This is a genomic window from Enterococcus sp. DIV2379 (assembly GCF_050542965.1).
Lineage (GTDB): Bacteria > Bacillota > Bacilli > Lactobacillales > Enterococcaceae > Enterococcus_D > Enterococcus_D entomosocium.
In genome coordinates, this window is the sequence record NZ_CP172938.1 from 1,175,172 (window position 1) to 1,231,855 (window position 56,684).

Annotated in this window: 60 protein-coding genes, 1 tRNA gene and 1 other annotated feature (2 of these 62 cut by a window edge); of the genes, 44 read left to right on the forward strand and 17 right to left on the reverse strand. The window is 42.8% G+C overall.

Translation table 11 applies throughout. The features are described 5' to 3' along the window. Window positions 1–284, forward strand: the 3' portion of a protein-coding gene (locus tag IGI92_RS05440; RefSeq protein ID WP_430608237.1) for a thioesterase family protein. The gene continues 85 nt to the left of window position 1, outside the view; only the last 284 of its 369 coding nucleotides appear in the window; its start codon lies off the left edge, out of view; it ends in the stop codon at window positions 282–284. A gap of 67 nt (window positions 285–351) precedes the next feature. Next, entirely contained in the window at window positions 352–810 is a 459-nt protein-coding gene (locus IGI92_RS05445) for a hypothetical protein (RefSeq protein ID WP_008381061.1), read from the forward strand. A 34-nt stretch (window positions 811–844) separates the two neighbouring features. Here the strand turns inward: IGI92_RS05445 and IGI92_RS05450 are convergent, their stop codons facing one another. The 7 genes from IGI92_RS05450 to IGI92_RS05480 form a co-directional block, all read right to left on the reverse strand. Continuing rightward, a complete protein-coding gene (locus IGI92_RS05450) occupies window positions 845–1,120 on the reverse strand; it encodes a hypothetical protein (protein ID WP_430608238.1) in 276 nt (91 codons plus the stop codon). A gap of 143 nt (window positions 1,121–1,263) precedes the next feature. Next, a complete protein-coding gene (locus tag IGI92_RS05455) occupies window positions 1,264–2,658 on the reverse strand; it encodes a Y-family DNA polymerase (protein WP_301389639.1) in 1,395 nt (464 codons plus the stop codon). Window positions 2,659–2,912: 254 nt separating this feature from the next. Continuing rightward, on the reverse strand, window positions 2,913–3,299 hold the full coding sequence (locus IGI92_RS05460; protein WP_430608239.1) for a VOC family protein: 387 nt from the start codon (window positions 3,297–3,299) through the stop codon (window positions 2,913–2,915). 64 nt (window positions 3,300–3,363) lie between these two features. Beyond that, the gene (gene fosX, locus IGI92_RS05465) at window positions 3,364–3,774 is read right to left on the reverse strand and encodes a FosX/FosE/FosI family fosfomycin resistance hydrolase (RefSeq protein WP_008381069.1); all 411 of its coding nucleotides are present in this window, start codon (window positions 3,772–3,774) and stop codon (window positions 3,364–3,366) included. A 70-nt stretch (window positions 3,775–3,844) separates the two neighbouring features. After that, complete coding sequence (locus IGI92_RS05470) at window positions 3,845–4,096, reverse strand: hypothetical protein (protein WP_005237045.1); 252 nt, start codon at window positions 4,094–4,096, stop codon at window positions 3,845–3,847. A gap of 330 nt (window positions 4,097–4,426) precedes the next feature. After that, window positions 4,427–4,576 (reverse strand): 50S ribosomal protein L33, encoded by a 150-nt coding sequence (rpmG, locus tag IGI92_RS05475; RefSeq protein ID WP_005229384.1) that lies wholly within the window; start codon window positions 4,574–4,576, stop codon window positions 4,427–4,429. A gap of 137 nt (window positions 4,577–4,713) precedes the next feature. Then, window positions 4,714–5,673 carry an ABC transporter substrate-binding protein gene (locus tag IGI92_RS05480; RefSeq protein WP_430608240.1) on the reverse strand — a complete coding sequence of 320 codons (960 nt, stop codon included), beginning with the start codon at window positions 5,671–5,673 and terminating at the stop codon, window positions 4,714–4,716. 202 nt (window positions 5,674–5,875) lie between these two features. Between IGI92_RS05480 and IGI92_RS05485 the strand changes: the two genes are divergently transcribed. The 9 genes from IGI92_RS05485 (at window position 5,876) to IGI92_RS05525 (ending at window position 12,133) form a co-directional block, all read left to right on the forward strand. Further along, complete coding sequence (locus IGI92_RS05485; RefSeq protein WP_430608241.1) at window positions 5,876–6,667, forward strand: ABC transporter ATP-binding protein; 792 nt, start codon at window positions 5,876–5,878, stop codon at window positions 6,665–6,667. Further along, window positions 6,664–7,644, forward strand: a complete 981-nt coding sequence (locus IGI92_RS05490; RefSeq protein WP_430608242.1) for a FecCD family ABC transporter permease — start codon at window positions 6,664–6,666, stop codon at window positions 7,642–7,644. Before IGI92_RS05485 ends, IGI92_RS05490 begins: the two co-directional genes overlap by 4 nt. After that, window positions 7,644–8,621, forward strand: a complete 978-nt coding sequence (locus IGI92_RS05495; protein ID WP_430608243.1) for a FecCD family ABC transporter permease — start codon at window positions 7,644–7,646, stop codon at window positions 8,619–8,621. Before IGI92_RS05490 ends, IGI92_RS05495 begins: the two co-directional genes overlap by 1 nt. Before the next feature lie 90 nt (window positions 8,622–8,711). Further along, entirely contained in the window at window positions 8,712–9,251 is a 540-nt protein-coding gene (locus tag IGI92_RS05500; RefSeq protein WP_430608245.1) for a 5-formyltetrahydrofolate cyclo-ligase, read from the forward strand. A 12-nt stretch (window positions 9,252–9,263) separates the two neighbouring features. Next, on the forward strand, window positions 9,264–9,932 hold the full coding sequence (locus IGI92_RS05505; protein ID WP_005229393.1) for a rhomboid family intramembrane serine protease: 669 nt from the start codon (window positions 9,264–9,266) through the stop codon (window positions 9,930–9,932). Window positions 9,933–9,962: 30 nt separating this feature from the next. After that, a complete protein-coding gene (locus IGI92_RS05510; RefSeq protein WP_005229394.1) occupies window positions 9,963–10,172 on the forward strand; it encodes a YqgQ family protein in 210 nt (69 codons plus the stop codon). Beyond that, a complete protein-coding gene (locus tag IGI92_RS05515) occupies window positions 10,172–11,143 on the forward strand; it encodes an ROK family glucokinase (protein ID WP_005229395.1) in 972 nt (323 codons plus the stop codon). Before IGI92_RS05510 ends, IGI92_RS05515 begins: the two co-directional genes overlap by 1 nt. Window positions 11,144–11,226: 83 nt before the next feature. Beyond that, window positions 11,227–11,628: a rhodanese-like domain-containing protein gene (locus IGI92_RS05520; protein ID WP_005229396.1), complete on the forward strand. Its 402-nt coding sequence runs from the start codon at window positions 11,227–11,229 to the stop codon at window positions 11,626–11,628. Window positions 11,629–11,776: 148 nt separating this feature from the next. Next, on the forward strand, window positions 11,777–12,133 hold the full coding sequence (locus tag IGI92_RS05525; RefSeq protein ID WP_010749308.1) for a DUF488 domain-containing protein: 357 nt from the start codon (window positions 11,777–11,779) through the stop codon (window positions 12,131–12,133). A 56-nt stretch (window positions 12,134–12,189) separates the two neighbouring features. Here IGI92_RS05525 and IGI92_RS05530 read toward each other — a convergent pair whose 3' ends face one another. Beyond that, window positions 12,190–12,357, reverse strand: coding sequence for a DUF3042 family protein (locus IGI92_RS05530; protein WP_017144401.1), 168 nt, complete (start codon window positions 12,355–12,357; stop codon window positions 12,190–12,192). A 150-nt stretch (window positions 12,358–12,507) separates the two neighbouring features. Here IGI92_RS05530 and IGI92_RS05535 point away from each other — a divergent pair, with 150 nt between their 5' ends. The 10 genes from IGI92_RS05535 to argS all read left to right on the forward strand — a co-directional run bounded on the left by IGI92_RS05535 (window position 12,508) and on the right by argS (window position 23,443). Continuing rightward, complete coding sequence (locus tag IGI92_RS05535; protein WP_010749309.1) at window positions 12,508–13,665, forward strand: galactokinase; 1,158 nt, start codon at window positions 12,508–12,510, stop codon at window positions 13,663–13,665. A 41-nt stretch (window positions 13,666–13,706) separates the two neighbouring features. Next, entirely contained in the window at window positions 13,707–14,705 is a 999-nt protein-coding gene (gene galE, locus IGI92_RS05540; RefSeq protein WP_430608246.1) for a UDP-glucose 4-epimerase GalE, read from the forward strand. A gap of 3 nt (window positions 14,706–14,708) precedes the next feature. Then, the gene (gene galT / locus IGI92_RS05545) at window positions 14,709–16,193 is read left to right on the forward strand and encodes a UDP-glucose--hexose-1-phosphate uridylyltransferase (RefSeq protein ID WP_430608247.1); all 1,485 of its coding nucleotides are present in this window, start codon (window positions 14,709–14,711) and stop codon (window positions 16,191–16,193) included. 32 nt (window positions 16,194–16,225) lie between these two features. Continuing rightward, complete coding sequence (locus tag IGI92_RS05550; protein WP_005229404.1) at window positions 16,226–17,206, forward strand: LacI family DNA-binding transcriptional regulator; 981 nt, start codon at window positions 16,226–16,228, stop codon at window positions 17,204–17,206. 264 nt (window positions 17,207–17,470) lie between these two features. Beyond that, window positions 17,471–18,196: a tRNA (adenosine(37)-N6)-threonylcarbamoyltransferase complex dimerization subunit type 1 TsaB gene (gene tsaB / locus IGI92_RS05555; protein WP_430608248.1), complete on the forward strand. Its 726-nt coding sequence runs from the start codon at window positions 17,471–17,473 to the stop codon at window positions 18,194–18,196. Then, on the forward strand, window positions 18,180–18,722 hold the full coding sequence (gene rimI / locus IGI92_RS05560; protein WP_430608250.1) for a ribosomal protein S18-alanine N-acetyltransferase: 543 nt from the start codon (window positions 18,180–18,182) through the stop codon (window positions 18,720–18,722). Before tsaB ends, rimI (IGI92_RS05560) begins: the two co-directional genes overlap by 17 nt. Continuing rightward, entirely contained in the window at window positions 18,715–19,188 is a 474-nt protein-coding gene (rimI, locus tag IGI92_RS05565) for a ribosomal protein S18-alanine N-acetyltransferase (RefSeq protein ID WP_016613163.1), read from the forward strand. The genes rimI (IGI92_RS05560) and rimI (IGI92_RS05565) overlap by 8 nt, the downstream gene beginning before the upstream one ends. Then, window positions 19,181–20,200 carry a tRNA (adenosine(37)-N6)-threonylcarbamoyltransferase complex transferase subunit TsaD gene (gene tsaD, locus IGI92_RS05570; RefSeq protein WP_430608252.1) on the forward strand — a complete coding sequence of 340 codons (1,020 nt, stop codon included), beginning with the start codon at window positions 19,181–19,183 and terminating at the stop codon, window positions 20,198–20,200. The genes rimI (IGI92_RS05565) and tsaD overlap by 8 nt, the downstream gene beginning before the upstream one ends. 136 nt (window positions 20,201–20,336) lie before the next feature. Next, window positions 20,337–21,350, forward strand: coding sequence for an ornithine carbamoyltransferase (gene argF / locus IGI92_RS05575; RefSeq protein ID WP_429967094.1), 1,014 nt, complete (start codon window positions 20,337–20,339; stop codon window positions 21,348–21,350). Between the two features lie 80 nt (window positions 21,351–21,430). Beyond that, window positions 21,431–21,624: a binding site (T-box leader), on the forward strand. 127 nt (window positions 21,625–21,751) lie between these two features. Then, the gene (gene argS, locus IGI92_RS05580) at window positions 21,752–23,443 is read left to right on the forward strand and encodes an arginine--tRNA ligase (protein ID WP_430608253.1); all 1,692 of its coding nucleotides are present in this window, start codon (window positions 21,752–21,754) and stop codon (window positions 23,441–23,443) included. An 82-nt stretch (window positions 23,444–23,525) separates the two neighbouring features. Here argS and IGI92_RS05585 read toward each other — a convergent pair whose 3' ends face one another. Further along, entirely contained in the window at window positions 23,526–23,996 is a 471-nt protein-coding gene (locus tag IGI92_RS05585; RefSeq protein WP_428209276.1) for an arginine repressor, read from the reverse strand. A gap of 302 nt (window positions 23,997–24,298) precedes the next feature. Between IGI92_RS05585 and rpsB the strand changes: the two genes are divergently transcribed. The 9 genes from rpsB to IGI92_RS05630 all read left to right on the forward strand — a co-directional run bounded on the left by rpsB (window position 24,299) and on the right by IGI92_RS05630 (window position 36,969). Then, window positions 24,299–25,087, forward strand: a complete 789-nt coding sequence (gene rpsB, locus IGI92_RS05590) for a 30S ribosomal protein S2 (protein WP_005229426.1) — start codon at window positions 24,299–24,301, stop codon at window positions 25,085–25,087. Window positions 25,088–25,197: 110 nt separating this feature from the next. Next, complete coding sequence (gene tsf, locus IGI92_RS05595; protein ID WP_005229432.1) at window positions 25,198–26,079, forward strand: translation elongation factor Ts; 882 nt, start codon at window positions 25,198–25,200, stop codon at window positions 26,077–26,079. Window positions 26,080–26,226: 147 nt separating this feature from the next. Further along, the gene (gene pyrH / locus IGI92_RS05600) at window positions 26,227–26,949 is read left to right on the forward strand and encodes a UMP kinase (RefSeq protein WP_430608254.1); all 723 of its coding nucleotides are present in this window, start codon (window positions 26,227–26,229) and stop codon (window positions 26,947–26,949) included. A 1-nt stretch (window position 26,950) separates the two neighbouring features. Beyond that, a complete protein-coding gene (gene frr, locus IGI92_RS05605; protein WP_005229434.1) occupies window positions 26,951–27,508 on the forward strand; it encodes a ribosome recycling factor in 558 nt (185 codons plus the stop codon). 191 nt (window positions 27,509–27,699) lie between these two features. Beyond that, a complete protein-coding gene (locus IGI92_RS05610) occupies window positions 27,700–28,500 on the forward strand; it encodes an isoprenyl transferase (protein WP_430608255.1) in 801 nt (266 codons plus the stop codon). After that, a complete protein-coding gene (locus tag IGI92_RS05615; protein ID WP_005236992.1) occupies window positions 28,497–29,303 on the forward strand; it encodes a phosphatidate cytidylyltransferase in 807 nt (268 codons plus the stop codon). Before IGI92_RS05610 ends, IGI92_RS05615 begins: the two co-directional genes overlap by 4 nt. Before the next feature lie 150 nt (window positions 29,304–29,453). Beyond that, window positions 29,454–30,722, forward strand: coding sequence for an RIP metalloprotease RseP (gene rseP / locus IGI92_RS05620; protein WP_194199421.1), 1,269 nt, complete (start codon window positions 29,454–29,456; stop codon window positions 30,720–30,722). Between the two features lie 69 nt (window positions 30,723–30,791). Further along, window positions 30,792–32,501, forward strand: a complete 1,710-nt coding sequence (locus IGI92_RS05625) for a proline--tRNA ligase (protein WP_008381112.1) — start codon at window positions 30,792–30,794, stop codon at window positions 32,499–32,501. 118 nt (window positions 32,502–32,619) lie between these two features. Beyond that, a complete protein-coding gene (locus IGI92_RS05630; RefSeq protein WP_430608256.1) occupies window positions 32,620–36,969 on the forward strand; it encodes a PolC-type DNA polymerase III in 4,350 nt (1,449 codons plus the stop codon). A 285-nt stretch (window positions 36,970–37,254) separates the two neighbouring features. Here IGI92_RS05630 and IGI92_RS05635 read toward each other — a convergent pair whose 3' ends face one another. From IGI92_RS05635 to IGI92_RS05645, 3 genes are all read right to left on the reverse strand, one after another. Further along, a complete protein-coding gene (locus IGI92_RS05635; RefSeq protein WP_061053921.1) occupies window positions 37,255–38,196 on the reverse strand; it encodes an AEC family transporter in 942 nt (313 codons plus the stop codon). A gap of 109 nt (window positions 38,197–38,305) precedes the next feature. After that, window positions 38,306–39,232: a membrane protein insertase YidC gene (gene yidC / locus IGI92_RS05640; protein ID WP_430608257.1), complete on the reverse strand. Its 927-nt coding sequence runs from the start codon at window positions 39,230–39,232 to the stop codon at window positions 38,306–38,308. A gap of 124 nt (window positions 39,233–39,356) precedes the next feature. Continuing rightward, window positions 39,357–39,635: an acylphosphatase gene (locus IGI92_RS05645; protein ID WP_005236969.1), complete on the reverse strand. Its 279-nt coding sequence runs from the start codon at window positions 39,633–39,635 to the stop codon at window positions 39,357–39,359. Between the two features lie 95 nt (window positions 39,636–39,730). Here IGI92_RS05645 and IGI92_RS05650 point away from each other — a divergent pair, with 95 nt between their 5' ends. Both IGI92_RS05650 and IGI92_RS05655 read left to right on the forward strand, forming a co-directional pair. After that, window positions 39,731–40,492 carry a TrmH family RNA methyltransferase gene (locus IGI92_RS05650; RefSeq protein WP_430608258.1) on the forward strand — a complete coding sequence of 254 codons (762 nt, stop codon included), beginning with the start codon at window positions 39,731–39,733 and terminating at the stop codon, window positions 40,490–40,492. Window positions 40,493–40,616: 124 nt separating this feature from the next. Then, window positions 40,617–41,126 (forward strand): HD domain-containing protein, encoded by a 510-nt coding sequence (locus IGI92_RS05655; RefSeq protein ID WP_005236965.1) that lies wholly within the window; start codon window positions 40,617–40,619, stop codon window positions 41,124–41,126. Window positions 41,127–41,174: 48 nt separating this feature from the next. Here the strand turns inward: IGI92_RS05655 and IGI92_RS05660 are convergent, their stop codons facing one another. Continuing rightward, on the reverse strand, window positions 41,175–42,374 hold the full coding sequence (locus IGI92_RS05660) for a YdcF family protein (RefSeq protein WP_086332208.1): 1,200 nt from the start codon (window positions 42,372–42,374) through the stop codon (window positions 41,175–41,177). A 124-nt stretch (window positions 42,375–42,498) separates the two neighbouring features. Between IGI92_RS05660 and IGI92_RS05665 the strand changes: the two genes are divergently transcribed. Further along, entirely contained in the window at window positions 42,499–43,011 is a 513-nt protein-coding gene (locus IGI92_RS05665) for a GyrI-like domain-containing protein (RefSeq protein WP_008381124.1), read from the forward strand. A 57-nt stretch (window positions 43,012–43,068) separates the two neighbouring features. Here IGI92_RS05665 and IGI92_RS05670 read toward each other — a convergent pair whose 3' ends face one another. From IGI92_RS05670 to IGI92_RS05680, 3 genes are all read right to left on the reverse strand, one after another. Then, window positions 43,069–44,403 carry a serine hydrolase gene (locus IGI92_RS05670; protein ID WP_016621251.1) on the reverse strand — a complete coding sequence of 445 codons (1,335 nt, stop codon included), beginning with the start codon at window positions 44,401–44,403 and terminating at the stop codon, window positions 43,069–43,071. Between the two features lie 241 nt (window positions 44,404–44,644). Next, window positions 44,645–44,809, reverse strand: a complete 165-nt coding sequence (locus tag IGI92_RS05675) for a hypothetical protein (protein ID WP_008381128.1) — start codon at window positions 44,807–44,809, stop codon at window positions 44,645–44,647. A 214-nt stretch (window positions 44,810–45,023) separates the two neighbouring features. Continuing rightward, window positions 45,024–45,368 carry a DUF4828 domain-containing protein gene (locus IGI92_RS05680; protein WP_008381130.1) on the reverse strand — a complete coding sequence of 115 codons (345 nt, stop codon included), beginning with the start codon at window positions 45,366–45,368 and terminating at the stop codon, window positions 45,024–45,026. Window positions 45,369–45,550: 182 nt separating this feature from the next. Between IGI92_RS05680 and sfsA the strand changes: the two genes are divergently transcribed. From sfsA to IGI92_RS05730, 10 genes are all read left to right on the forward strand, one after another. After that, window positions 45,551–46,276, forward strand: a complete 726-nt coding sequence (gene sfsA / locus IGI92_RS05685; RefSeq protein WP_016613175.1) for a DNA/RNA nuclease SfsA — start codon at window positions 45,551–45,553, stop codon at window positions 46,274–46,276. Window positions 46,277–46,294: 18 nt separating this feature from the next. Next, window positions 46,295–47,296, forward strand: coding sequence for a Gfo/Idh/MocA family protein (locus IGI92_RS05690; protein WP_061053924.1), 1,002 nt, complete (start codon window positions 46,295–46,297; stop codon window positions 47,294–47,296). A gap of 14 nt (window positions 47,297–47,310) precedes the next feature. Beyond that, window positions 47,311–48,585 carry a DEAD/DEAH box helicase gene (locus tag IGI92_RS05695; RefSeq protein ID WP_430608259.1) on the forward strand — a complete coding sequence of 425 codons (1,275 nt, stop codon included), beginning with the start codon at window positions 47,311–47,313 and terminating at the stop codon, window positions 48,583–48,585. Between the two features lie 66 nt (window positions 48,586–48,651). Continuing rightward, window positions 48,652–51,366 (forward strand): sigma 54-interacting transcriptional regulator, encoded by a 2,715-nt coding sequence (locus tag IGI92_RS05700; RefSeq protein WP_301389321.1) that lies wholly within the window; start codon window positions 48,652–48,654, stop codon window positions 51,364–51,366. Between the two features lie 134 nt (window positions 51,367–51,500). Beyond that, window positions 51,501–51,818: a PTS sugar transporter subunit IIB gene (locus IGI92_RS05705; protein WP_005229471.1), complete on the forward strand. Its 318-nt coding sequence runs from the start codon at window positions 51,501–51,503 to the stop codon at window positions 51,816–51,818. A gap of 38 nt (window positions 51,819–51,856) precedes the next feature. Continuing rightward, window positions 51,857–52,174 (forward strand): PTS lactose/cellobiose transporter subunit IIA, encoded by a 318-nt coding sequence (locus IGI92_RS05710; RefSeq protein ID WP_005236949.1) that lies wholly within the window; start codon window positions 51,857–51,859, stop codon window positions 52,172–52,174. An 81-nt stretch (window positions 52,175–52,255) separates the two neighbouring features. Further along, the gene (locus tag IGI92_RS05715) at window positions 52,256–53,653 is read left to right on the forward strand and encodes a PTS sugar transporter subunit IIC (RefSeq protein WP_005236948.1); all 1,398 of its coding nucleotides are present in this window, start codon (window positions 52,256–52,258) and stop codon (window positions 53,651–53,653) included. Window positions 53,654–53,712: 59 nt separating this feature from the next. After that, window positions 53,713–53,934, forward strand: a complete 222-nt coding sequence (locus IGI92_RS05720; RefSeq protein WP_005236947.1) for a hypothetical protein — start codon at window positions 53,713–53,715, stop codon at window positions 53,932–53,934. A 193-nt stretch (window positions 53,935–54,127) separates the two neighbouring features. Beyond that, window positions 54,128–54,541: a DUF3284 domain-containing protein gene (locus IGI92_RS05725; protein WP_008381141.1), complete on the forward strand. Its 414-nt coding sequence runs from the start codon at window positions 54,128–54,130 to the stop codon at window positions 54,539–54,541. 60 nt (window positions 54,542–54,601) lie between these two features. After that, a complete protein-coding gene (locus IGI92_RS05730; RefSeq protein ID WP_008381142.1) occupies window positions 54,602–55,783 on the forward strand; it encodes a GNAT family N-acetyltransferase in 1,182 nt (393 codons plus the stop codon). Between the two features lie 76 nt (window positions 55,784–55,859). On the opposite strand, the gene IGI92_RS05735 is transcribed toward IGI92_RS05730, so the two are convergent. After that, a tRNA-Arg gene (locus IGI92_RS05735) sits at window positions 55,860–55,931 on the reverse strand. Window positions 55,932–56,000: 69 nt separating this feature from the next. Between IGI92_RS05735 and IGI92_RS05740 the strand changes: the two genes are divergently transcribed. Next, on the forward strand, window positions 56,001–56,684 hold the 5' portion of the coding sequence (locus IGI92_RS05740) for a haloacid dehalogenase-like hydrolase (RefSeq protein ID WP_430608260.1). It continues 249 nt past the right edge of the window; 684 of the gene's 933 nt are visible here — the first part of the coding sequence; its start codon is at window positions 56,001–56,003; the stop codon falls past the right edge of the window.

Here is a 56,684-nt window from a genome sequence, read left to right on the forward strand (position 1 = left end):
CTCGATTGGTCGCAATGGTAGAAAACACCTGTTGGGAAGCCCTTGAGCCTACTTTAAATAAAGGGTTTACTACCGTCGGTACAAAGTTTTCGATCAATCATTTGAAACCTTCACCAGTCGGAGCGACAATCACAGTTCTTATACAATGGGAAAAAGAACAAGGATTCCAGTTTGATTATCAGGTGACCGATGGGGCGCAACAACTCATTGCTAAAGGGACTCATCAACGAGCGGCGGTGGAAATCTCTCGGTTTATGAAAAAAGTCAACGAAAACCAAAGTTAATTTGTGTCCCAGTAGCGACTATGTGTTAGAATTAAAATGTATTATTAATAAAAAGGAGCGTTTTGTCATGGCTAGAGAAATGAAAGCTTTAAAATTTTATTTCCGTAATGGAGAAACATGGACGATCGAGCGCCGTTACATCGGTGACTTATGGATCAAACAAATCACGACCAGTTTTGGCCGTATCCACGGAAGCGAATTCGTTGAGATTCATCCATGTGCTGGGTTCAAAATTGAAATCTTCCAAGAAGGCGATCATGTGGCAACGCATGACATCAACTTAGGCGGACTTGAATTAGGGATGTTTGCTCGTGCGTTGAAATATGAAGATATTGAACGGATGGAAATTCTTTACCGTAACGGTACACCGGATCTTGTTTATTTCCCATACAAGGACAAAGATACGGAAGGATTGGATAATGTATACCAATCAACAAAAATCAGTGAAAAAACGAAGAGTCTGTATATCGTGATCGACCCAAATCAAACGGTTGATGATGTTTATCAAGAACATTTCGAAGAATAAGAAAAACGCAGAACCAGTTGGTTCTGCGTTTTTTTTAGAATGTTTCTTGGAACATATCCGTATACTTTTTTAATAAAAGATAATCTTCGGTATATTCATCCTTTAAAACGATTGTATCGCCAAAGAAACTCTTACGAGCATGTTGAATGATCCGATGCTGAATATCTTTTTCCAGAAGGTAATCGATCTCAGACTGTTTCAGGTTTTGTGCAGCAGTCGCCCGATTCTTTTCTAAATATTGCAGCAAATCGTACTCAAGGTGTCCCGCACCATTGATGACTCGTTTGTATTCGATTTTGTCAATTTTCATCTGCTCACACTCCTTGCTATTAAAGTACCTTAGAAAGAAGTAAAGGGGGAGATGGGGGCCTCGAAATTACATAAATCTTTAAAAAATGGATCGTTTGTTAATGTTATCTTAAGATTTGTCATCGAAAAGGAAAGAAAAACGAGTCAAGTGCCGGTATTTTTTGAACCATCAGCAAACGGTTCTTTTTCTTTTTGCTGATGGACGGGTCCTATATTAGCGATCCCATCTAGACCACCGGCATGTCCGCCGACTAATTTGCTGCGAGCAATGGCGCGAGCGCCTTCCATTCGGCTTGTGGCATGAACGATCGAAGTGAAGCCATATTTCTCACGAATCTTATCTATGATCAAATCTAATTTACGCTGGCGCAACTGCGTTTCTGCTTGCTCAAAAAGATCCAGCTGGACATTTTCTGTATAAACCAATTTTGAATAGGTGATACCGATGTGGCGAACGACTTGCCCGGTATAAAATTTTCGAAAGAGAAATAGGCAATGAGCAACAAGCTTACGTGTATTGTCAGTTGGCGGGATTTTCATTTGTCGGGAAAAGCCAGAGGCAGTTTCACCAAAGGCTACGCCGATGTAAACATTGATACAAGCGGTCTGACAATGATGGCGGCGAATTCGAGCGGCAACTTGCTCCGCCATTTCCTTGATGACGATCTCGATTTCTTCTTGTAAATAATAATTGCGATGTAGGACCTGACTATTGCCGTAGCTTTTTTCCATGACCTGCGGTGTCGGTTCGGCTAAAATGGTGCGGTCAATGCCATGAGCGTGATGGTAGAGCTGCTCACCAATGATTCCCATGCGACTGCGCAAAAGATCAGGACTGGCATGAGCCAATTGTTCAATAGATTCAATCCCCATCAAGTGAAGTCGTTTTTCTGTGCGTCGACCGATTCCCCAAAACTCAGTCATGGGGTTGATTTGCCAAACTTTTGTCGGGACATCTTCGTAGGTCCATTCGGCAATCAAGGAACGGTTGTGTTTGGATTCGTTATCTAAAGCTAGTTTTGCTAACAAAGGATTGTCACCAATACCGATGGTGACATACAATTTCGTTGTTTCGTAAATGTCTTTTTGAATTTGCTGGGCAATCAGCCAACGTTTTTCTTCGCGAGAAATCGTGTTATCAGGAATGAAAAGATCCAGTGTACGGGTCAGATCCATCATCGTTTCGTCGATTGAATAGAGCAGCAAGTCGTCTTGTCCAACATATTTGCGAAAGACATTATTGACTTTGGTGTTTTCTTTGATATAAAAACTCATACGCGGCGATGCTTTGTACAAATCGGGATGTGTCGGCAGGTTGTCATTGCGAGTCACATTTGAAATCCCCAATACCGATTTTGCCTTTGGGGAAGCTGCTAAGACTAAGCCGTTACCAGTATTGTCAGAATGTGACATGACGACCAGCATCGCTTGGATAGGATCTAATCCGCGAGAGATGCATTCGACAGAAGCATAAAAACTTTTGACATCGATAAATAAGATATCGCGTTTTGGCTCGAGCGCATAATTAAAACCACCCATTTTTATCACTCCTTACCGAGATTATACGAACGTTTGTTCTTTTTTGTCAAGCGAACAGGAGCGGATGGGTGGATTTGTTTTTTTATAGAGAGATTATTTTTGGTTTATAATGATGGGAAACGTTGTTTTATAAGGGATACATTCATTTCAGGTTATCAGAATCCGATTGGACATAAAAACGTTATTTTGTCTTTTTACCCGAAGGTGTGATTAAAAAAACAGCCGATCCATTGGACCGACTGTCGTAGCTTAAATCAATTTTCGGCAGGTAGCATTGCAAACAAACTTAAGAGATTGCCGTCTATATCTTTGACGATGGCATAGCGTTGCCCCAAAAAGGCACACCAAGGTTCTTTGAAAGACTGATACCCGGCAACTACGACTTTTGCATGAAGGGCATCAACCTCTTCAGGGGAATCACATAAAAAGGCTAATTCAATCGTATCTCCCACAGTCATTGGTGAATGCCCATAGATTCCGGCAACCATCTTGCGGCTATTCAAGGAGATGCGAACCCCGTCGTTTGCTAATTCCATATAATCTTCTGAGTGCTGACCTAATGGCGTGAAGCCAAGTACTTGATAGAAAGCCAGTGCCTGTTCCATGTTTTTTGTGATAATACCGACCATATCTAGTTTCATTGTTTTCTTCCTTTCATGTGGGCGTTCTTTACATAACAGTCAATGCAGTTGCTAGTAATGATGATCACCTTGTTTCTGTCAGACGGTAATGGTGCAACCGTTCAGCCAACGTACCAGTATGTAGTTCAAACAAATGGTTGTCATCGTCGTAAAAGTAAATGGAAGCACCTTCGCCTTTGATACGAGAACGATCTTTTTCGATCTTCAATCCTAGTCCTTGGATGCGCGTAATCAAGGAATCGATTTGAGTTTGATCGATTTTAAAGGCAATATGGTTATACGTTTTCGGCAGCTTCTGGGAGGCATCCTCCATAACAGCAAGCCATAAGCCATCGATCAAAAAGAATTTTTCTGGGAAGTAAGAATGGGGCTGGTCTCGGCTATCATAAATTTCCTCTGCTTCAAACAATGTTTCCAGCATCGTTGTCGTCTTTGCTAAATTCTGTACGATCAACGTGATATGGGAAATCTCCATCGCATCAACACTCCTTCGTTATGACGAAATAGGGGAAAGAGAAACAATTAGTATCAAAATAAGCATTATGTTAGTGATTGTAAAATACCAATAGGAAGAGCAGAACATAAAACAGTGCATCAGTTGTGCAAGGAATAACTTTCTTCTTGTATTTTGTCCAAAAGAAGACATTTATTAAGAAGAGGATAATCACTGTCGGTAAGCTAAAGGTCCAAGCAGGGTGTTTAATGAAAATGAAAAGCATATTTCCAATAAGAGCAAAAAGAAAAGCGCCATAAAACAGCCGATAGTTACTAGGTAGATACGTAAAATTGCCAAGCATGGGTTCACCTCCTGTAGGCAGTATAGCTTGAAAGGATCGACTGGCACTCAAAGTATATTGAAAGGGCAGCTAGAAGAAAAAGCTGGTTCATGTTCTATGTGCCGCCTTTGTTGAACATTAGTTTCTTTTTTACATTATACATTAAAATTTATTTATACGTCGCTTCAAAGAAAAAGTTGGCTCAAAAGTTCAAAGCAAATAAGTGAAAATAGGGGAGTGGTTGTGTAAAGAGGGAAATAAAAATGCAGCAGCTATCATTGCAAAATGTCTGAAAAAAAAGAAGTTCGCAAACGCCTTGGTTATCAGCGTTTGCGAACTTCTTAAATAGCATTATTTTGTTTCGCGGTGTAAAGTAACTTTTCTTTCACGTGGGCAATATTTTTTCTTTTCCAAACGATCAGGATTGTTACGTTTGTTTTTGTTTGATAAGTAGTTGCGTTCTTTACAAGAAGTGCACTCTAATGTGATGTTTACGCGCATGATTTTCCCCCCTAACGATACAAGAATCCTCTAAGAAATCTCTCAGACTAAAATATAATAGCATGTTTTGTGCGGGAATGCTAGCTTTTTTCTGAAATTTGTTAAGTAGTTTTACTTGACGAATTACTTGAAACGTATTAGTCCAATTTGCTCTGGATATCTTCGATCATTTTGGTATAGGCGATCGGACCGTTGTAGAGCCAGCTTGATTCAGGACCAAATTCCCATAAATGATTGTTTTTGACTGCATCAAGATTTTGCCAGACTTGTTCGCTGAAAAAATCAGCGCCTTTATCACTATTCACTAAAATCAAGTAATCGGCATCCAATTCTGCCAATTTTTCCAGAGAAACGGCAGACCAGTCAGCAGTGGCACTTTCACTGATTTCTGAAACAAGCGAGGGAACTTCAAAACCGAGTTCGTGATACAGCAGTTGACCACTTGATTTTGTTTCTGAAACCATGAAGACAGAATTATTGACCACCCATAAAACAGCGATCGACTTGCCTTGGATTTGATCAGCGTACGTTTCCTTGGTAGCAGCGACTAAGTCATCATAATCAGCTTCTACTTGGGCAGCTTCCTCTTCTTTGTGTAAGACCTTTGCGATATCTGTCAGACGTTCACGCCAGGTTACTTCCTCGCCATTTGTGACCACATAGGTCGGCGCGATCTTACTGTACTGATCATATTTGTCGCCTTCCACCATGGAATTGCTATCCATCAGCAGTAGGTCTGGCTCAAAGCTCAAGACATCTTCATAGGGCAGATCATAGTTGATTCTTGGCACATCTGCTAGTTTGTCTTGCAAGTATGCTTGATCACTGTCATTGCCGACTGTCCATTGAGCAACCGGGATTACCCCTAAAGCGACCAAATAATCTTCCAAGTAACTACCGATCACCCGTTGTGGGTTTTCGGGAACAGTGACTTCATTTCCCATCGCATCGGTAAAGGTTGTTGCTATTTCTGAAGAAGTAGTGGCTTTTCCACTGCTATCCGTTGAGTCATTATTCGTACCGCAAGCACCCAGTAGGGTAAGGGAGCAGGCTGCTAGCAGGGTAAGCCAAGTACTTCTTTTTGACCATTGTTTCATAGAAAAACTTCCTCCTTTGTTAAAAGATGAGCACTTATCATTTTAATTGAGAATAATTCTCATTTGCTGATTGCTATTATTACGGAGAAACGCTGATTTGTCAATCTTATTTTTTTATTTCCTTTTTTTAGAACTATTGACGAATAGTAGGATTACATTCATAATTGATAAGCATTATCAATCAATTATTTTGGGGACGAATATGGCGAAATTACGAACAGTTGACTTGAGTGTCGGCTATCAAAAACAAAAAATTGTGCAAGATCTAACAATTGAGATTCCAGAAGGGAAAATCATCGGCTTGATTGGTCCGAACGGCAGTGGAAAATCGACATTTTTAAAGGCACTCGCCCGAATTTTACAGCCTTTGTCTGGTGAGGTCCTATTAGATACACAAAACCTCCAGAACATCAAAACCAAAGAAGTGGCTAAAAAGATTGCGCTGCTTTCACAAGTTAGCGACTCATCGATTGGCTTGACGATTCGCGAAATTGTTTCTTACGGTCGTTTTCCCTATCAAAAAGGACTAAATAGTCTATCGGAACAAGATCTTGCAGCGATCGACTGGTCTTTGCAGGCAACGGGTTTGACAGCACTAGCAGAAGAAGTGATCAGTACGCTGTCAGGGGGGCAAAAGCAGCGCGTTTGGATCGCCATGGCACTGGCGCAAGATACGGATATCGTGATTTTAGATGAACCAACAACCTTTTTAGATCCTGCGCATCAATTAGAAATTTTGCTCTTATTACAGCAAATCAATAAAACCTATGGGAAAACGATCATTATGTCGATTCATGACCTGAATCATGCGTCACGTTTTTCTGATTATATTTATGCATTAAAAGGTGGAGAACTGTTGGTTTCTGGTACACCAGAAACAGTGCTGACCAAAGAGTGGCTGCAGCGTTTGTTTGAGATCGATGCCATGTTAGGTACCTTTCCTAATAGCACAAAGCCATTGGTCTTGACCTATGAGTTAGGAGCCCAAGCATGAAAAAGTTTCCTTGGTTGCTGCTGCTTTTTAGCGGCTGCTTTATTATCTGTTTCTTTTTGGCGATCACCCAAGGCGCTACAGACCTTTCCTTTGAAACGATCTGGGATGCTATCTTTGCTTTTGATTATGAGAATCAGCTGCATCAAATCTTGCGCAATATTCGATTGCCCCGTGTGTTGGCTGCTTTTCTAGTAGGAAGTTGTTTTGCTGTTACGGGAGCTATCATGCAGGGAATTACGAAAAACGCTCTGGCAGATGGCGGTCTTTTAGGTGTCAACAGTGGGGCTGCGATGGGATTAGCGATCGCATTTATCCTATTTCCTAGTATGCAACCGAGTCAAGCGGCGCTATTTTCGTTTTTTGGTGCCTTTGCGGCAACTGCGCTGCTTTTTTTACTGACTCGCTATGCCAAATTGGGTATGTCACCTACAGGCTTGATTTTGGCTGGTGTGGCATTAAGTTCTTTTTTCTCAGCCATCAGCCAGACCCTGTCACTGCAATTTGATTTAAATCAAGAGCTAGCCTTTTGGTTTATCGGTGGTGCCGCAAATGTGACTTGGCAGCAACTGCGTTTTGTGGGCCCCATCTATCTGATTGCCATCGTTTTTGTGCTACGTCTAGGAAAAGCGTTGAATCTGTTAGCGCTAGGAGATGACACCGTCATTTCATTAGGCAAGCACCCGCATCTGATTCGGGCATCTGCCTTACTGTTAGTCGTAGTTTTGGCGGGAATGGCGGTTTCGCTTGTTGGACCGGTCAGTTTTGTCGGCTTAATGGTTCCTCATGTCGTGCGGGGAATGGTGGGCAAAAACTATCAACTGATTTTGCCTTTGACGATCCTTGGAGGGGGAACACTGGTGATGGCCGCTGATCTGGCTGGCCGCCTGATCAATCCGCCCTTTGAGACACCCTTTGGGATACTGATGGCATTGATTGGGGTGCCTTTTCTATTGATCAAGATACGGAGGGAAGGCTGATGAAAAAAACACTCTCTGTTTTTTTCCTACTGCTGATGGTCGCTTTTTTAGGAAGTGTCATGGTGGGAAAAACAATTTTATCCTTTCAGGTATTAGGGGCAATCTTTCAAGGAACGGCATCTTCGAGTCAAGTACTGACTTTTACTGAGTTTCGACTACCACGGGCTTGTCTAGCGCTGATCGCTGGTGGTGCCTTTGGTTTTTCTGGGTTTGTCTTGCAAGGAGTGACGAGAAATGAGTTGGCTGATGCAAGTATCGTAGGAATCAACAATGGGGCAGGGCTCTTTGTGATGATCTACTTAGGTTTTTATACCCAAGGATCGCAGCTTTTGCCTGTCGTTGGGATCATCGGTGGTTTATTAGCTGCTGTACTGGTCTATTTGATTGCCTATAAGCACCGCCAATTGTTATCGATGGAGCGAGTACTGCTGGCGGGAATCGCCGTCAATGCAGGGCTGGCGGCGGCTACCTTACTCTTTACGGTGGAATTATCAAAAGACCGCTATCGCTTTGTAACAGCGTGGCTTTCTGGTTCGATTTGGGGAACTTCTTGGCAGCAAATCACCAGTCTGCTTCCTTGGGTCATCGTATTGTCTGCCGCAGCTTTCTGGACCGTACCAAGGCTTAACTTACTTGGCTTTGGCGAGGAGCAGGCAATTAGCTTAGGGGTTTCTTTGACCCGTTTGCGGACGTGGTTTTTAGTGATCGCGGTTGGTTTGGCTGCCAGTACGGTTGGCTATACTGGTAATTTAGCCTTTGTGGGCTTATTGGCGCCTCATATCGCTAAGGGACTCATCGGCAGAGAATCTCGCAGTGCCTTTTTCTTAGCGGGAATGATCGGCAGTCTGCTAGTCTTAGTCAGTGATACGATCGGTCGTTTGCTATTGACAAGCGGCGAGATCCCAGCTGGTATCATCATTTCTATCGTAGGGGCACCATGCTTTGTCTTTTTGCTGATCCGACGTAAAGAAGGATGAGCAACTAGTCATGATCTTGTCAAGAAAACTGCGATTCTAGTTTGCTATTTGGACACAGTTTTTGGTACTATTTCTGAGAGGAGTGATCCAATGGAAAAACCAGTCATTAGAGAGCACATGATCCAAACATTAAAACAAATGCCAATCAAACAAAAGCAGCAGAAAGAAACGCTGATTTTGCAGTTGCTGTTTTCTTCTCAGATTTGGCAAACAGCTGAGTCAGTAGGTGTGATCCGTTCGTTGCCATTTGAATTTGACACAGCGGCTATTTTTGCTAAAGGATTTGAACAAAACAAACGAATCGCAGTGCCGAAAGCACAACAGAAAAAATTGCAGTTTTATCATGTGGAGCCGACAACGCGTTATGAAGCGTCGACATTTGGGGTTGAAGAGCCGATCAGTGAGCAAGAAGCCCATCACTTGGATTTGCTGATTGTTCCCGGTTTGGCGTTTTCTAAAAACGGCTATCGCATCGGCTTTGGCGGCGGCTATTATGATCGTTTCTTGTCAGCTTTCGATGGCAAGACCGTTTCTTTGGTCTTCGGAGAGCAATTCAACGATCAATGGACACCAGATGTATTCGACATCCCAATCGATAAAATCTATACAGATTCTCTTATTCGCACGTAAAGGAGCACGTCAATGAATTCTCAAATGAAAAGATGGCTGAATCAGCCGGTCTTCACGTATCTGTTTTTAGCTATCCAAACAATTGTGTTTATCTTAGGTTATTTTAGTCCCTCTATTCAATCAGGCGGGGTGATGTTTGGTCCGTTTGTCGTTTATTTAAATGAATATTGGCGTTTCGTTACCCCGATCTTTCTACATTTCGGTTTGGCTCATTTTGCGATCAATTCTGTGATTCTGTATTATATGGGGCAGCAAGTAGAAGCCATCTATGGTCATAGCCGTTTTTTTGCCTTGTATTTGCTAAGCGGCATCATGGGCAATACCATGAGTTTTGCCTTCAACCAAATAGGGGTTCAATCAGCAGGCGCGAGTACTTCTTTATTCGGACTTTTCGGGGCATTTTTGATTTTAGGTTGGCATTTTAGAAATGATTACCGCATCCAAGCAATGGTACGGCAATTTGCCCTATTCGTTGGATTGAACCTGGTTTTTGGGGTGTTTGATCAAACGATCGATATGTGGGGACACATTGGGGGGATCCTCGGTGGGTTATTGCTAGGGAATCTTTTGGCATTGCCAAAGAACTATGGAAAATATTCGATCCACACCAGAATCCTCTCTGGCGTACTCTTTGTTTTCTTATTGGCTATTTTTGTGATATATGGTTTTAAAAAATATTAATTACTTGTATAATAAGCAGGAAGTGGTTAAATGGAAACGTTATATGACGTACAACAATTACTGAAACAATTTGGTGTTTACGTATATGTCGGCAAGCGGATCTACGATATAGAACTGATGCAAATCGAGCTGAAAAACTTTTATGACAGTCGCTTGATAGATCGGGATGTATATCTGACTGCCCGGCGAATTCTTACGCGGGAGCATCGAATTGAAGAAAGCCGGGAGGAAAACAAGTGATGGACAAAAAAATCATCGGAATTGATTTAGGCGGAACAACGGTGAAATTCGCTATTTTAACGAGCGAAGGCGAGATTCAGCAAAAATGGAGTATTGACACCAATATTCTTGATGAAGGCTCACATATTGTGCCAGAAATCGTGGCATCGATCAATCATCGCCTAGAATTATATGGCTTACAGCCAGAAGCATTTATCGGTATTGGTATGGGGACACCAGGAAGTGTCGATCGTGACAAAGGAACCGTCATCGGTGCCTACAATCTGAACTGGAAAACACTTCAGCCAGTCAAAGAACTGATTGAAAAAGGCACAAAAATCCCCTTTGCCATCGATAACGATGCCAATGTAGCAGCTTTAGGTGAGCGCTGGAAAGGGGCAGGGGATAACAATCCTGATGTCATCTTTATCACACTAGGTACAGGTGTTGGCGGCGGTATCATCATGGAAGGGCAATTGCTTCATGGGGTTGCTGGTTGTGCTGGAGAAATCGGTCATATCACTGTTGATCCTGAAGGGTTTGAATGTACTTGCGGCAAACGTGGTTGTTTAGAAACGGTTTCTAGTGCGACGGGTGTTGTGCGAGTTGCTCGACAGTTGGCAGAAGAATATGCTGGCGATTCGGCATTGAAACAGCAGCTGGACAATGGGGAAGATGTTTCAAGTAAAGATATTTTTGAAGCGGCTCAAGCAAACGATCCATTTGGCTTGATGGTCGTTGATAAAGTGTGCTTCTACCTTGGGTTGGCATGCGGAAATTTAGGAAACACATTAAATCCATCAAGTATTGTTTTAGGTGGAGGCGTATCAGCAGCCGGTGAATTTTTACGTGAACGGGTTGCTGCCTACTTTGCTCAGTTTACCTTCCCACAGGTAACGGAAAGTACCGAAATCAAATTGGCAGAACTTGGGAATGATGCCGGTGTGATCGGGGCAGCATCATTAGCTTTGCAATTTGCAGCAAAAGCTTAGATGCCAAGCTGCTAGGCAATGATACATTCAAGCAGCATAAATCAAAAAAAGAATGATTGTTACAATAGAGAGGAATAGAAGAAATGACACCAATTATGTGGCTAAACTTGGTTTTGGGATTAATCATCTTAGCAATCGCTTTGAACTGGGCGTATTTTCAAATCATGGGACGCCGTTCAGCAACGATCATCTCAGAAGATGAATTCAAAGCAGGAATGAAGAAAGCCCAAGTGATCGATGTTCGGGAAAAAAATGAGTTTGACAGTGGACATATTTTAGGGGCGCGTAATATTCCCTTTACTGTTTTAACCAATTCCTTCAGCGCATTTCGTAAAGATCAACCGATCTACTTATATGACACGCGTAAATCGTTGAGTATTCGCGCAGCGAATAAATTACGTAAAGAAGGCTTTACCAATGTCTATATCCTAAAAGAAGGATATGAAGGCTGGAGCGGCAAGACGAAAAAGAAAAATAGTTTATAAAACAGAGAACTCAAGGCAAAAGAACACAAGCAAATTTGAATGAGTGACGAAACACCAAACGGAGTGTTTCAAGTAAGTCATTGTTCAATTTACATTGTGGGCTTTTGCCTTTATTTGAACTTAGGTCTATCAATAAGGAGAGTGTGCGTTGATCAAGCGAAAAAGAATTTATGAAGCGGCGGAAACGACAGATGGCTATCGGGTATTGGTGGATCGCATCTGGCCTAGAGGAATGAAAAAGGAGACAGCTCAGATCGATCTATGGCTCAAAGCAGTCGCACCAAGTACTGAATTGCGCAAATGGTTTGGGCATGATCCTGAACGTTTTGATGCGTTTAAAGACCGCTATCTACAAGAATTAGAGAAAGCGCCCGCTAAAGATGCCTTGGCACAGTTAAACGCGTTGGTTGCTGAACAAGAGACCGTGACCTTACTATACGGTGCGAAAAATGAAGAACAAAATCAAGCCGTGATTTTGCAGGACTTATTGGAGAAGGAAGAATGATTACCTAAAAGAGCCGCCAGCCTATTGAAGGCTGACGGCTCTTTTGTAGCAAATGATTAACGGGCAACGCTTTTACGCATCGCACGTTTTCGTTTTTCATCATGATCCGCTTGTTGTTCATCAATTGGATCAATCACTTGTTTCTTGACCGTCATAACAACACTTGCAGCTGCAGCAACCGTTGCGACTGTTCCTACTAAAAATCCTGAAAGAAATCGTTTCATCATTAAACACCTCGCCTTTAGTTATAGGTTCATTATGAATGAAAACGGAAAAAATATCAAAAAAAATCACTTTTGGGATTGAAAACGCTTGAAATAATTTAGTAAATATTTTACAATAAGTTTACTAAAAAGAAAGTGGGAGTGAGAAAAATGGAGCAATTACAACAGATATTTATTGATAAATTTGGAACAGAAGGCACAGGCATGTACTTTGCACCAGGGAGAATCAACTTGATCGGTGAACACACGGATTACAATGGCGGTTATGTTTTCCCGGCGGCGATCACATTAGGGACGTATGCAGTAGCGCGAAAACGTGAAGACCAGTTGATCCAACTCTATTCAGAGAACTTTCCGGAAAAAGGCGTGATCTCCTTTTCGTTAGATGAGCTGGATTACCGAAAAGAAGATGATTGGACAAACTATCCGAAAGGAGTCGTTCGTTTCCTAAAAGAAGCGGGGCAAGTGATCGATCGAGGCTTTGACATCGCTTTTTATGGCAACATTCCGAATGGCGCAGGTCTTTCTTCTTCGGCATCGATTGAATTGCTGACGGGGGTTTGTCTAAAAGATCTCTTTGATTTAACCCTGACGACCTTGGACTTAGTTAAAATCGGCAAGAAAGTCGAAAATGAGTTTATTGGCGTTAACTCAGGGATCATGGATCAATTTGCGATCGGAATGGGTCAAAAAGACCATGCATTGCTTTTAGATACGAACACTTTAAATTATGAAGTCGTACCAGCGGCATTTGGCGATTATGTCGTAGCGATCATGAATACCAATAAGCGACGCGAATTGGCTGATTCTAAATACAATGAACGACGTGCAGAATGTGAAGAAGCATTGGCTCGTTTGCAAAAATCATTAGCCATTGATTCATTGGGCGCATTAGACGAAGCAACCTTTTTTGCAAATACAGCATTGATCGATGATCCACGCTTGATCAAACGGGCGAAACATGCGGTGACGGAAAACCAACGGACATTGAAAGCAAAAGCTGCTTTGACTGCTGGTGATCTTGAAGAATTCGGCCAGTTATTAAATGCCTCCCATGCTTCATTGCGAGATGATTATGAAGTGACAGGGCATGAACTAGATACACTAGTCGCAGCCGCTCAAGCGCACCCTGCTGTTCTAGGTGCGCGGATGACTGGTGCGGGCTTTGGCGGTTGCGGGATCGCATTGGTCAAAGCAAGTGAATGGGCTGATTTCGAAGCGTCAGTCAAAGCAGCCTATTTAGCAGAAATCGGCTACGCAACCGACATTTATCAAGCAAGTATTGATGATGGTGCACGAAAACTGTAGAATAAGAAACGATGAAGGAATGAAGAAAGAAGGCTGAAAATATGGCGATTTTAGTATTAGGAGGAGCCGGCTATATCGGTTCTCATGCAGTCGATCAATTGATCGAACAAGGAAAACAAGTCGTTGTCGTTGACAATTTGCTGACAGGACATCGCCAAGCGATCCATCCAGCAGCAACCTTTTATGAAGGAGATATTCGCGACAAAGCATTTTTACAATCGGTATTTGAAAAAGAAACGATTGATGGCGTGATTCACTTTGCTGCCAGCTCTTTGGTGGGAGAATCTGTGGAAAAACCATTGAAGTATTTCAACAATAATGTGTATGGGATGCAGGTCCTCTTAGAAGTGATGAAGGAACATCAAGTGAAACATATCGTCTTTTCCTCTACAGCAGCAACTTATGGGGAACCTGACCATAGTCCAATCACGGAAGAAACTCCAACAAATCCTAAAAATCCATATGGCGAAAGCAAGTTGATCATGGAAAAAATGATGCGTTGGTGCGATGAAGCCTATGGAATGAAGTACGTCGCATTGCGTTATTTCAATGTGGCTGGCGCGAAGTCGGATGCTTCGATTGGTGAAGACCATGATCCAGAAACACACTTAGTACCGATCATCTTGCAAGCTGCTTTAGGACAACGTAAAGAGGTAGCGATTTTTGGGGAGGATTACGATACTCCAGATGGTACTTGTGTTCGCGATTATGTCCATGTCGAAGATCTGATCGTTGCTCACCTGTTGGCATTAGAATATTTACAAAAAGGCAATGAGAGCAATGTTTTCAATTTAGGCAGCAATCATGGGTACTCTGTGAAAGAAATGGTGGAAGCTGCTCGCAATGTAACGAAAAAAGAGATCCCAGCCAGAGTGGCGCCTCGCCGTGCCGGTGATCCAAGTACCTTAGTGGCATCGAGTGAAAAAGCACGAAAGGTTTTAGGCTGGAAACCAGTCTATACCGACGTCGAAGCAATCATCGAGACTGCTTGGAATTGGCATGTCAGCCATCCAAATGGGTATCAAGGGCAGGAGGAATAACCAATGACGATCAGCCAAACAATCAGCGATTTCGTCACTTTAGCAATCAAGGCTGGCGGCTGGATGGAAATGGATCGTATTTATTTGCAAAACCGAGTACTAGCCATGATCGGGGAAGCTGTTTTTGAGCCCAGCGAAATTCGTTCTGTCGATCGTTCCTCCATTGATTTGATGGACGAGCTGGTGGCATGCGCTTTGAGCAATCAGCAAATTGGCGATTCTCACGCAGAAAGAGAAATCTTTGAAGCACAGTTGATGGACTTTTTGACGCCACCGCCTTCAGTAGTCAATGCTTTTTTTGCGCAGCATTATGCCAATGATCCTAAAGAAGCGACGGATTATTTCTTTGAGCTGTGCCGTCAAAATGATTACATCAAGACTCGGGCCATCGCAAAGAATATCGTGTTCCCAGTTGATACCGAATATGGGGAGATCGAGATCACGATCAATTTATCAAAACCTGAAAAAGATCCCAAGCAAATAGCGAAAGAAGGAGCTGCTGCTTCTGTAGATTATCCGAAATGTATGTTGTGTTTGGAAAATGAAGGCTACCAAGGACGAGTCAATTATCCAGCGCGGACCAACCATCGGATCATCCGTATGAATTTGGATAATGAAGCATGGGGCTTTCAATATTCACCCTATGCCTACTACAATGAGCATTCGATTTTTCTCTCTTTAGACCATCGTCCTATGAAAATCAATTTGCAAACCTTCGCTCGCTTGTTGCAGATCATTGAAGTGATGCCGCATTATTTTGTCGGGTCCAATGCCGATCTGCCGATCGTTGGGGGTTCGATCTTGTCTCATGACCATTATCAAGGAGGACGGCACACGTTTGCCATGGCAAAAGCGCCGATCGAGCAACGCTTTTCTTTAACTGGTTTTCCTGATGTCGCTGCGGGGATCGTGAAGTGGCCAATGTCGGTGATACGACTACAAGCGAAAAACAAACAAAAATTAGCCGCCGCTTGCCAATATGTGTTAGCCCAATGGCAACAGTACTCAGATCCAAGTGTTTCGATCAATGCCTTTTCAGAAGATGGAACGCCTCATCATACGGTGACACCGATCGCACGCAAGCAAGGAGAGCTGTTTGAAATGGACTTAGTCTTGCGGGATAATAATGTTTCTGAAGAACATCCTGACGGCATTTTTCATCCGCATCAAGAAGTGCAGCATATCAAAAAAGAAAATATCGGATTGATTGAAGTCATGGGCTTGGCAGTTCTCCCGCCGCGTTTAGCTCCGGAACTTGAAGAAGTGACTGCTTATCTATTGGATCAGCCCAATCAGATCGCGGCATACCATATTCCTTGGGCAGATGCGATCAAAGCCCAGCACCCAGAATGCACTGCCGAAAACGTGTCGCAGATTTTACGTAATGCATTAGGGGAAGTCTTTACACAAGTATTGACGCATGCAGGCGTCTTCAAGCGAGACCAGACAGGGCAAGCGGCCTTTGCTCGCTTTATAGCTACTTTATAAAAAAGTTCCCCGCAAAAAAAGGAGGCTGGAAGATGGCAACGATTAAAGATATTGCACAACAGGCTGGCGTCTCGCCAGCCACTGTATCACGGGTGCTGAATTACGATTCAGAATTATCGGTCAGTTCTGAAACCAAAGAGAAAATTTTTAAAGCCGCAGAAGCACTCAATTACACAAAACATAAAAAAAAGAGTCAGCCAGAAACCAGTAGTATGCGCTTGATCCAATGGTTTGATACCGAGGAAGAATTAGCGGATCTTTACTATTTAGCGATCCGTATCGGGATTGAAAACAAAACCGAAGAATTAGGGATTCGTTTGCTGAAAGAACCCTACGAAGGATTGACTGATACCGCAGTCGATGGAACGATTGCACTAGGAAAATTCGATGATCACCAGATTCGACAATTGAAAAAAAGCCAAGCCAATTTGTTGATGGTCGATTTTGATGCATTGGCTCAGGGCGTCAATTCTCTGGTAGTGGACTTTCAACAAGCGGTGGATTTAGTGATCGATGACTTTATTGCAAAAGGCCACCAAAGGATCGGCTTGTTATCAGGCGTTGAGTTTACCAAGGATCATCACCAAGAAATCGAAGACCCTCGGCGCCGAATTTTTGAGGAACGGCTCCGTCGGTTGAAGCTGCACCACCCACAATATCATCTCAGCGCACCGTTTACAGTAGAGGGCGGTTATGAGGCGATGAAAGAGTATTTGCAGCAAAACAAAGAGTTGCCAAGTGCTCTATTTGCTTCCAGTGATGCCTTAGCGATTGGCGCTATGCGTGCTTTGCAAGAAAAAAACATCAAGATTCCTGAGGAGATCGCAATTATCGGCTTCAATGATGTCAGTGTCGCAAAGTACGTCTTTCCGACGCTGTCAACCATCAAAGTTCATACGGAATGGCTGGGGGAGCTGGCAGTGACGACCTTGCTGGATATCATTACGAATGCAGCTCCCGTACCTCGCAAAGTTACGATCGCAACGGAACTGATCACGCGCCAATCCTCCTAGCAACCAGTTGAATGACCGAAGGATGTCGTTACACACGTCAACTGAGTTTTAATGGAATAACAAAAAAAATGACTATCGTCTTACCCGAACCTTTAAACAGCCTCGTCGGTTTGCAGCTGCAGCCGCGCTTGCTTTTTTCAAAGGTTCGGGTATTGTTGTCCTATTGTTTTTTTCTAAACGCAGGCATCTTTTTGGAGACTTGGTTGGGCATTTGATTAGAATATGGTAGAATATGAGAGAGTTTTTTGAATGGGGAGAAGATAGATGAAAACATTAGCGATTGATACCTCAAACCAGACACTGGCGGTTGCGGTGGTCGATGGTCAAGAAGTGTTGGGACAAAGCCAGACGATGGCGATCAAAAACCACAGCACAGCATTGATGCCTGCCATTGATGGATTGATGCAAGCGGTGGGGATGGCACCTAAAGAGCTGGAGCAAATCGTTGTTGCGAAAGGTCCTGGTTCGTATACAGGTTTGCGAATCGGCGTCACAACAGCAAAAACGCTGGCGCAAACATTGAACATCCCGCTGATTGGTGTTTCTAGTTTGAAAGCAGTCGCTGCCAATTGTGTGGGCGTATCGCAAGTGATCGTGCCGTTGTTTGACGCTCGCCGTCAAAATGTCTACGCAGGTGCCTACCAATGGCATAATGGGACCTTAGAAACAAGGATCAAAGACCAGCATATCTCACTGTCTGAATTATTGACCCAGTTAAAAGCAGTCGATGGTCAAGAAGTGCTATTTGTCGGCGCCGATACCATCAAATTTAAAGACATGATCGAGGCGGAACTGCCGACAGCCCGTATCAATCAAGTATCGTTATGGAATTACCCGAATGGCGTTGTTTTAGCTGCTATTGCGAAAGAAGAAGCGCCGGTCGCTTCGATCCATGATTTTGTACCAGACTATTTAAAATTAGTTGAAGCCGAAGAAAAATGGTTAGCCTCGCATGAACCGGGAGTGGATGCCTATGTTGAAAAAATTTAAAACGATGACGGGAAAGCTGGCCCTTTTCCGTCAGATTCAATACCCAGAGCGTAAAAAAGAGATACGAGGGGAAATGTACGTTGTTCGTGAATTAGTCGGAGATGACATTAAAGAGCTGCTGCAGGTGGAGCGTCTCGTGTATGCTGGGGAACTGCCTTGGACCAAGAGCGCCTTTTTGTCAGAACTTTATTCACGGGTCAAACATCTTTATTTGGGCATCTTGCATAATGAACGGATGATTGGGTTTATCGGGGTGCGGATTTTAGGCGCTGATGCCCATATCACCAATATCGCGATCATTCCTGATTATCAAGGAAAAGGGATCGGTTCTTTCTTGATAGGAGAGATGGAACGTTATGCAAGGAAAAACAAATGCGACCGTTTGACATTAGAAGTTCGCCTGGGCAATCGTGATGCGCAACGTTTGTATCGGACCCTCGGGTTTGTTTCACAGGCGATCAAAACGGCGTATTACACTGAAGGCAATGAAGACGCATTGGATATGGTGAAATTTTTAAATGACTAACGAACAAGCAGATCAAACAATCCCGACACCGCAAATGCTCTGGTCATTGGCGGATCAGAGCTATCCCTTTGGCTCGCCTTGGAATCTGCAGCAATTTCAGCAAGATTTGCAAAACAGCAACAGTCGCTATTTGTTTCGTTATGGAAAAACCAACCAAGAGCTGATTGGGTTTCTCTGTTTTCAGCAAGTGCTGGATGAAGCAGAGCTGTTTAATGTAGCGGTTTTACCAGCATATCAAGGGCATGGTTTGGCGAAAGAATTGTTGAAACAAATGGAATCGCTCGTGGAACAAACCGATGGTCGGCGGATCTATCTTGAAGTACGTGTGTCGAATTTACAAGCACAAGCTCTTTATTTACGTATGGGCTATACGGTCATCGGTCGTAGAAAAAAATATTACAGTCATCCTGAAGAGGATGCGTTGATTATGGAAAAGAAAGTAGGCGGAAAAAAATCAAATGAATGAATTGATTTTAGCCATTGAAAGCAGTTGTGATGAAACCAGTGTGGCAGTGATTAAAAACGGCGACACCATTTTAAGTAACATTGTTGCTTCGCAGATCAAGAGCCACCAGCGCTTCGGCGGTGTCGTACCAGAAGTCGCTAGTCGTCACCATGTCGAACAGATTACTTTGTGCATCGACGAAGCATTGACCCAAGCCAACACACAACCAGAAGAATTATCAGCCGTGGCTGTCACCTATGGTCCAGGGTTGGTTGGGGCACTGTTGATTGGGCTTTCTGCAGCGAAAGCCTTTGCGTGGGCCCACAGCTTACCGCTGATTCCGGTCAATCACATGGCAGGACATATTTATGCAGCTCGCCTAGTGAAGCCATTGGTTTTTCCTTTAATGGCATTATTGGTCAGCGGCGGCCACACCGAATTGGTGTATATGGCAGAAGATGGCTCTTTTGAGATCATCGGAGAAACGAGAGATGATGCCGCTGGTGAAGCCTATGACAAAGTTGGTCGAGTTCTCGGTTTGCCTTATCCTAGTGGGAAAGAAATTGATCGCCTTGCACATCTAGGTAGTGATACGTATCACTTTCCTCGAGCAATGATGCAAGAAGATAATTTTGATTTTAGTTTCAGTGGCTTGAAGAGTTCCTTTATCAACTTTGTGCATAATGCACAGCAAAGAGAGGAAGCATTGTCAGTAGAAAATCTAGCAGCCAGTTTTCAAGCCAGCGTAGTCGAAGTATTGGTTCACAAAACAGTGCGGGCATGCCAAGCCTATCCGGTAAAACAACTGATCGTCGCTGGCGGGGTCGCCGCGAATCAAGGCTTGCGTGACGCTTTACAAAAAGCAATGCAGGAATTGCCGGAGGTAGAACTGTTGATTTCACCGTTGCGCCTTTGCGGAGATAATGCGGCCATGATTGGTGCCTATGCCCATGTTGCGTTGAAAAAGCAGCACCTAGCAGACCTTTCATTGAATGCTGATCCAAGTGTCAGCTTTGCCCATAGGATTTCTTAAGATGATTGCACCTAAGATCCGTTCTTAGGTGTTTTTTTTGTTTCATTTATGAGCAAACAGAAGATATAGTTGTATTATATTTCATTATTTGATATTCTGATGTATATTTATTAATTATTTGAGAGGCGGGTATGCAATGACATCAGTTTTTAAAGGACGCAGTTTTTTAGCAGAGAAAGATTTCACAAAAGAAGAACTGCAATATTTAATTGATTTTTCCCAGCACTTAAAAGGGATGAAAGCCAACAATCAACCACATCGCTACTTAGAAGGAAAAAATATTGCACTTTTGTTTGAAAAGAATTCGACACGGACGCGAGCAGCCTTTACGGTTGCAGCGGTGGATTTGGGGGCGCATCCGGAATTTTTAGGGGCCAATGATATTCAGTTGGGGTCTAAAGAATCCGTTGAAGATACCGCCAAAGTATTCGGCCGCATGTTTGACGGGATCGAGTTTCGCGGCTTTAGCCAACAGGTCGTCGAAGATCTGGGCAACTATTCAGGCGTGCCTGTTTGGAATGGCTTAACGGATGACTGGCATCCAACACAAATGATCGCTGACTTTTTAACCATTCAAGAAAACTTCGGTGAACTGACTGGCTTGACCATCGCATACTGTGGGGATGGGCGCAACAATGTCGCCAATTCTTTGTTAGTGACGAGTGCGATTTTAGGGGTCAATATTCATGTCGTCACCCCAAAGGCCTTGCAGCCAGAAGCAAACATTATCGAACAAGCACAAGCCTATGCTCAGCACTCTGGCGCAAAGATCCTGGTGACGGATGACGTGGATCAAGGTGTTTTAGGCGCTGATGTCGTGTATACCGATGTTTGGGTTTCAATGGGCGAAGAAGAAAAATTTCAAGAGCGGATCGAACAGTTGCTGCCTTATCAAGTAAACCAATCGCTGATGGAAAAAACGCAAAATGACCAAGTGATTTTTATGCACTGTTTACCGGCTTTTCATGATGACCAAACTATTTATGGCAAAAAAGCAGCGCAGGCGTATGGGATTTCTGAGATGGAAGTCACTGACGAGGTCTTTCGTAGCAAGTATGCTCGTCAATTTGATCAAGCCGAAAATCGTTTGCACTCAATCAAAGCGATCATGGCAGTGACTGCCGGGGATCTATTTATTCCTAAAGTATAAAAATAAAATTTTTGAAAAATGCCAGAATCTCGCTAGCCAAACAAACATTTCTTTGCTATACTTTCTGGGAAGTAAATAGCCTTGATTTGATGAAACAAGAGAAGTAGCGATTCGAGTATCAGTTAGCGAGTTCGGGGTGGTGGAAGCCGAATTGATCAGATTGTGAAACGCACTTGTGAGAATTTGCTAAGCAAACGGAATTCTGCCGTTATCAGAAAAAAGTGGGTCCGAAAAGGACAATCAGAGTGGTACCGCGGGAAATCTCGTCTCTAGTGCAAGTTATGCGCTAGAGGCTTTTTTGTTTTTATCAATCATTTCTTGCATGAAAAACATACAACTGTTTGCTTGCTTCAAACAACGTTTCATCAAAAAATGGGTTCAGTCATTATAGGAGGGATACTATGAATAACAAAGAAATCGTCGCACAAGCGATCCATCAAGTAGTAAAAGAAGATCTATCGATCGAACAAGTTCAGCAATTACTGGAAAATCCAAAGTCAGCCGACCATGGGGATGTGGCATTCCCAGCCTTCTCGCTAGCAAAAGTCTATCGGAAAGCGCCGCAGCAAATTGCCGCAGACTTAGCAGAAAAAATCGATCAAGCGTCTTTTGAAAAAATTGAAGTGGTCGGTCCGTATTTAAATTTCTTTATGGATAAAAAAGCAATCTCTGCCCACGTCTTAGAGATGGTTCTCAAAGAAAAAAATCATTTTGGCGATCAAACCATCGGCAATCAGCAAGCAGTACCGATCGATATGTCTTCACCAAATATTGCCAAACCCATCTCAATGGGGCATTTGCGTTCCACTGTGATCGGTAACTCGATCGGCTTTATTTTAGAAAAAATCGGTTACCAGCCAATTCGCATCAACCATTTAGGCGACTGGGGCACACAATTTGGGAAATTGATCGTGGCCTATAAAAAATGGGGGTCAGAAGAAGCGGTCAAAGCGGAACCAATCAACGAACTGTTGCGTTTGTATGTTGATTTTCACGAAGCTGCCGAGACAGATAAACAATTAGAAGATGATGCGAGAGCTTGGTTCAAGAAACTAGAAGATGGTGACCAAGAAGCAATGGATTTGTGGCAATGGTTCCGTGATGAATCATTAAAAGAATTCAATAAAATCTATGATATGTTGGAAGTTTCCTTTGATTCATTGAATGGCGAAGCTTTCTACAATGATAAAATGACAGAAGTCGTGGAATTATTAGAGGAAAAACACTTGTTGAAAGAAGACCAAGGGGCAGAGATCGTTGATTTGGCTGCGTATGACTTAAATCCAGCCTTGATCCGCAAATCCGATGGTGCGACTCTTTACATCACACGGGACATGGCCGCAGCGCTGTACCGCAAACGGACCTACAATTTTGCCAAATCATTGTACGTGGTAGGAAATGAGCAAAGTTATCACTTCAAGCAATTAAAAGCTGTTTTGAAGGAAATGGGCTTTGAGTGGGCAGATGATATGACCCACGTACCATTTGGATTGATCACCAAAGATGGGAAAAAATTATCTACGAGAAAAGGGAAGATCGTTCTTTTAGAAGAAGTATTGAATGAAGCGATCGATTCAGCGAAAGAACAAATCACTGAAAAGAACCCAACGCTTGAAAACAAAGAAGAAGTTGCAAAACAAGTCGGTGTCGGGGCAGTCGTTTTCCACGACTTGAAAAATGACCGTTTGAATAATTTCGACTTTACGCTAGAAGAAGTTGTCCGTTTTGAAGGAGAGACCGGACCCTATGTGCAATATTCTCATGCCCGTGCCATGAGCATTCTTGAAAAAGCCGACTTTGATCCTGCTGCTGTCAGCAGTTTGTCATTGGCAGATACTGAGAGCTGGGAAGTCATCAAATTGATTCAGCGCTACCCAGAAACCGTGCTGCAAGCAGCAGAAAAATATGAACCATCCGTCATTGCTAAACATGCCATCAAATTGGCACAGGCCTTTAATAAGTATTACGCCAATGTGAAAATCTTGGCTGAAGATGCGGAAAAAGACGCACGTCTGGCTCTAGTTTATGCAGTAACGACCATATTAAAAGAAGATTTACGGTTGCTTGGTTTACATGCACCCGACAAAATGTAACAAAAAAAGCTGTGTCCTTGTTTCGACAAGGACACAGCTTTTTTGTAGTAAAAATACAGATAGGTCACATTTGTTCGGTGTCTTATAAGACCGCGTGGTTTCTGATAAATTGATAAAAAGTTTCAGCATCTTCGTCGCTGCGGGAAATCACCGCTACTGTATCAAAGCCCGCCAACGAGCAAACTTTTTCTGGCATAGTCACTTCATCGATCGCAGCCGAAAGCAAAGGCGCATTGTCCGCAACGGTATGGATCAACGTCATAAATTGCACACGATCTACTTTAGTGACAACGTCTTCGATCATCTGTATCAAAAGCTGCTCTTCTTCTTTTTCATCTTCTGACGATTGCATTCCTTGAAAAATGACAAACTTTGTCTGACCTGTTTCATCGGGCACTTTCACGATTTTCAAATCACGAATATCGCGAGAGATGGTCGCTTGCGTGGCGGAGACGCCTTGGGCTTCCAATTGCTGCAATAATTCTTCTTGCGTGCGTACAGTATGTTCAGTAATGATTTGTCTAATAAGTAAATGGCGATCAGCTTTTCGCATAGGTAAACTCCTTTAAGCATGATTGATTAAGTCAGCCTTATCATAGCAGATAAAGCCGAAAAAACCTAGATATAATAAGAAAAGAATTAGAACGTTAAAAAAAAGCTGGACCACGAATCGTAGTTTTTCATTTGAATCAGTTGCATTTCTTTTTTAGCTACTGTATACTGTTTAAGGCGTGAGTTTTTCACGTCAATCCCACATCTTGTTCCATCTGCGAAGCGGTGCTGATCGATTCAGTTCTTCAAGGAGTAAAAGAGCAAGAGAGGAAAACAAAAAAACCAAATTGGAGGAAACACAACATGGCAGTAATCTCAATGAAACAATTACTAGAAGCCGGCGTACACTTTGGTCACCAAACTCGTCGCTGGAACCCAAAAATGAAGAAATATATCTTCACAGAAAGAAACGGCATCTACATCATTGATTTGCAAAAAACAGTGAAATTAGTAGACGCAGCTTACGACTACATGAAAAATGTTGCTGAAGAAGGCGGCGTTGCATTGTTCGTAGGTACTAAAAAACAAGCACAAGAAGCAATCAAAGAAGAAGCAATCCGTTCAGGTCAATACTATGTTAACCATCGTTGGTTAGGTGGAACTTTGACAAACTGGGAAACAATCCAAAAACGTGTTGCTCGTTTGAAACAAATCAACAAAATGGAAGAAGATGGCACATTTGCTGTTCTTCCTAAAAAAGAAGTCGTTGGCTTGAACAAAGAGCGCGAACGTCTTGAAAAATTCTTGGGCGGTATCGCTGATATGCCAAGAATTCCAGATGTAATGTACGTTGTTGACCCACGTAAAGAACGTATCGCGATCCAAGAAGCACGCAAATTAAATATCCCGATCGTAGCTATGGTCGATACAAACTGTGATCCAGACGAAATCGATGTTGTTATCCCATCAAATGATGACGCTATTCGTGCCGTTAAATTGATCACTGCGAAAATGGCAGATGCTTTCATCGAAGGTAACCAAGGCGAAGACCAAGTAGCTGAAGAAGATTTTGCTGCTGAATCAACAGAAAACGCAACTTCAATCGAAGAAATCGTTGATGTTGTCGAAGGCGACAACGCATCAGCTGAATAATAAATGATGGAGCTGTTTCAAAGGCTAGGCGCCAAGCCTCACTCTCCTTTGAAACAGCTTTTTTTAAAGACAAGCAATCTTGTTTAAAAACATTTAGGAGGAAACAAAAAATGGCAGAAGTAACAGCTAAATTAGTAAAAGAATTACGCGATATGACTGGTGTAGGAATGATGGACGCAAAACGTGCATTAGTTGAAGTAGAAGGCGACATCGAAAAAGCCGTAGACTTATTACGTGAAAAAGGTATGGCAAAAGCTGCGAAGAAAAACGACCGTATTGCTGCTGAAGGTTTAGCATCTGTAGCGATCAACGGCAACACAGCAGCAATCGTTGAAGTGAACTCAGAAACTGACTTCGTTTCTAAAAACGAAATGTTCCAAGACTTAGTAAAAGAAATCGCTGAAGTAATCGCAGCAAACAAACCAGCTGATATGGATGCTGCTTTAAAATTAGAAACTTCTAAAGGCACAATGGATGCTGCGTTGATCGAAGCAACACAAGTAATCGGAGAAAAAATCAGCTTCCGTCGTTTTGAAGTTGTTGAAAAAGATGACAATGCTGCTTTCGGCGGTTACCTACACATGGGCGGACGTATTGCTGTATTGACTGTTCTTGAAGGAACAACTGACGAATCAGTTGCGAAAGATGTTGCAATGCACGTTGCAGCGATCAACCCTCGCTACGTGAACGAAGCACAAATCTCTCAAGAAGAATTGGATCATGAAAAACAAGTCTTGACAGAACAAGCATTGAACGAAGGCAAACCAGCGAACATCGTTGAAAAAATGGTTGAAGGACGCTTGAAGAAATTTAAAGCAGAAATCGCTTTGGTTGACCAACCATTCGTTAAAGACCCAGATATGACAGTTGAAAAATATGTTGCATCAAAAGGCGCAACTGTGAAATCTTTTGTCCGCTTTGAAGTCGGCGAAGGTATCGAGAAACGCGAAGACAACTTCGTTGAAGAAGTAATGAGCCAAGTGAAAAAATAATTCTGTTCCTCGAACAGATGGGAACGCATGGAAGTGCGCTCCCTTTTTTTAAGCAAAAACGGTTTTTGAAGAAATAGTGTAGATAATTTTCAACGAAAGAGCACCAATATGCTACAATAGTATTGGAGAATGTACGGAGGAATCATGATGGGCAAACCAAAATATCAACGTGTTGTATTAAAATTAAGTGGTGAAGCATTAGCGGGTGACGAAGGCTTTGGGATCAAACCACCGACGATCCAAGAGATCGTTAAAGAGATCAAGGAAGTCCACGAATTAGGCGTACAGATGGCGATCGTGGTCGGCGGCGGAAACATTTGGCGTGGACAAATCGGCGCGCAAATGGGGATGGAAAGAGCACAAGCTGATTACATGGGCATGTTAGCGACTGTGATGAATGCTTTAGCATTACAAGACACGCTAGAAAATGCTGGTGTACCAACGCGTGTCCAAACTTCGATCGAAATGCGTCAAATCGCAGAGCCTTATATTCGTCGCAGAGCAGAACGTCACTTAGAAAAAGGGCGGGTCGTCATTTTTGCAGGCGGAACCGGAAACCCTTATTTCTCAACTGATACGACCGCAGCCTTACGGGCAGCTGAAATCAACGCTGATGTCATTTTGATGGCGAAAAACAATGTTGATGGCGTCTACTCAGCAGATCCTAAAACGGACCAAAGTGCTGTGAAATTTGAAGAATTGACCCATTTAGAAGTCATTTCTAAAGGATTGCAAGTAATGGATTCAACCGCAAGTTCATTAAGTATGGACAACGATATTCCATTAATCGTATTCAACTTGAATGAGCATGGAAACATTCGCCGCGCCATTTTAGGTGAACATATTGGAACGACAGTAAGGGGGAAATAACATGGCTGACAAAATTTTAACAGAAGCAAAAGACAAAATGAAAAAAGCAGCAGAAAACTTGCAGCGGGAATTAGGACAAATCCGTGCTGGCCGCGCGAATGCGAGCATCTTAGACCGCGTAATGGTTACTTACTATGGTGTACCAACACCCTTGAACCAAATGGCTTCAATTACGATTCCAGAAGCAAGAATTTTGATGATCACACCTTTTGACAAAACAATGATCCAAGAAGTAGAAAAAGCTATCATGCAAAGTGATATTGGTATCACGCCTGCCAATGACGGAACAGTCATTCGTTTGGTGATTCCTCAATTAACGGAAGAACGTCGTAAAGAATTAGCCAAAGACGTGAAAAAAGAAGCTGAAAATGCGAAAATCGCGGTCCGTAACATTCGCCGTGATGCGATGGAAGCTTACAAGAAACAAGAAAAAGCTGGCGATATTACAGAAGATGATTTGCGTGAATCTGAAAAAGAAGTGCAAACTGCTACAGATAACAGCATCAAAGAAATAGATGCGATCGCAGCTGAAAAAGAGCAAGAGCTACTTGAGGTTTAAAAGGAATGACGAAGAGTCGCTTCAGCGGCTCTTTTTTTATGGTCGAAAGTGGCGTATGTACTTGAATATCACGACTGTTTTTTTGTTTTTTCTTAATATGGAAATCTTTTCTTGGTTTTCATAGGCAAGAAATCTGATTATTGTTATAATGTAAAAGATGAATTTCAAGAATTGGAAGAGGAGCGAATACGATGCTGCGTTTTTTTCCACAAAAAGACAAATATATCAAAGAAGCGGCTGAACATGAATTTGATCCATCACTGCCGATTCCCCAACACATCGCGATCATTATGGATGGCAATGGCAGATGGGCGCAAAACCGGCGCTTGCCAAGAGTAGCTGGTCACAAAGAAGGCATGGAGACGGTAAAAAAGATCACGAAACATGCTTCATACCTTGGTGTGAAAGTATTGACTCTTTATGCGTTTTCAACAGAGAATTGGAAACGGCCAAATGAAGAAGTGGACTTTTTGATGCAACTGCCCGTCGACTTTTTCGACACGTTTGTTCCTGAGCTGATCAAAGAAAATGTTCAAGTCAAAGTGATGGGGTTCACGGAATCTTTACCCGAACACACACAAGAAGCGGTCAAGCGAGCGATCGACCAAACCAAAGACAATACGGGAATGATCTTGAATTTTGCTTTGAATTATGGCAGCCGCGCAGAAATTTTGACAGCTGTCCAAGCGCTTTATGAAGAACTCTCGGCTTCCGGCGAAGCCCTACCAGAGCTCACGGAAGACATGCTGGGGACGCATTTGATGACTGGTTTTTTACCAAGCCCTTTGCGGGATCCTGAATTGGTGATTCGAACGAGTGGTGAGGAACGTGTCAGTAATTTCTTGTTATGGCAGATTGCATACAGCGAGTTATTCTTTACGAAGGCGCTCTGGCCTGATTTCGATGCTGCGTTATTAGAGGACGCGATTGGGAGCTTTCAACAACGAAACCGGCGTTTTGGCGGTTTGAAAACAGAGGAGGAAGAAGAGTGAGACAACGTGTAATCACTGCGGTCGTCGCATTAGCCTTTTTCCTGCCAATTATTTATGTTGGCGGTATTGCCGTCGAATTGCTGGCAGCAGCAATGGCAGGAATTGGTGTTTATGAATTATTTCGGATGAAAGGACTAGCTATTTTCAGTTTTGAAGGAATTCTTTCAATCCTCGGAGCGGTGATCTTAGTTTTGCCTCAAGAACGCTGGTTTTTCTTTTTGCCAGAGGGGACAGATAAAAGTGCCTTGTACTATCTGATCGTTCTTTTGTTACTAGGGATCGCGGTTATTTCGAAAAATACGTATACCATCGATGAAGCTGGGTTTCCGGTGATCGTTAGCTTATATACCGGTGTCGGGTTTGAACGTTTCTTGACGGCACGGTCAGCAACGGATGGATTAGTTGTTTTAGTTTTCGGGCTGTTTATCGTGTGGGCAACGGATATTGGGGCTTACATGGTGGGACGGCGTTACGGCCAACGAAAATTATGGCCGGAGATTTCTCCTAATAAAACCATCGAAGGGGCCCTAGGCGGGATTGCTGCTGCGGTGGTCGTAGCTGGTTTGTATCTATTAGCATTTCCTGGGAAAGATTATTTTGGACACGGTAGTGCCATCATGATTTTATTGACGGTCCTCTTTTCGATCGCTGGGCAATTTGGTGATTTAGTGGAATCCGCGATCAAACGTCACTATGGCGTGAAGGATTCAGGGAATATCCTGCCAGGTCACGGAGGAATCTTAGATCGCTTCGACAGCATGTTGTTTGTGTTTCCAATCATGTATTTATTCGGTGTCTTTTAGAAAATTTTTAAGAAGTGCAGGCTTGGCTTGCGCTTCTTTTTTTAAATTCTTGTTACAACGGGAATGTGAGTTCCTCAACGGGAACCGGTGTGATAAAATAAGGAAAGGCTGCCCTGAATGAGAGGGATGCTGTGAAAGAGAGGAACGAGCATGAAAACGATACTTGTATTTATCATTATCTTTTCCGTGGTGGTAGTGATTCACGAATTTGGACACTACTTCTTTGCAAAACGGGCAGGTATTTTAGTAAGAGAGTTTGCCATCGGTATGGGGCCTAAATTGTTCGCGCATCAAGCGAAAGATGGGACGACCTACACGATTCGGATGCTGCCATTAGGCGGGTATGTCCAAATGGCAGGCTGGGGCGAAGATGAGACTGAATTAACGCCTGGCATGCCAGTCTCCTTGGTTCAAGATGCAACTGGCAGAGTCATCAAAATCAATACAAGCAAAAAGATCCAATTGCCGCAAGCGATCCCCATGGAAGTGACCGACTTTGACTTGGAGGAGAAGTTGACGATCACTGGCTTCATCAACGGCAATGAACAAGAAGCGGTTACGTACGCTGTGGATCATGACGCAACGATCATTCATGAAGATGGCGTTGAAGTTCGGATCGCACCAAAAGACGTTCAATTCCAGTCTGCAAAGCTGTGGCAACGAATGCTGACGAATTTTGCAGGACCGATGAATAACTTTATTTTATCCTTGGTTTTATTCACTGGGTTGGTGTTTGCGCAAGGTGGTGTCGCGAATCAAGATGCAACCGTCGTGACAGGAATCGAAGCAGGAACCCCGGCTGCTGAAGCCGGGCTGCAAAATGGCGACGAAATCCTAGCAGTTGAAGGCGTCGATGTTTCCAACTGGTCAGAATTGACGACAGAGATCCAAAAGTACCCAGCTACTCAGATTACTCTAGAAGTCAAACGAGGAGCGGAAACACTTGATTTGACAGCAACTCCTGCGAGTCAAGAATCAGGGGAGACCACGATCGGTTTCTTAGGGATCACGGCTTCGTTAAAAACTGGGATCGGAGACATCTTACTGGGTGGCTTACAAACGACCATTGACAATTCGCTGGTTATTTTTAGAGCAGTCGGCAACTTGATCGCCCAACCAGATATCAATAAATTGGGCGGACCGGTAGCGATTTTCCAACTGTCTTCTCAAGCCGCATCGCAAGGTGTCACAACGGTGATCGCCATGATGGCGATGATTTCCATCAATTTGGGGATCTTTAATTTATTGCCGATTCCTGGATTAGATGGTGGGAAACTGGTTTTAAATATTTTAGAAGGTGTGCGAGGCAAGCCAATCAGTCAAGAAAAAGAAGGCATCATTACCCTGATTGGGTTTGGGTTTTTGATGCTGCTGATGGTTCTCGTTACCTGGAATGATATCCAACGTTTCTTCTTTTAAAAATAAGACGCACAAGCAAATCAATTGTTGATCGGGTGAACATGATTTTTTGTAGCAAAGGAGAAAAAAATGAAACAGTCAAAATGTTTGATTCCGACATTGAGGGAAACCCCCAGCGATGCGGAGACGTTAAGTCATCAACTGTTAGTTAGGGCAGGGTATATTCGACAAGTGGCGGCAGGCATCTATGTCTACTTGCCATTAGCTCAAAGGGTGTTAGAAAAGATCAAACGGGTCATTCGTGAGGAGCTGGCAGAAATCGATGCTGTGGAGATGGCGATGCCTTCTTTGCTTCCGTATGAACCATGGAAGGAGTCTGGACGGGCCTCATTGTATGGTGAGTCTTTGTATCGGTTGACGGATCGAAACGAACGAGAGATCGTTTTAGGGCCCACTCACGAAGAGCCGTTCACGACATTGATCAAAAACGAGATCACGTCTTATAAGCGGCTGCCTTTGAGCTTATATCAGATCCAAACGAAATATCGGGACGAACAGCGGCCGCGTTTTGGATTGATTCGCAGCCGTGAATTTATCATGCAAGATGGCTATTCTTTTCACGCCGATGAAGCCAGCTTAGATCAAACCTATAATCGCTACGAAATGGCTTACCATGCCATATTGAAACGCTGTGGGATCGAGTATCGGGCAGTGGTCGGGGATAATGGCTTGATGGGTGGCCGAGATTCAAAAGAGTTTTTGGCATTGTCTGGAATCGGCGAAGAGCTGATCTGTTATTCGACTGAAAGCGACTATGTCGCCAATTGGAAACTAGCAACTAGTCAGTATATCGCTAAAAAATCTCATGAGACCTACTTAGAGTTACAAAAAGTCGTTCATAAAGAATCATTATCGTTAGAGGAACTGGCGAAAACACACGATACGGATTTGCAAAAAATCGTTCAAGTATTTTTGCTGCTCGTTGACGAGCAAGTCATTATGGTATTGCTTCGAGGTGATCACAGTCTCAATGAAACAAAAATCAAGCATTTTTTAGCGGCTGATCAAGTGAAGGTCCTGACTGCTGAAGAAGCCGAGTCCTATCTGACCAGTGACACACAACTTCGCAGCCCCATTGAGCTTGCTGATTCGATCCAATTGTATGCGGATCAGCATGTCCAAGATATGGCGAATCTGATCGTCCCAGCGGCAGAAAAACAGAGCTATTTTCTCAATGCAAATGTAGGCCGTGATTTTCAACCACTAGCCTTTGCCGATTTTCGCTTGGTTCAAGAAGGCGATCCTTCCCCAGATGGAAAAGGAACCTTAACCTTTACGCGAGGAATCGAAGTTGGGCATATCTTCAAGTTAGGAACCAAGTACAGCGAGGCCCAAGAAGCGACGGTTGTCGATGAAAATGGCGATGAACAACCAATCATCATGGGCTGTTATGGTCTGGGCGTTTCTCGGCTGCTTTCAACAATCGTCGAACAATACGGCAATGAGTTTGGGATCGATTGGCCCCAAGAAATTGCCCCATTTGATGTGCATATCATCCAAACGTCGATTGAAGATAGCTATCAAAATGCCTTAAGTGAAGAAGTAGAAGAAATGATGAACCAAGTCGGCTATCAAGTATTGGTGGATGACCGCAATGAACGTGCAGGGGTCAAATTTGCAGATGCCGATTTGATTGGTTGTCCGATTCGCTTGACCATCGGTAAAAAAGCCGTAGAAGGCATCGTGGAGATCAAAATCAAGCATACTGGTGCGACCGTTGAAGTGAGAAAAGAAGAAGTCGCTTCGACCTTGACGATTTTGTTAGCCAATCAGGAATAAACAGGAACGAACAAGAATGAATAACAGATCGAGAGAGGAAATCCTTTCTCGATTTTTTAATGAAAGTGAAGACAAAAAGAGGTATACTAGTGAGTACTGAGAAAAGGAGGATCTTCAATTGTCAAAAGAAAGAGAGACCTTTGAGATATTATTAGACCAAATTGCAGCTGCCCCAAATCTTCGGCAGCATCCGTTGATGCAGACTGCCCAAATCAGACAAGTAACCGTGCATCGACAATCAAAAGCGTGGACGTTTTATTTCCAATTTGAACGTTTATTACCGGTGATGGTGTATCAATCCTTTAAACAACACATTGAACTAGCGTTTAAAGAGATCGCGGAAGTTCGCATTGTCATTGAAGCTCAAGATGGTTCCTTCGATGAGCAGTTCATTCAAGAATACTGGCCATTAGCGTTAGCCAATCAAAATTGTGATCGGCCGTTAGTTCATCAAGTGATTAAAAATCAAATGCCTATGATTCAAGAGAACAAAGTGATTTTACCCGTCAACAATGATGCGGTCATCACGATTTTGCAGCAACAGTACTTACCGATCATTGAGGAAAATTATGGGACTTTCGGGTTTCAAAAATTTCGGATCTTGCCGCAGCTAGACAAAGAACAGGCTGAGGCAGCCTTGAAAGAACTTGAAGCTCGAAAAGAAGAACAAACGGCAGCCTTCCAATTGCAAGCCGCTGAGAACTTAATGGCCCATGAGCAACGCAAAAAAGAAGTCAAAACAGTCGAATTTGACGGACCAATTGCCTTGGGACGTAATATTCCTGCCGATGAACCTGTGACACCGATGATCAATATCATTGAGGAAGAACGCAGAGTTACGATCCAAGGGTATGTCTTTGATAAAGAAGTTCGAGAATTGCGTTCAAAACGGAAGATTTTGATTTTGAAAATCACCGACTATACGTCGTCGTTTAGTGTGAAAAAATTCTCCAATAATGAAAAAGATGAACAAGTCTTTGATGCCATTGCTAAAGGTAGTTGGGTCAAAGTGCGTGGTAGTGTTCAAGAAGATACTTTTATGCGAGATCTCGTTATGAATGCGCAAGATTTGCTGGAAGTCAAACACGAGGCCCGCAAAGATTATGCACCTGAAGGCGAAAAACGGGTCGAACTTCACCTGCATTCCAATATGAGTACGATGGATGCAACCAACAATGTGGCAGACTTTGTCGCTCAAGCTGGCAAGTGGGGCCATAAGGCGATTGCGATCACCGATCATGGCGGCGCCCAAGGGTTTCCTGATGCCCATCACGCCGGAGAAAAAGCCGGGGTAAAAATTCTTTACGGTGTGGAAGCCAATATCGTGGATGACGGGGTAGCGGTTGCCTATAATCCGAAGCCTGTCCCACTGACTGATGCCACTTATATCGTGTTTGACGTGGAGACCACCGGATTGTCTGCAGTGTACGACACCATCATTGAATTGGCCGCTGTGCGGATGCATAAAGGCAACGTGGAAGGCTCCTTTGATGAATTCATCGATCCTGGCCATCCTTTATCACGAACGACCGTAGAATTGACGGGGATCACCGATGAAATGGTCAGGGGGTCAAAATCGGAAGAAGAAGTCTTACGTTTGTTCCGTGAGTTTTCTGAAGGAGCCATTCTAGTTGCCCACAATGCGTCATTTGATATGGGCTTCTTAAATACAAGTTATCGAAAATACGGTATTCCAGAAGCAGAAAATCCCGTCATTGATACATTGGAACTCGCTCGTTATTTGTATCCAGAGTTTAAGCGATTCGGTTTAGGTGTCCTTTCCAAAAAATTCGGCGTTAGTTTGGAGCAACATCACCGAGCGATCTACGATGCCGAGGCAACCGGTCATTTAGCGTGGATCTTTGTCAAAGAAGCGATGGAAAAACATGACATGCTGCTGCACGAAGATTTGAACCGACACGTGGGGGGCGAGAACTCCTACAAAGCAGCTCGACCCTTCCATGCCACGATCTTAGCCCGAACACAGGCAGGATTGAAGAATTTATTCAAGCTGATCTCGATGTCGAATGTGAAGTACTTCCATGATAAAGTCCCGCGGATCCCGCGCTCAGAATTGGTGAAATTGCGGGAAGGATTGTTAGTCGGAACCGCCTGTGATAAAGGAGAAGTCTTTGTCGCAATGATGCAAAAAGGGGTCGATGCAGCGCGGGAACTTGCCAAGTTTTATGACTACATCGAAGTCATGCCCAAAGCGGTTTATGCCCATCTTTTGGAAACGGAACTCGTGAAAAGTGAAAAAGACCTAGAAGACATCATTCGGAATCTGGTAAAAATGGGGGAAGAGTTAGGGAAAATCGTTGTGGCTACTGGGAATGCCCATTACCTAAACGAAGAAGACGCCATTTATCGCAAGGTCTTGATCAATTCAATGGGAGGCGCCAATCCGTTGAATCGTCATAGCCTACCAGACGTGCACTTCCGTACTACGGATGAGATGCTGACCGCTTTTCAATTTTTAGGTCCAGAAGCGGCGAAAGAAATCGTGGTGACGAACCCGAATAAAATCGCCGATCTTTGTGAAAAAGTCATTCCGGTAAAAGATGATCTGTATACACCAAAGATTCCCGGATCAGAACAAGAGATCACCGACTTAAGTTACAACCGTGCCAAAGAGTTATACGGCGATCCATTACCAGAGATCGTGGAAAAACGTTTGAAAAAAGAGCTTGATTCGATCATTGGGAACGGCTTTTCCGTGATCTATTTGATCTCACAAAAACTCGTTCATAAAAGCAATGAAGACGGCTATCTAGTAGGGTCACGGGGATCAGTCGGTTCTAGTTTCGTGGCAACCATGACTGGGATCACTGAGGTCAATCCATTAGCTCCTCATTATTATTGTCCCGATTGCCAGTATTCGGAGTTTTACGAAGACGGTTCGTATGGTTCTGGTTATGATATGCCAGAGAAAAAATGTCCAAAATGCGGCACCCGTCTGAACAAAGATGGCCACGATATACCCTTTGAAACGTTCCTTGGTTTTCACGGTGATAAAGTACCCGATATCGATTTGAACTTCTCAGGGGAATATCAGCCAGAGGCCCATAACTATACGAAAGTGCTCTTCGGCGAAGAATATGTCTATCGTGCCGGAACGATCGGTACAGTAGCCGATAAAACAGCCTTCGGTTTCGTAAAAGGCTTTGAGCGCGATCATAATCTTCATTATCGAGCAGCCGAGGTCGATCGCCTGGCAAAAGGTGCCACAGGCGTCAAACGGACGACTGGTCAGCATCCGGGGGGAATCATCGTTATTCCAGACTATATGGATGTCTATGATTTCACGCCGATTCAATACCCAGCAGATGATCAAAATTCAGAATGGAAAACGACCCACTTTGATTTCCATTCCATTCATGACAATATTTTAAAACTGGATATCCTGGGACACGATGACCCAACGGTGATTCGGATGCTGCAGGATTTATCAGGAATCGATCCTAAAACGATCCCCACGGATGATCCGGAAGTGATGCGTATTTTTGGTGGTACGGACGTGCTAGGTGTGACTGAAGAGCAGATCTACTCAAAAACAGGTACATTAGGCATCCCAGAATTTGGGACCCGATTTGTGCGGGGGATGTTGGATCAAACCCATCCATCGACGTTTGCAGAGCTCTTGCAGATCTCTGGTCTTTCCCATGGTACCGATGTATGGTTGGGCAATGCCGAAGAACTGATTCGTCGCGGAGATGCCAGTCTAGCAGAAGTAATCGGCTGTCGGGATGATATCATGGTGTACTTGATCCATGCTGGCTTAGATGACGGGATGGCCTTTAAAATCATGGAGACGGTTCGTAAAGGGCAATGGAACAAGATACCTGACGACTTGCGGGACACTTACTTGCAAGCGATGCGGGAGAACAATGTCCCTGAATGGTATATCGATTCTTGTTCGAAGATCAAGTATATGTTCCCGAAAGCCCATGCGGCGGCGTATGTTTTGATGGCGTTGCGGGTGGCTTACTTTAAAGTGTACTTCCCAATTCTCTATTACTGTGCTTATTTCTCTGTCCGGGCGGATGATTTTGATTTGATTGCCATGTCAAAAGGAAAAGAAGCCGTAAAAGAACGGATGCAAGAAATCACTGACAAAGGATTGGATGCGTCAACGAAAGAAAAGAATCTGTTAACCGTTCTGGAGTTAGCCAATGAAATGTTAGAGCGCGGTTATGAATTTGGGATGATCGATCTGTATAAATCGGATGCGGAAAACTTCGTGATCGACGGAAAAAAATTGATCGCACCATTTCGAGCAGTGCCGAGTTTGGGACTAAACGTAGCGAAACAAATCGTGGAAGCACGGAAAAATGGTCCTTTCTTATCGAAAGAAGATCTCGCCAATCGCGGGAAAGTTTCTAAGACTTTGATTGAATACATGACGGATAACGGTGTTCTAAAAGATTTACCTGATGAAAATCAGTTGTCGTTGTTTGATATGTTGTAAACCACCGGCTGTTCACTTAAGATAAAAAATAAGCACATCATCATAATGGCTAGTATAGCTAGTTTCTGCATGATGTGCTTTTTTGTCTTGTTTGTGAAATCGATCTAAGCAGCCACAATCTGACGAAAATCAGAAAGATCGTGGTCTATTGTGGGAAATCATAGGGGCCAGCCTTAGTAGCGAATCAATCGAACCTTTACCATACAAAGAGGAGAAAAATACTCGTTACCGAAAGAAGCGAATGCCTTTGGTAACGAGTATTTTTCGACAAAGTTCGTTAAATAGCTAAAAAAAGAAAAAAAGCAAAACAGGCAAATACACCATGTACAGTAAGACGGAATAGCCTAAACATGAAGTTGCAAACTCTTCATCCCCTTGGTAGTTTCGTACAAGGATCGGGACAGAGTTTTGGACGGGCATAGAGGCTTGAATAATAAACACAGAAAGCATCAATTCAGGAACAGGGATGATTCTGCTTAACAGCCACACAACGAGGGGCGAAAGAACGAAACGACCAAACAAGACACCGACAATGTCTTTCGTCATTCGCAAATTTTTGAGTCCCCCAAAGTAGACGATGATTCCGATAATAAACATTGATAAGGGTGTCGTCAAATCTGCTAGATAGCTTCCAAGGCCATCAACAAATGAGGGCAGCGGTAAGGTGAATAGCATCCAGATCAAACCGATGATGAAACCAATCAAGGCTGGTGAAAAAATCTTTTTTAGCATGACCAATGGATGAAAGGAAATCCGGGCTTCACCAAAATCAGGATTGTCTTTTGCTAACTCAAAAATACCGATGGTCCAAAATAATGTCGTATTTACAATATAGTACAACAACACATAAGGAACGGCTTTTTCACCAAAAATAGCTAAATTGATCGGTAAGCCGATGAAGATCGTATTGGAAAAGGTAAACATGGCGGAAAATGCGCCTTGGTGTTTGGCTTCAATTTGCGCGAAACGTCGCCATAAATAACCAGCGAAGTAAGTGATCATCATGGAAAGTAATGGGATGATCATCCCCGAAACCAATGAAAGAAATTCATCTTTCGTAAAATTTTTAATAATCGTTAAAAACATATTGGCTGGTAATGAGACATTTAATACCAATTTTGAAAACGTATCGGCGGTTCGATTAGAAAACCATTGTTTGTAAGACAACCAATAACCGATAAACATGAGACTGAAAATGACAAAAATATTGATATATGCTTGAAACATGTGCTCACCTCTCATTTACTATAGCGAAAGGCAGAAGAAGAAGCAACTGATTCCCATTTGAAAACAACAAAAAACCAAACCACTCATTGAGCGATTTGGTCAAGAATTACTAACGTTGCTGCTTGCCTGCGTTACGACCTTTTCCACTAGGCTTTGTCGTGTTCAACGCTTTTTTGACAGCTTCTGTTTTTTCAGGAGTTACATCTTTGCGAGGCGTAACCACCGTTTTTGGCGGATTGGCTTTCATTTCTGCTTCGACTTGGGCACGAATTTTTGGTTTCATGATGACATTCGTGATAAATGTTTGGATACAACTGAAGACCCCACCGACTACCCAATAAAGTGTCACACCAGCTGGTGCACTCATTGACATGAAAACGATCATCAATGGAGAAACGATCAACATGGTTTTCATCGTTTTTTTCTGTTCTTCCGGAACCCCAATGGTTGAGATGTATCCTTGTGCCAGGTAGGAAATACCAGCAATCGCCACAAAGAGGATGCTTGGGTCACCTAATGATACGCCAAAGAACTCAGAGTTTTGGATTCCTTGTGTGTAACGGGCGGTGAAGTAGAGGGCAGAGAAGATCGGCATCTGAATCAGTAAAGGCAAACAACCGATACCGCCAAACATACTGACGTTGTTTTCAGAATAGATTTTTTGCATCTCCGCTTGCGCTTGCATTTGTTCTTCCCGAGTGGTTGCTTTCTTCAAATTGGCTTGCGCAATATCCACTTGAGGTTTCAGAAACTGCATTTTTTCACTTTGAATCATCGTTTTTCGAGACTGATGGATCCCTAATGGTAAGATAATGACGCGGACAACGATCGTTACGGCGATGATCGCCCAGCCGTAAGACCAGTTGAAGTTTTCAACGAGCATCGTGATCATATCACCTAAAGGTTTCACCAAAAAGCGATAAATCATTCCTGTTTCTTTCGGCGTACCATCAGCATTGGTACTGACACAGCCTGATAATGCTAATAACAGGCCAAATAATCCTGATGAAAGCAGCCATTTATTCATTTTAGACATTCTATTCTTCCTCTTCACAATAAATTTAGACAAAAATAACTATACTAAAAAAGACCGACTATTTCAATGTACAAAGAGAAATTCATTGAAAAATCAATCTTTCGACTTAGAAAACATTCAATTATCAATAATAGACTACGTCAAAGCTAGTACGTTCTTTAATGGTATCGTCTGGTTGGATGTCGATTTGGTTCACTTTTCCAGCGGGAGAAGGAGAATCTTTCACTCCGGCAACAAAGGCATCGATGATTTTTTCATCTCCCATCGCTTCAATCGAAACAGAACCATCTGCCTCATTTTTTACAGATCCTGTGACCCCTAATTGATCGGCAAGCATTTTCGTGGTATAACGAAAGCCGACACCTTGGACACGCCCTTGAACATGGATTCGTAGTTTCTTCATGGACAATCCCTCCTCTGCTTATAATGATAGCGTTTTTTCAGTAAAAGAACAAGTTAGATCGATTGACTCATGCTATAATAAATCGAGGTGACCACATGAAAGAAATTCAATCGAAAAAAAATACCTTTATCAAGGAAATCAAAAAACTAACACAAAAAAAACACCGTACACAGACCAATACGTATTTGATCGATGGCTGGCATTTAGTGCAAGAAGCGCTGCAGGCCAAAGTACCTATCAAAGCGTTGTTGGTGACACCGCGAGGGTTAAGCGAAGCCAACGGGCAGCTCGATGATTATCAGGAAGAAAGCTATTTGATCACAGAGGAGATCGCAGCGATGCTTTCTGATTTACCAACACCACAAGGAATTTTTGCCGTGGTGGAAAAGCAAGAGCAAAACTTACAGACACTGACGGGTAATTGGTTGATTTTAGATAATGTGCAAGATCCCGGGAACGTTGGTACCATGATTCGAACAGCGGATGCTGTTGGATTTAGCGGGGTGTTTCTCGGCGAAGGAACAGCAGATCTTTACAGCACAAAAGTCTTGCGCAGCATGCAAGGAAGCAACTATCATTTACCGATTTTAGAAGGAGCGATCCCGCCATTTCTAAAGCAGCTACGCTCAGCTGGCGTGACGATTTATGGCACCGAATTAAATAAAGAAGCCGTTCCTTATACCGAGCTTCCTAAAGAACAAACAGCTGCCTTCATTTTAGGTAACGAGGGACAAGGGGTTCACCCAGAACTGTTGGCTTTGACTGACAAAAATGTGTATATTCCCATCTATGGTCAGGCGGAATCATTGAACGTCGCCATTGCAGCCGGAATTTTGTTGTATTTTTCTGTCAGTTAGATTTTTAAGGAACTGTTAAACTATTTGAATCTATTGCACCTCACCTAGAATCTTCGATGAATAGGTGCTATACTTTGTCTTGTAACAATCAAGCAGATCAAAAAAAGGTGGCAGACAAAAATTTATGACAGAAAAATGGCAAGAAGATAGCGAATATATGTCTTACGTGGCTGACCTGTTAGAAACAGAAGCTGTAAAAAAATTAGCCAACTTTGTGCAGCATATGAACTCCACACGTTTGGAACATTCGATCAGCGTCTCTTATTATAGTTACAAATTGGCCAAGAAATGGGGCGGCGATGCTCGTGCAACAGCTCGTGCAGGACTCCTTCATGATTTATTCTACTATGACTGGCGTACCACAAAGTTTGATGAAGGTACCCATGCGTATATGCATCCACGAATTGCAGTAAAAAATGCTGAAAAAATCACTGAACTAAGTGATCTAGAAAAAGATATCATCTTGAAACATATGTGGGGAGCAACGATTGCGCCGCCACGTTATAAAGAAAGCTATATTGTCACAATGGTTGACAAATATTGTGCGATCAAAGAAGCATCAGAACCACTTACAGAAAGTATGAAAGAAAAATGGCAACAACGTTTCTGGAAGAAACATCGTACGATTCAATAAGAAAAAAGTTCTTCGAACCAGCCGGTTCAAAGAACTTTTTTTGTTTGCTTAGCCAAAAATAAGTTGGAGGATCGCTGCGCCTACATAAAGGATCAGTAAGGTGATCAATACCGTTAAGTGTCGTCTTTTGTGCATAAAAAGGATCGCTACGAATTCTCGTAAGAAGGCATTTGGTAAATAGTAAAAGGCGGTGGGTGCTCCGATACCATCCGCTTTAAGTTGTGCTTGATCTGCATAGAGACCGGCACGAAAAATATGGTAATTGTTGGAGGAAAAAATAACTTTGTAGCCATTTGGCTTTAAGGAATCCATGATTTCTTTCGAAAACTTCATGTTTTCATAAGTAGTCGTGGAATTTGTTTCTACTAAAATCTCTCCTTCGGGCACTCCTTGCGCAACTGCATATTCTTTCATCGCGACAGCTTCTGGCAGCTTTTCATCGCTTCCTTGGCCGCCTGACATCAGTAACCGAGGAGCGGTTTTTTTCGCTTTAAATTGCGCTTCGTAGAACGAGATTGCTTTATTGATACGCTTGGCCAATAAAGGGGAGACCGTGGTGCCATTCAAAAGACCTGCTCCTAAGACGATGATAAAATCTTGATTGTAACGAGGATGATTGAACTGATAAATGACTGAAATCGATAAAAAGTTCAAAAAGACCACAAATAGATACATCAGACTTAGGGGAACAACGCCGAATAAGGTTCGGATCCAATCCGGGAAAAAGTGCAAAAGGGTATCTGAAAATAATAAAACGGTCAAAACCACTGCTAAGATCAGGGTCAATAGATTGGCGATTGATCGCGACTCTCTTCGTAAAACAATAATGGAATTCCAGTAAAGAAAGACCACGAGAATGGCTAAGCCGAATAATAATACAGCAAAGAAGATCGCTAGCAAAACAGCCAATAGACCACCTACAAGAATATCTTGTGTTCGGTATAGATTAATGACTAGGTAGCCACCAAATGCTAAGACAAACAAATTAAAGAGCAAGCCATTTACGAGTCGGTGCTTGTTGCGCCGATAAGAAAATAAAAAAAGGCCGGCGAAGGCGACTGGTATTAGAATAAAGAAACTGCCTGTCCGTAATTCTGAGACGGCTAAATAAATCAGCAGGGCTAAAATCGTCCAACAGCACTCAAAAAAGAAAATATCTGGCTCATCTTTACTCTTGCGCCACTTTTGAACGACGATCACACCCGTCAAATAGCTGATGGCAAAAATCAGCAATTGCGTAAAATCCATGTTTTTCACTCCTTTAACGATACACCTAGTATACCGAAAAATGACAAAAATTGCTTGTTGCTAAGGTCAAAGTTGCTGAATTTCTTGCAATTCGCTAAAATGAAGAAAAGAAGGAGGAAGGAACATGCAATTAGGTGAAGTGATTCGCGTTGAACGGCCCGCTTTTTATGTGATCGGAAAAGAAGGCAAGGGATTAGCGGAAGAAGGAGCTTCTTGGGTACCAGCGCTATGGGAACTTGCAACAAAGGATTTTGAAGAGATCGAATTTCTAGTGAGCGATCAAAAGGCAGAAGAACTGGAATTTTGGGGCTTAATGAGTGATGGCACTAATTGGTTAGAGCCTTGGCAAGAAACCGGCCGTTATTTGGCAGGCGTTCAAGTCCATACAGAAAATTTTCCTCCCGTCGGTTGGGTCCGTTGGGAAATGCCCGCAATGACCTATCTCGTTGTAAAAACGGATGAAAAAAACTTGACCATGATGACTGAAAAAATGTTGATGGAAGTTTTACCAGAAAATAACGTCCACTTGTCAGCAGCGATCCAAGAAAGATATCTTCCTCATTTTAAAGAAGGGGAAGTTGAATTGTTTTTCCCTGTTGAGCCTTTGGCAGCAGCAACGGTGGAAACGGTAGAATAAAAAAAATCTGTCCGAGAAGCAATCTTTGCTCAGGACAGATTTTTTCTTTGGTTTGGATTAAAAAAGATTCTCGAAAAAGGTAGACACACCGCGCCAAGCACGAACAAAGATGTTGGCTTTTTCTACCGTTTGTGTTGTGACCAATCCTGCAGTTTCGTCATGATCAGAAGCATCAATATAACCAAGCGTATCAGCTGGAATCGAAGCACTTACAGTACCGACTTCTGTGCCCTCAGTCAATGGCGCTTGCAGGGCAGAATCACGATAATGCTCATTAAAGTCAATGGTTGTTTCAAAGGCTGTTGCATCCATATCTCCACGTACCCATAAGGTCAAACCTTGATTTAAGGCAACGGGAACACTCAATTCTTTCCCATCTTTGACTGCCACCGTCTGTGTATCTTCTAACTGTGCATTTTCTGGTAGAATTTCTACTTGTTCCCAAGCATCGAAGGAGTAGTCCATCAACCGACCTGTTTCGATAAAACGTACGCTTGGATTTTCCGCATGACCATTAACGTTTAGCACGACGGTGATAATTCGTTGACCATCCTTGACGGCGGTTCCGACAAAGCAGGCGCCTGCCATATCTGTCGTACCAGTCTTAAGACCGTCAACACCATCTTTAGTATTCGTAAAACCTGGAAGCATCCAGTTCCAATTGACCATCTCGACAGGCGAATAGGAACCTTCGCCAAATTGTTTGGTGGAAAGACTTGTTACTTCTAAAACGTCTGGAAAGTCTTGCAGCAAATGGCGAGCAATCAGGGCGACATCTTTTGCGGATAGTTCGTTTTCGTCAGTGGAAGTTGACCCGGGATAGATATTGTCCCCTAAATAAGTATTGTTCAAGCCAGAAGCATTAACGATCTTTGCATCGGTAATGCCCCATGATTGCACTTTTTCTTGCATTTGATCAACAAAGGCACTTTCAGACCCAGCAATCAGCTCCGCGAGCGCTACGATTGCAGCATTTGCAGATTGGATATAACTGGCATCATACAAATCTTTTACTGTATAGGTAACGTCTTGATGCAAAGGGACATTCGATAAGTTTGGCGACACGCTGAGATTCGCGGCATAATCTGAAATAGGGACAGGATCATCCCAAGCGATGGTTCCTTGCTCTACTTGCTCAGCTACAAGGTAGAGACTGATGATCTTGGTGATGGAGGCGATGCCCATGGCGGTCTCACCATCTTGATCATACAACACTTTGCCTGTGTCAAAATCAATGGAATAAGCGGCTTTTGCATCGACTGAAAAATCTTGGATCTCTTCGGCGCTCATAGCTGTATCATCAGCATACGAAACGACGGGTAAGCCGGCAGCAGCAAAGAGGATTGCCAAAGCAGCAACGATGGAATACCCGAACTTGGTTATTTTCTGCATATATGTAGTAGCTCCTTTAAAGTTGTATCTAAGCAAAAATTTTAACAAAGAGTATCCACCGTTGCAATACTCTAAGAGAAAACTTAGCATTTAATTGCGTAAGACCGATCCCTCAGTAGACAAACTGAGACGTTACGTGACTAAGGTTGTTTACTGTAAATAATAGCTAACAAAAAAACTTACCTTCCTATAAAATAGAAGGCAAGTTTTTGTGAATTGACATAGGGTCAAACTGATTCACTTAGCGACGATTGGAATGGATTCTCGGGTTTTGGTTTTGGACTCTGACGGGAACTTTCACCGCCTTCGTTTCTTGTTGCATAGCCAATTTTGCTAAAAAGAATGTCCCAGCTAACAATGCAGCTAAAGCAAAGATGGAAAAGAGTGAAATAAAGGTCGTTAACATAAAAATCCCTTCTTTCTATTTAAAATAAATGTGGAAGGTAGGAATCGAACCTACACCTTAATCTATGAACGATCAAACATCACTCAACGGAACACCTTGTTCAACCACTTGTTAAGTTAATGATAGCATTGATTGCCAAGAAATGCTGATAAAAAGCCTGAGAATTGACCGAAGAAAATGTGAAGAAAACATGAACTTGGCTTTCTCAGCGATTTTAGATGATTTTTGTCAAAGAATAGTGGCAATCTTCTGCTTCATCATATAAAGTAATGACGGAGCCTTTTTGTTCAAGAACTAAATGATAGCCAAATGTGTCCAGTAAAACTAACCGCATCGGAGTCAATTCAACGATGGAAGCAGTCAAAGGCTTGCCTTCGATGGTCAACGAATAATCATTGGCTATTTCTATCGTGACATCTTCTTTTGTCTTGGAAGTAAAACGCCAATTACCAATGAAATTCTGGCGATTCTCATTTTTTTGTTTTTCTTTTCGCAACAGCAAGGAGCTGACCACGCCCGTTGCAAGAGATAAACCAATCAAAATAGACCTTTTCTTCATTTATACACGTCCTATCATTTACGATTCATCAAGTTGTGCCTTGTGGACAGGTGTCCACTTTTTCGCACTAGAAAATAATTGCCATAAGTATACCATGAGAAGGTAAAAAAGCATGGTACTTTAGTTTGAAGTTTAGAAGTTTTTATCAAAATATGCTATGATTCAAAAGAGCAGGTGAGAAAATGAATTATCCGAATACCCTTTTAGCCACGTTTCTCGTGCGAGACAACCGGTTCATTGCCCGATGTCTCGTTGACGGTCAAGAAGTAATCGTCCATGTAAAAAATACCGGACGAGGAAAAGAGCTCTTGCACAAAGGTGCGCTTGTTACCCTGCAATATTGGGACAATCCGAAACGCAAAACCAATTACGACTTGATCTCAGTCAAGAAACAAGACCAATGGATCAACATCGATAGTCAAGTACCGAATCGTTTAGGCTATGAAGGCCTCTTGGATGGCACGATCCAGTTGCCAAATATCAAAGGGAGAATCGCGCTTTTGCGAAGGGAAGTTGTCTATGGGACATCAAAATTCGACCTTTATTTTGAAACAGATGAACAAGAAAAAGGCTTTTTAGAAATCAAGGGAATGACCCTTGAAAACAAGCAAGTCGGTGCTTTTCCAGATGCACCAACCATTCGTGGCTTGAAACACGTCAATGAATTGATCCATGCCAAAGAAGCTGGCTATTACGCGGCGGTTTTGTTTATGATCCAATTTGAAGCGGTGCAAATCGCCACGATCCATCGACAGATGCAACCGGATCTGGCCACTAAAATCGCTGAAGCGCAAAGCAAGGGTGTCGAAGTGTTTGCCTATAATTGCCAAGTAAACCAAGGGATGATCACGGTCAAAGAACCGATCCCTTTTGATTTGAATGTCGTCTTTGACGACCCTAATCTATAGAAGAAAGAAGGAAAAAACATGATTCATTTAGGGATTATCGGCACAAATTGGATCACCGATCAATTTGTACAAGCAGCCCACGAAACCAAACGCTATCAATTGGTTGCCGTATACTCAAGAAAGTTAGCAACGGCACAACGTTTTGGAGAAAAATATGGGGACATCGAGTATGCGACCGATCTGGACACTTTTTTTGGCTTAGCTCATATGGACACGGTCTACATCGCGTCTCCGAATAGTTTGCACTTTGAACAAGCCAAGCAAGGTATTTTAGCAGGAAAAAATGTCATTGTGGAGAAGCCAGCCTTTTCAACGCCTGAGGAAATGGCGGAGATCATCGAATTGGCAAATCAGCAACAGGTATTATTTTTTGAAGCAGCTCGCAACATCCATGAAGCAAGTTTTTCTACTGTAGCCGAATTCTTACCGACACGCGGTGCCATTCTTGGGGCGACCTTTTCTTATATGAAATATTCGTCTCGTTATGACGCTGTACTAGCTGGGGAGGAACCAAATATTTTTTCTCCACATTTTTCTGGCGGTGCCTTAGCGGATTTGGGCGTCTATCCGATTTATGCGGCGGTCGCTTGGTTTGGCAAACCGCAAGATGTTCATTATTTTGCTCGTAAATTACCGACTGGTGTAGATGGTATCGGGACCGCAGTGTTGCGCTATGCTGACTTTGATGTCACAATCCAAACAGGAAAAATTGCTGATTCAGAGTTGCGTTCAGAAATCTATTTTGAAGACGGTACATTAGACCTAAATGCCGTCAATGCCATCGAAGAAGCCGCGTTTTATGAGCGAAAAACAAAACAAACCCAGGCATTAGCAGTAAGTGCTTTAGAAAACCCGATGATCGAAGAAGCACAAGACTTTGCAGACATCATCGAAAACAAAAATGATCCCCAACAAGGACAACGGTATGAGGAATGGGTGGAACTTGCTCGCAGTGTCAACGAAACCATCGCTCTTATGCGTAAACAAGCAGGCATCATTTTTGATGCAGATAAAAAATAAGGAATGGAACATTTATGACAGTATTTGAATTGACACAATTGCCAGACATCTGGCAGGAAAAATGGCAAGTGGCAGGGTATCACGCACCGTCCTTGATCCAAGAGAAAACCTTTGGCCCTTTAAAAGATGGTGAGTCTGTCATTGGGGTCTCACCGACCGGTTCTGGTAAAACATTGGCGTACCTCTTGCCACTGTTAACAAAAGTCGAGGCAAAGCAAGGCAATCAGTTGCTGATTTTGACTTCTTCACAAGAATTAGCGATGCAAGTCACAGAAGTGGCCCGGGAATGGGCCCAAGCCATTGGTTTGACCGTTCTGCCGCTAATTGGTGGCGCAAGTACAAAACGCCAAGTGGAAAAACTGAAAGACAAGCCCGAGGTCTTGATTGGCACCCCAGGCCGAGTGTTAGAATTGATCAAAGCAAAAAAAATCAAGACCCAGCAGTTGCAATCGTTGGTATTAGATGAGGTTGACCAATTATTGAAAGAAGGGGCCTTCACACTGGCTGCCAAGATCAATCAAACATTGCCAAAACAAATCCAGCGTAGTTTCTTTTCAGCAACCGCTAACGAAGTGATTGATGAGATTCGACCATTGGTGACAAAAGAGCCGCTGATCATTGATGTTACCCAAGAAGATCAGAGCAAAGGCGTGATCCATCACTACTATTTGAATTATCCGCAACGACGAATCGTGGATGCTTTAAGGCGCTTTGCTCATTTACCAAACTTTCAAGCCTTGGTTTTCTTCAATGAATTAAGCGCAATGGGAAATGCAGAAGAAAAACTGCTGTTTCACGGCTTGCCGGTGGCATCATTAGCATCTGACCAAAACAAACTTGCCCGAAAAGGCGCACTGGAGAGCTTCCGTCAAGGAAAACTAGTAGAATTATTGACGACCGATGTCGCCTCTCGCGGCTTAGATGTGGTGGATTTGCCTTATGTCATCAATACGGAAGTCCCGTTAGAAAAAGAATCCTATCTGCACCGGGCAGGACGTGTTGGACGAATGGGCAAAGAAGGAACCGTCGTCACGATCGTTCAAGACCATTCGTTGAAGGATTTGAAAAAAATCGCGAATCAATTGTCCATAGAACTCAAGGAAGTCTATCTGCATGGGGGACAATTACACACAGAAGCACCTGTTATCGAAAAGGAAAGCAAGAAAGAAACGAAAATAGTAAGTGTGCAGAAAATTTCCAAGAAAACATCTGAAAAATTACACACTCCTGTTAAAAAGACCAAGAAAAAGACGAAAAAGCAAAAAGACAAAGGAAAAAGACGCCATTGAGCGTCTTTTTGTGTTACCATTAACGTTGTTTATTATTAGTGTGTAAAAAAATGAGGAGGCTATCGAATGAATTCGCGAAAAGAAGAGATTTTTCAAACGATCGAACTGCATAAGCAAGGGTTGACCGCAGTTGACGTCGCTAAAATCTTACAAATCGATCGCAGCAATGCAAGCCGTTATCTCAGTGAGCTTTATAAAGAAAAGAAAATCGGCAAACGTTCCGGCCGTCCGGTCGTTTATGAGCCATTAGAAGAAACGGTGCATGTGGATGTTTCCTCTGAAGTGAGTTTTGAAAGTCTTGTTGGGGTTCAAGCTTCTTTAAAAGTAAGTATCCAGCAAGCCAAAGCAGCAATTTTATATCCGCCTAGAGGACTCCATACCATTATTTTTGGAGAGACAGGTACCGGTAAATCCTTATTTGCCGAATGTATGTATCACTTTGCGGTTGAATCAAATATGTTAGAAAAAGATGCTCCTTTCGTATCGTTTAATTGTGCGGATTATGCACAAAATCCGCAGTTGTTGTTTGGTCACATCTTTGGCATCAAAAAAGGGGCCTACACAGGTGCTGCAGAAGATAGTCCAGGACTTATGGCAAAAGCCGATGGCGGCATATTGTTCTTGGATGAGATCCATCGACTGCCGCCAGAAGGCCAAGAAATGCTCTTTACCTTCATTGACAAAGGGATCTACCGCCCATTAGGGGAAAGCAACCAAGTTCATGAAGCCGCCGTGCAGATCATTGGTGCCACCACTGAATCATCAGAAACCTTTTTGACGACCTTCAATCGGCGAATTCCCATGGCTATTACTTTGCCAAATGTGGAAAGTCGTTCGCTAGATGAACGGTATGAAATCATTTCCTTGTTTATCAAGCAAGAGGCGACCCGTCTAAATCAGCGGATCGATGTCGAGCGAGATGCGATATTGGCCTTTATGCTCTATGATGCAGAAGGCAACATCGGTCAAATCAAGCGAGACCTGAAACTCGTCTGTGCGAAGGCATTCTTACATTATCGGACCTATGGGAAAAAACACCTCCTGATTCGAAAAGGCGATTGCTCACTGCAAGTTCAAAAAGGGCTGTTGAAGATCAAAGAAATGTCAGAACGCTTGGATCGGTTTTTAGATGGCAAAGGCGACTTTCTGAGTTTCGAACCCGGCGACCCAGATGTTGTCTGGTCTCGTGATCCGCAACGGAATATGCAGGTGTACAATGAGATCGAAGAAAAAGTCAGCACACTGATTGAAACCGGTGTAGCCAATGTTGATTTAGAAAACTTGATCTCTAAGGATGTGGATGCCTACTTTGAAAAATATGTCGAAGAATTGATCCAAAACCCTGTTCATAAAGAGTTGATTCCAGAAGACATTTGGAAACTGACCAATGTTCTTTATGACTTGGCAGGTCAGAGGTTAGATCGAACTTATAGTGAAAAAGCCCGTTTTGCCTTTGCGTTGCATTTGCAAAGTACGCTGGAACGTGTTAAAGAGGGACATATGATCGTTCATCCGGATTTGAACACGATTAGAAAAAACTTAAAATCCGAATTTCAAGTGGCAATGGATTTATCGACGATCATTGAAGAGGAACGTCATGTCGAGATCCCATTTGATGAAATCGGCTTTATCAGTATGTTTTTAGCGATTCAAGTCAAACAGCCTTCGCCATTGCCCCTTGAAAAAATCGAGATCATTGTCTTGATGCATGGCAAGGCAACTGCCAGCAGTATGTTGGAGACAGCCCAAGAGCTGCTGGAGACCGACCATGGCAAGGCAATGAATATGTCTTTGGATATGGAAGTCGGGCAAATGTATGACCAGCTGTTGAATTATATCGATGAAAACAAAGAGAAGATGAGCAATGGCTTATTGCTTTTAACCGATATGGGCTCCCTCAATTCATTTGCGAATTTGATTTCCGAAGAGACGGGGATTCGTACGAAAGCTATTTCGATGGTCAGCACGATGATTGTTTTAGAAGCTTTGCGGATGGCAGAGAGTGGGCGCAGTTTAGAAGATATCTACCAAAACATTCAGCGTTCTTTTGAAACCATCGTACAAGAACAGTTCCGTACGGTTCGTGAAGCAAAAGGAAATAAAAAGGCAGTCATCGTTACTTGCTTTACTGGGGAAGGTGTCGCTGCCAAACTTTATCAACGAATTTATCCCGTCGTCGATCAATCAAAAGTCGAGATCATCCAAATGCAATTTATTGAAAAAGAAACCTTCAAAAAACATATTGACGGCTTGCTAGAAGAATATGAGATCAAAGCTATTGCCGGCACCGTCGAGATCGATTATCAAAACATTCCGTTTTTCTCCGCCTATGATGTTTTTGATGACAATCGCTTGAATGTGCTAAAACGAATCGCTTCAGATGAAGTGCCGATCGAAAAGATCGTGCGTTCATTGGAAAATACGATAACTCATGTTGGGTCCGTCTATCATCTGATCGAAAGCCTGCAACGAATCGTTCATCAGATTCAAAATCAATTGCATGTGATTGTAGAACCAACCGTCGATGCAGGATTAGTCATTCATTTAGCCTTTTTGGTAGAAAGTTTATTGAAGAAGGAGCCTTCCCGTACTTTCGTCAACTTAGCTACTTTTCAAAAACGGTACCGAATTGAAATGGATGTTTTACGAACCCATTTATTACAAATTGAAAAAAATTATCAAATCAAATTTTCTGAAGATGAGATCGCCTATTTAACCCAAATGTTTTTAGAAAACAAAATCAAAAATTATGATGAATCCGCACACAATTTTAGTGTGTAATGAAAAAACTGCGAGTGTGTAAACGAGAAATTGGTTCAGACCATTGATAAATAAAGGTCTGAACTTATTTTTTTTTGGCACGCTTTTTGCTTTATAGTAAAGTGTAACTTACAACAGAAAGGAGCAGATGCGCGATGGCGAAAAAAACGATTATGCTGGTTTGTTCAGCAGGAATGAGTACCAGTCTATTGGTGACAAAAATGCAAAAAGCAGCCGAAGCTAAAGGAATGGAAGCAGATATCTTTGCTGTTTCAGCTTCAGAAGCCGACCAACATTTGGAGTCAAAACCAGTCGATGTTCTATTGTTAGGACCACAAGTACGTTTTATGAAATCACAATTTGAACAAAAATTAGCACCAAAAGGCATTCCTTTGGACGTGATCAACATGGCAGACTATGGCATGATGAACGGCGAAAAAGTATTGCAACAAGCAGAAACATTAATGAACTAAGATTTTTTAGGATCGAAGTGTAAGGAGGATTTTTAAAGATGGATGAGCAAAATTTGGAAGCCATTATGGGATTGATCATGTATGGTGGTAATGCAAAAAGTGACGCAATGGAAGCAATCGCGGCAGCAAAAGAAGGGAACTTCGAATTAGCTGACCAAAAAATCAAAGATGCTGAAGCATCTCTTGTGGAAGCGCATCATTCGCAAACAGGATTGTTGACACAAGAAGCGCAAGGCAATCATATGACCGTGACATTGTTGACCGTGCATTCACAAGATCACCTAATGACGTCAATCGCATTTACCGATTTAGCGAAAGAAATCATTGATGTCTATCGACGTCTAAATAACGAATAATCTTTGAACGGATAGAAGTAGTTATTGTCGATGAATCAAAAAATCTTCTTTGACGAATAGAACTTATAGGAGGAATTAAGAATGGATGGATTAACAAGTTGGATGGAGAGACACATTCTCCCGGTTGCAGCTAAGATTGGTGCGCAAAAGCATTTGGTTGCCTTGCGGGATGCTTTTATCGGAATGATGCCAGCAACGATGGCTGGGGCAATTGCAGTATTACTGAACGCCTTCATGCGTGATTTTCCAAACACTTATCTTGGTGCGGACAATGCAATCACGAAATTTTTCACGCCAGTGATCGCAGTCAATGGTTTAGTTTGGACAGGTACCTTAGCAATTATGGCGGTTATCTTCTCAGCTTCATTCGGTTATAATTTAGCGAAGGCTTACAATGTTGATGCACTATCAGGTGCGTTGGTCTCTTTAGCAGCATTTATTATGGGTATTCCACAATCTGCTTCTCTTTCTTTAGCGTTAGAAGAAGCACTACCAGCAAACGTGGTAGACATGATCAACAGTACAAGTGCTACATCAGGATTTGCAGCAGATGGTTCAACGATCAGCGCTGCAGGCTGGGGCTACTTCCCATTTAGCGCCTATATGGGTGGCTCTGGATTGTTCACGGCAATCATCTTTGGTTTCGTTTCAGTTATTATCTTTGCAAAATTGATGCAAAAAAATATTATTATCAAAATGCCAGATTCAGTGCCACCAGCAGTTTCCCGTGCCTTTGCAGCGATTATCCCTGGGATTGCCGGACTATATGCTTCAGGTTTGATTTACTATCTATTTGAACGCTTTGTCGGTATGCCGATAATTGACTGGATCTCCGAATCGATCCAAAAACCATTATTGGGTCTCTCTCAAGGGTACTTTGCCGTATTTATCATTGTTTTACTTGTCCATGTCTTGTGGTTCTTTGGATTACATGGAACAAATATCATGGGACCTGTTCTACAATCGATCTACGGTGTGGCAATGGTTGAAAATACTAATGCTTATCAATTAGGGGAAGCTGTTCCTTATAAATGGGTAGCAGGTTCATTCGAAGCATTTGTTTGGCCTGGTGGAGCAGGTGTGACTTTAATGCTCTTGATCGCAATCTTGCTATTCTCTAAACGTGCCGACTATAAGACAGTTGGTAAACTAGGGATTGGACCTGGGTTGTTCAATATCAATGAACCAGTAATGTTTGGTCTACCAATCGTGTTAAACCCATTGTTTATCATTCCATTTATTGTTGCACCGTTAGTTACAGCAACGATTGCTTACTTTGCAACAACTTTAGGGTTAGTTGCACCAGTTGTGGTAAATGTGATTTGGGTAATGCCAACGATCCTAAGCGGCTTCTTAGCTACCGGTGGAGACTGGCGTGCGATCATCTTGACAATTATTAATTTGGCTGTAGCTTTATTGATCTGGGCACCATTTATTATTGCTGCCAACAAAATCAATCCAGCAGACCAAGAGAACTAATCAAATAAACTAGATGGGTGGCTTCACCCATCTAGCTATCTTTTTTAGGAGGAGAAAAAATGATTATTGTAAATTCCGCGATGCAACAAGACAACATCAAAGCATTACTTGAGTCTTTGACAGAAGGTGAGATCAAGTATACCTTTAAAGAAAAAAAAGGGATTCAGTTGATTTTTGAAACAACGGCAGAAGACAAAGAAAAAGCAGCGAAACTTGCCAAAGACGCAATCAAAAATACTGATTGGGGTCGAGTACTATACTTTAACGTCGTTAGTCAATAGTGAGGTGATATCATGTTTAAAAATGGATTGTTTTTTATAAGCATCGGTAGTATGTTATTTATATACAGCGCTAACGCGCAGTCAGGTGAATACCACTGGGTGAATCTCATCACGTCAGTCATTCTAATGGCTATTGGAGGAATCATGGCTTCAATTGGACACAAACGCAACAAGAAAGACAAGGAGGCGCAAGATGGAAATCACTAAAAAAATGAATGTACCCGCTGACTTTTTATATAAGACGATCATCGATTCCGTGTTACATGATATTAAACAAGCGACAGATCAAACACTTACTGAAGAGCAATTAGAAGGATACAGCTATCTTAAACAGTTTTATAAAGATAGTAATGCCACCATAACAATCGAAACGGTCAAGAAGAATCAAGCCTATGCGTTCCAAACGGCGACGAAAAAAAATACCTTCCGTGTACACTATCAGATCGAAACGATAGACGAGTCGCACTGCAACTTGCATTATGAAGAAAAAATGACTTCTGAAGGCATGATTCAGCAATTAAATGACATGCTCTTAGGTACGATTCTAGGATATTTCAAACGCAAGCAATTTAAAAAAATGTTGAGTATGATGGAAGAAGCATATTAAGGGGTCGACTGACGCCTTTTTTGCGTTTCTTGCGTGTTTTCAAGTAGAGGAGATGAAGGAATGACAGATGTCAAAAAAATGACCGAATTTGGTTCGCAAGAAGTATTGGACTTGGTTTCTTATGCCTTTCAGTGGGAATTGAATGAAACAAATATCAAGCGCTATCGCAAGCTTGCGGAAAATTCTTGGAATTATGGTTCCTACGATGGGGATGGAAAATTGGCGAGTCAAATCATGGCAACGATTTTTGATGTGAACTTTCATGGAACGAGTTATCCGATGGCAGGGATCGGTTTTGTGGCTTCGTATCCAGAGTATCGCAGCCAAGGTCGGATCGATCGGATCATGAAACAAATCATTAAGGACTGCTATGAACAAAAAATCGTTCTTTCCTATCTGGCACCTTTCTCCTTTGCTTTTTATCGCAGATATGGGTATGAGTATACTTTTGAACGGACGGTTTATGAAGTCGATGCGCATCAATGGCCCGATGGCAAGAAAGTGAATGGAACGATTCAACGCATGAATTGGGAGGAAGCACAGCCGATCATTCACGAGATTTATCATCAATTGCCGCGCCATCAAAAGGGCGGACTGATTCGCCAACCCTGGTGGGAAGAAATCAAGTTTGTTTTGCGCCGACCGTATACGTTTGCGATTTATCGCAATGAAGCAGGGGTCCCTGAAGGCTACTTGATTTACTTTATCGAGGGAGGACGTTTCGATATTCAAGAGTGGGGCTATTTGACTGCGAATGCTTACCAAGGATTTAATCGGTTTATCGTCTCCCATGCAGATTCAGTAGCACAGATTAACTATCGACCAGGGTTTGATGGGGAAGTCCTACAAGCAAACGCGGCCAAACCATTGTCTCACTACCAAGTGCGCCCGGACATGATGGCGCGCGTCATCGATGTGGAAGGGTTTCTAAAAAGTTATCCATTTACGATGAAAAAAGCTGGTCGTTTTGCCATAGAAATTCAAGGGGATGAATATGCCCCATGGAATAATGGGTGTTATGAAGTGACAATCGAAAACGCTCAGCATCAGGTCACGAAAACGACGGCCACCAAGCTGCCAAAAGCAACCTTGTCGATTCAGCGTTTTGTGCAGCTGTTCTTGCAGGCACAATCCCTCGATTCTCTGGTCTTTTTCCAGCAAATGGAAACGGACCAGGAAGCTGCAGTGTTGATTCAGGAAAACTTGCCAACAGGAAAACCACTATTGGAAGACTATTTCTAAGCCAATCGACACAGACGCATTCACTTTCTAACAAAAAAAGATTCCTTAAAAATAAGGAATCTTTTTCTTCAAAAAACGTTCCCTGCCGGAATCGAACCAGCAACTAATCCTTAGGAGGGACTTGTTATATCCATTTAACTAAGGGAACACAATAGCTATATTTTACCTGTTATTCGTGTTTCTCGCAAGATGAGAAGGAAAAGAAAGGAAGAAAAACATGGTCAAACGATTGATAAGTGCAAACTATAGTGAAATCAAAGAAATGTCGGCGCAAGAATTGAAACAATCCATTAAAGCGAGCGAAGGACGAGTGATCGTCTGTGAAACGGTGGTTCAAACCATGCCGCAAGCTGGCGACATCACCAACGCAGAAGTCGCGGCAGCTTTTGGGGCTGACTTGATTTTGTTAAATGGCTTTGATTGTTATCGTCCAGCTATTTTTGGGATGCCTGGTATCACATTGGAGCAGCTGCTTGATCCTACACAGCCCATTAAAAATCCGATTCCTCAACTAAAACAACTGATTGGACGACCTGTCGGCATCAATCTTGAGCCGATCCCAGCTACGACGGAAATGATGAGTGAAAAGATCAGCATCAGTCAAGGCCGAACAAGTTCGGTTGACACCATCAAAAAAGCCCAAGAACTCGGGGTGGACTTTCTCTGCTTTACAGGCAATCCTGGAACGGGTGTGACCAACCGAGAAATCGCTAAAGCAGTAAAATTGGCAAAAGAACATTTCTCTGGGTTGATCATCGCTGGAAAAATGCACAGTGCCGGCTCAGATGAACCTGTGGTTGATCGAGACGCCATCATTTCTTACGCTGAAGCTGGGGCAGATATTTTGTTACTGCCTTCCGTTGGCTCGATTCAAGGCTTTCTAGAAAAGGATTTGATCGAA

What these genes read in the sequence shown, in the direction of transcription:
- IGI92_RS05445 (WP_008381061.1), top strand. Translation starts at nt 352, where the DNA reads ATGGCTAGAGAAATGAAAGCTTTAAAATTTTATTTCCGTAATGGAGAA.
- IGI92_RS05450 (WP_430608238.1), bottom strand. Translation starts at nt 1,120, where the DNA reads ATGAAAATTGACAAAATCGAATACAAACGAGTCATCAATGGTGCGGGA.
- IGI92_RS05455 (WP_301389639.1), bottom strand. Translation starts at nt 2,658, where the DNA reads ATGGGTGGTTTTAATTATGCGCTCGAGCCAAAACGCGATATCTTATTT.
- IGI92_RS05460 (WP_430608239.1), bottom strand. Translation starts at nt 3,299, where the DNA reads ATGAAACTAGATATGGTCGGTATTATCACAAAAAACATGGAACAGGCA.
- fosX (WP_008381069.1), bottom strand. Translation starts at nt 3,774, where the DNA reads ATGGAGATTTCCCATATCACGTTGATCGTACAGAATTTAGCAAAGACG.
- IGI92_RS05470 (WP_005237045.1), bottom strand. Translation starts at nt 4,096, where the DNA reads ATGCTTGGCAATTTTACGTATCTACCTAGTAACTATCGGCTGTTTTAT.
- rpmG (WP_005229384.1), bottom strand. Translation starts at nt 4,576, where the DNA reads ATGCGCGTAAACATCACATTAGAGTGCACTTCTTGTAAAGAACGCAAC.
- IGI92_RS05480 (WP_430608240.1), bottom strand. Translation starts at nt 5,673, where the DNA reads ATGAAACAATGGTCAAAAAGAAGTACTTGGCTTACCCTGCTAGCAGCC.
- IGI92_RS05485 (WP_430608241.1), top strand. Translation starts at nt 5,876, where the DNA reads ATGGCGAAATTACGAACAGTTGACTTGAGTGTCGGCTATCAAAAACAA.
- IGI92_RS05490 (WP_430608242.1), top strand. Translation starts at nt 6,664, where the DNA reads ATGAAAAAGTTTCCTTGGTTGCTGCTGCTTTTTAGCGGCTGCTTTATT.
- IGI92_RS05495 (WP_430608243.1), top strand. Translation starts at nt 7,644, where the DNA reads ATGAAAAAAACACTCTCTGTTTTTTTCCTACTGCTGATGGTCGCTTTT.
- IGI92_RS05500 (WP_430608245.1), top strand. Translation starts at nt 8,712, where the DNA reads ATGGAAAAACCAGTCATTAGAGAGCACATGATCCAAACATTAAAACAA.
- IGI92_RS05505 (WP_005229393.1), top strand. Translation starts at nt 9,264, where the DNA reads ATGAATTCTCAAATGAAAAGATGGCTGAATCAGCCGGTCTTCACGTAT.
- IGI92_RS05510 (WP_005229394.1), top strand. Translation starts at nt 9,963, where the DNA reads ATGGAAACGTTATATGACGTACAACAATTACTGAAACAATTTGGTGTT.
- IGI92_RS05515 (WP_005229395.1), top strand. Translation starts at nt 10,172, where the DNA reads ATGGACAAAAAAATCATCGGAATTGATTTAGGCGGAACAACGGTGAAA.
- IGI92_RS05520 (WP_005229396.1), top strand. Translation starts at nt 11,227, where the DNA reads ATGACACCAATTATGTGGCTAAACTTGGTTTTGGGATTAATCATCTTA.
- IGI92_RS05530 (WP_017144401.1), bottom strand. Translation starts at nt 12,357, where the DNA reads ATGAAACGATTTCTTTCAGGATTTTTAGTAGGAACAGTCGCAACGGTT.
- IGI92_RS05535 (WP_010749309.1), top strand. Translation starts at nt 12,508, where the DNA reads ATGGAGCAATTACAACAGATATTTATTGATAAATTTGGAACAGAAGGC.
- galE (WP_430608246.1), top strand. Translation starts at nt 13,707, where the DNA reads ATGGCGATTTTAGTATTAGGAGGAGCCGGCTATATCGGTTCTCATGCA.
- galT (WP_430608247.1), top strand. Translation starts at nt 14,709, where the DNA reads ATGACGATCAGCCAAACAATCAGCGATTTCGTCACTTTAGCAATCAAG.
- IGI92_RS05550 (WP_005229404.1), top strand. Translation starts at nt 16,226, where the DNA reads ATGGCAACGATTAAAGATATTGCACAACAGGCTGGCGTCTCGCCAGCC.
- tsaB (WP_430608248.1), top strand. Translation starts at nt 17,471, where the DNA reads ATGAAAACATTAGCGATTGATACCTCAAACCAGACACTGGCGGTTGCG.
- rimI (WP_430608250.1), top strand. Translation starts at nt 18,180, where the DNA reads ATGTTGAAAAAATTTAAAACGATGACGGGAAAGCTGGCCCTTTTCCGT.
- rimI (WP_016613163.1), top strand. Translation starts at nt 18,715, where the DNA reads ATGACTAACGAACAAGCAGATCAAACAATCCCGACACCGCAAATGCTC.
- tsaD (WP_430608252.1), top strand. Translation starts at nt 19,181, where the DNA reads ATGAATGAATTGATTTTAGCCATTGAAAGCAGTTGTGATGAAACCAGT.
- argF (WP_429967094.1), top strand. Translation starts at nt 20,337, where the DNA reads ATGACATCAGTTTTTAAAGGACGCAGTTTTTTAGCAGAGAAAGATTTC.
- argS (WP_430608253.1), top strand. Translation starts at nt 21,752, where the DNA reads ATGAATAACAAAGAAATCGTCGCACAAGCGATCCATCAAGTAGTAAAA.
- IGI92_RS05585 (WP_428209276.1), bottom strand. Translation starts at nt 23,996, where the DNA reads ATGCGAAAAGCTGATCGCCATTTACTTATTAGACAAATCATTACTGAA.
- rpsB (WP_005229426.1), top strand. Translation starts at nt 24,299, where the DNA reads ATGGCAGTAATCTCAATGAAACAATTACTAGAAGCCGGCGTACACTTT.
- tsf (WP_005229432.1), top strand. Translation starts at nt 25,198, where the DNA reads ATGGCAGAAGTAACAGCTAAATTAGTAAAAGAATTACGCGATATGACT.
- pyrH (WP_430608254.1), top strand. Translation starts at nt 26,227, where the DNA reads ATGGGCAAACCAAAATATCAACGTGTTGTATTAAAATTAAGTGGTGAA.
- frr (WP_005229434.1), top strand. Translation starts at nt 26,951, where the DNA reads ATGGCTGACAAAATTTTAACAGAAGCAAAAGACAAAATGAAAAAAGCA.
- IGI92_RS05610 (WP_430608255.1), top strand. Translation starts at nt 27,700, where the DNA reads ATGCTGCGTTTTTTTCCACAAAAAGACAAATATATCAAAGAAGCGGCT.
- rseP (WP_194199421.1), top strand. Translation starts at nt 29,454, where the DNA reads ATGAAAACGATACTTGTATTTATCATTATCTTTTCCGTGGTGGTAGTG.
- IGI92_RS05625 (WP_008381112.1), top strand. Translation starts at nt 30,792, where the DNA reads ATGAAACAGTCAAAATGTTTGATTCCGACATTGAGGGAAACCCCCAGC.
- IGI92_RS05635 (WP_061053921.1), bottom strand. Translation starts at nt 38,196, where the DNA reads ATGTTTCAAGCATATATCAATATTTTTGTCATTTTCAGTCTCATGTTT.
- yidC (WP_430608257.1), bottom strand. Translation starts at nt 39,232, where the DNA reads ATGTCTAAAATGAATAAATGGCTGCTTTCATCAGGATTATTTGGCCTG.
- IGI92_RS05645 (WP_005236969.1), bottom strand. Translation starts at nt 39,635, where the DNA reads ATGAAGAAACTACGAATCCATGTTCAAGGGCGTGTCCAAGGTGTCGGC.
- IGI92_RS05650 (WP_430608258.1), top strand. Translation starts at nt 39,731, where the DNA reads ATGAAAGAAATTCAATCGAAAAAAAATACCTTTATCAAGGAAATCAAA.
- IGI92_RS05655 (WP_005236965.1), top strand. Translation starts at nt 40,617, where the DNA reads ATGACAGAAAAATGGCAAGAAGATAGCGAATATATGTCTTACGTGGCT.
- IGI92_RS05660 (WP_086332208.1), bottom strand. Translation starts at nt 42,374, where the DNA reads ATGGATTTTACGCAATTGCTGATTTTTGCCATCAGCTATTTGACGGGT.
- IGI92_RS05665 (WP_008381124.1), top strand. Translation starts at nt 42,499, where the DNA reads ATGCAATTAGGTGAAGTGATTCGCGTTGAACGGCCCGCTTTTTATGTG.
- IGI92_RS05670 (WP_016621251.1), bottom strand. Translation starts at nt 44,403, where the DNA reads ATGCAGAAAATAACCAAGTTCGGGTATTCCATCGTTGCTGCTTTGGCA.
- IGI92_RS05675 (WP_008381128.1), bottom strand. Translation starts at nt 44,809, where the DNA reads ATGTTAACGACCTTTATTTCACTCTTTTCCATCTTTGCTTTAGCTGCA.
- IGI92_RS05680 (WP_008381130.1), bottom strand. Translation starts at nt 45,368, where the DNA reads ATGAAGAAAAGGTCTATTTTGATTGGTTTATCTCTTGCAACGGGCGTG.
- sfsA (WP_016613175.1), top strand. Translation starts at nt 45,551, where the DNA reads ATGAATTATCCGAATACCCTTTTAGCCACGTTTCTCGTGCGAGACAAC.
- IGI92_RS05690 (WP_061053924.1), top strand. Translation starts at nt 46,295, where the DNA reads ATGATTCATTTAGGGATTATCGGCACAAATTGGATCACCGATCAATTT.
- IGI92_RS05695 (WP_430608259.1), top strand. Translation starts at nt 47,311, where the DNA reads ATGACAGTATTTGAATTGACACAATTGCCAGACATCTGGCAGGAAAAA.
- IGI92_RS05700 (WP_301389321.1), top strand. Translation starts at nt 48,652, where the DNA reads ATGAATTCGCGAAAAGAAGAGATTTTTCAAACGATCGAACTGCATAAG.
- IGI92_RS05705 (WP_005229471.1), top strand. Translation starts at nt 51,501, where the DNA reads ATGGCGAAAAAAACGATTATGCTGGTTTGTTCAGCAGGAATGAGTACC.
- IGI92_RS05710 (WP_005236949.1), top strand. Translation starts at nt 51,857, where the DNA reads ATGGATGAGCAAAATTTGGAAGCCATTATGGGATTGATCATGTATGGT.
- IGI92_RS05715 (WP_005236948.1), top strand. Translation starts at nt 52,256, where the DNA reads ATGGATGGATTAACAAGTTGGATGGAGAGACACATTCTCCCGGTTGCA.
- IGI92_RS05720 (WP_005236947.1), top strand. Translation starts at nt 53,713, where the DNA reads ATGATTATTGTAAATTCCGCGATGCAACAAGACAACATCAAAGCATTA.
- IGI92_RS05725 (WP_008381141.1), top strand. Translation starts at nt 54,128, where the DNA reads ATGGAAATCACTAAAAAAATGAATGTACCCGCTGACTTTTTATATAAG.
- IGI92_RS05730 (WP_008381142.1), top strand. Translation starts at nt 54,602, where the DNA reads ATGACAGATGTCAAAAAAATGACCGAATTTGGTTCGCAAGAAGTATTG.